Origin of the sequence: Amycolatopsis sp. WAC 04182, from assembly GCF_003947465.1 — a bacterium.
Lineage (GTDB): Bacteria > Actinomycetota > Actinomycetes > Mycobacteriales > Pseudonocardiaceae > Amycolatopsis.
The window spans coordinates 1-57,232 of the sequence record NZ_QHJJ01000009.1 but is presented as its reverse complement, the minus strand read 5'-3'; the positions used below and the strand labels follow the sequence as shown (position 1 = coordinate 57,232).

The following is a 57,232-nucleotide window of genomic DNA, read 5'->3' as shown; positions in this document are numbered from 1 at the left end:
ACCGGCGCGTTGCCGGCGGTCAACTCGAGCGTCGCCTGGTGTGTCTTCTTCTTCGTCTTCGGTGCCATGCGCCCGAAGCTATGGTCTCCAGTTACTGGAGAGTCAATCGATCTGCTTGACGCTCTCCGCGTGGCGGCGTGCCAGCTCCTGGTAGATCGCCGCGTTGTGCTCGACCCAGCCGCGGGCGGTGCCGTCGAGCGGGACGTGCTTCTTCGCCGGGCTGCCCATGGCGACCGTCTCCGGCGGGATGATCATCCCCGGCGTCACCGTGGCGCCGGCCGCGACCAGGGCCTTCGCGCCGATCTGCGCCTTGTCGAGCACAGTCGAGCCGTTCCCGATCAGCGCCTGCTCGCCGATCGTGCAGTCGTGCACGAGGCACTGGTGCCCGACCGTGACGTTCTTGCCGACCTCGGTCACGCCGCCGTTGACGTGGATGACCGAGTTGTCCTGGATGTTGGCGCCCTCGCGGATGAGGATCCGCCCGAAATCGGCGCGCAGCACGGCGCCGTACCAGACGGAGGCGCCCTTCTCGACGACGACGTCGCCGATCAGGGTGGCGGTGGGGGCGATCCACGCTTCGGGATCCACCTGGGGACGGTGTCCCTCGAATTCGAACATCGGCATGCCCCGCACCCTATGCGCCCGAGCGCGTGAAGGCCCCCTTCACGCGGCTGAGCCGAGGGAAGGGGGCCTTCACGCGCTGAATGGGTCAGCCGATGGCGGTGTTCAGCAGGAGGTCCACGGCCTTGTCGTTACGCGTGGTCTCCCGGACGATCACCTCGTCGGGCGGGTAGAAGCCGGGGTTCGATCCCCGCGGGTACATCTCGAAGGTGAAGCTCAGGATCTTGTGGGTGCCCCACATCCAGTCGTCGATCGTCCCGTCCGTGATGTACAGGTCGCTCGACTGCTGCGGCGTGTAGCCGTTGGTCGCCGCCAGCTGCCGCCCCAGCGTCTGGAACCGCTGCGCTTCCGCGGCGGTCATGCCGGGGGCGGTGTCGTTGTAGGTGAAGCCGAACGGCCACAGCACGAGCTCCGAATAGGTGTGGAAGTCGATGCTCGCCTTGATCTGCTGGACGCCGCCGATCTTGCGCGAGTTGACGAAGTTGGACACCGCGCGGGTCTCGGGCGCGGAGAACGCCGAGGGACCGCGGTAGGTCTCACTGGTCGTCGAGCCCGACGAACCACCGCAGCAGCCCCAGTTGTAGGCCCAGTTGCGGTTGGGGTCGGTGCCGTTGCCCTGGCGGTTCTTGCGCCAGTACTTGTAGCTGCCGCCGGAGATGTCGTACTCCGAGCCGTCCGGGTTGACGTTCGGGATCACGTAGATCTCGGCGCTGTCGACGAACCGTTTGATCGCCGGGTCGGAGGCGTAGCCCTGGGTGAACCGGTTCACGATCCGCAGGCACATCTCGGTGGTGAGGTGCTCGCGGGCGTGCTGGTTGCAGGTGAAGAGGACTTCGGGCTCGTTCTCGTCCGTGGCGACGTTGTCACTGATCTTGAGCATGTTCAGCGCGCGGCCCTGGTACGAGTTGCCGACGCTGCTCAGGCGCGCGATCGAGCCGAAGTTCGACTGGGCGTTGCGGAGTTCGGTCGTGACCTCGGCGTAGTTGTGGAAGCCGGAGTCCGACGGCGGGAAGTCGTTGATCGCGTTGGTGCCGACCTTCTCCGACCGGTCGACGACGCCGCGCTGCTCGACGCGGTAGCCGAGCGAACGGATCTTCGCCGCGTCGCTCGCCTCGCCGATGAACGTGGTCGTGCCGCCCGCGGAACCGAGGACGTCGACACCGAGCCGGGAGATCTGGGTGCGCTGCTGCGAGGTCCCGGTGCCGAAGACCTCGTAGATCTGCACCTGCGCGTCCTCGGCCTGCTGGTCCGCGGTCGCCGGACTCGCCGCGACCGGGATGGTGAACGCCGCGACGGCCGCGATCGCCGCGGCCATGCACCGTCTTATGCGCATCGTCGTCTCCTAGCTCTCAGGCAAGGGAAGGGGAACCTCACCATGGCCGGAGCGGGAAGACCGAACAATCCGTAACGGTACGGATCTAATGCGTATTTCTACCCGTAGTTCGCGAAACAGAGAGCTTCGATGTCGCCACGCAACGCGGCGAACGGCCGCCGCCGGACGCGCTGCTGGACGATCGCGCCGAGCAGGTAGGACAGCAGTGCGCGCGCCCGTGCCCGCGGGTCTTCGACGTCGAGCGGGGCGAGCAGTTCCGCGAGGAGTTCGGTGATCGACGTCAGCATCACGTCGATGGCCTGAGGATGCTGCGCGCGGCCCGCGGCGATCCAGTATTCGAACCAGAGGAAGGCCGCGTTCGGGCGGCCGGAGAACTCGCCGAGGAAGGCCTCCAGCGCGGCGAAGAGCCGCTCGGACGGGTGATCGTGCTTCGCCGAAATTTTGCGCAAATCGGCGATGAACGTTGTGATGTGCGCCGCCATCGCGCGGTCGATCAGGACGTCGATATCCGCGAAGTAGTAATGAATCGCACTCTTCGTGAGCGGTCCGGCGTCCGCGATCGCGCGGACGGTGCAGCCCGCGAGCCCGTCCCTGGCGAGCACGACACGCGCCGCTTCGACGATCTGTTCCTGTTTCTGCAGCTGATTGGGGGAGAGCCGCGCGCTGCGGCCGGGAACGGCGGTCACGAAGTTCCTTACACCAAGTAGTCAGGACGGGAGCCCTGAAGCTTAGGGCAACCGTCCTGGCCGATCACAGCGGGTGAAAAATCTAGGTGGCTAGCCGCCGATCCGTAGCGGACAATGCGCGGCATGGTGACCTCAGGGGACAACGGGTTCAGCCCGGCCGCGCGACGGCAGCTGGAGAAGGAACTCGCCGATCTGCGTGCGCAGCGCGACGCGATGGCGCCGCTCGTCGGTGAGCAGGAACGAACCGGCGACGCCGCCGATCAGGCGGAGGTGCTGGACCGCGCGGAGGCCGCCGCCTACCTCGACCGGCGCATCGCCGACGTCGCGGCGAAGCTCGAGCACGGCGGCCGGAACAGCAAGGGTCTGCTGCCCGACGGCACCACCGTCACCCTCAGGTTCGCCGACGGCGACGAGGACGAGCTCCACATCGTCACGATCCCGGGCGAGGACGCCGACGCCTCCACGGTCACTTCGGACAGCCCGCTCGGCCTGGCGCTCGTCGGCGCCAAGGAGGGCGACGAGATCACGTACCGGACGCCGCGCGGCGAGACCAGCGCCACCGTCGTCACGCTGAAGCCGCCCGCCTGACTCGTTCCCGCGTGAAGGCCCCCTTCATGACCTGAAGGGGGCCTTCACGCGCTTGCCGAGGGGAAGTCTGGACGCATGTCGCGAAAGCCACTTTCGCGACGCCTGATGTCCCGAAAGTGGCTTTCGCGACGCCCTGAGCCGGGGCCGGCGTCCGGGTGCCTGAGGGGGCCTTCACGCACCCGGACGGCACAGCACCGGATTCGCCAGTTCCGCGCACGGCCGGTGCCCATGGGACCGGACGATGTCCTTGCCGACCTGATTCGTCAGGTACCGCAGGAAGCTCGCGACGAGCGAGTCGGCCTTCGGCTCGCCGAACGTGTACGCGTACTCGGTCTCCCAGAACGGGTACGCCGCGTGGATCGCACCCTCCAGGGTCGCCTGGTGGCCGTCGATCCGCACCGGCAGCACGTCCTCGCGTTTCGTGGCCGCGCCCAGTTCGCTGTAGCCCAGCGCGCCCGGCACCCGCGAAACCGCGTCGAGGACGTCGCTGGTGGACGGCTTCGCGCACCGCACCACTCCCGGCTGGGCGCCCGGCGCCGGTTTGAGGCAGTCGTCGGAGTTGTCGCCGGGTTCCCGCTTGCCCGCCAGGATCTGGGCCTCGAACGTCCGCCGCGTGCCGGAATCGGAATGCCGGTCGACGAGCCGGACCGGCTGATCCTTGCCGCCGATCTCCCGCCAGTTCGCGATCTTGCCGTCGTAGACGTCGCGGATCTGCGCGAGCGAAAGGTCCTGGACGCCCGATTCCTTGTTGACCACGAGCGTGAACAGCGAGAACGCGACCGGGCGCGGCAGCAGTTGCGGGAATCCTTCGCCCTTCGCGCCGTCGGAGAACGCCAGCGTGCCGTCGTTCGCCGCCTGGTTCAGGCTGCCCAGCCCTTCGGCGCTCCCCCGGCTGTCGAAGACGAACGACGCGCCTGGGCACGTCTTCGAGTACGAAGCCGTCGCTTCCTTCAGCACCGGCGCGAAGGCCGTCGAGCCGGTGATCGTGAGCTTCCCGGACGCGCAGTCCAGCGGCGGCGGCTTCTCGTCGAAGAACAGCGACCGGGTCAGCTGGAAGATGCTGATCACGACGAGGAAGAGGATCAGCGCCATCACCGAACCGGTCGGCCCGGTGCGACTCTTGGTCTCGCGGAGGCTGCCGCCCTTGATCTCGCCGATGACCTGAGGATCGTCGAAAGCGTCGGGCGAGCCGTTGGGGACGCGGTCGAGCACGGCGAGGATCTTGTAGTGCGCGCCGCGGTTCAGCGGCACCCTCGGCAGGTCGATCACCCCGGCCGGCCGTTCGGGGTTCTCGTCGCGCGCGCCGAAACCGGAGTCGTCGCCGAAACATTCGTGCAGATGCGGCGAGCTGAGTTCGGTCACCACCATCCCGGCCACGGTGCGGCCGGGGAACTTCACGCGGATGCCGACGTGGTCGTTCTCGTTGACCGCGTAGTCGTCGGTGTCGATGTCGGTGGTGCCGCTGTTCTCGATGCGCAGCAGCACGAACGACGGGTCGACGAGCCGTTCGCCGTTCTCGTGCTGGAGCTGCGCGAGCGCGTCGGCCGACGGCGCGAACCCGCGCCCGGACGCCGTCGGGGTGTCCATCTGCACGCGGTAGCCGAGCCGTTTGCGGCCGACGAGCACGAACTCCCACAGGAACGCGACGGCCGGGACGGCGATCCCGACCACCGCGAGCAGGACGTCCCAGGGAAAGCCTTCCAAGACCAGCCTCCAGGTTCGGGGTGTCGAACCTATGGCTCATCCCGGCGGGGGACGGCGGACTTCAGCCAGTGTTCACCGGCCGTCCGCGAAGGCGTAGTCGTCGAGGTCGAAGAACCGGCTCGTCACCATCGTTTCCAAGGTCGGCGAGGCACGGAAGGGCACATCCCCGTTCGCGTCGAAGTAGTAGCTGTTGGCCAGGGAACAGCTGTCCTGGAAGAAGACCTGGTGCTTGCGCCGCTCCAGCATGCTCCGGAAGTACCGGTCGTTGGCCTCGTTCGTGACCTCGACGCGGGTCGCGCCGGTCTTCCTTGCGTTGCGCAGGCAGCGGACGATGTGCGCGGTCTGCGTCTCGATGAGGTTGAAGTACGAGGAACCGTTGTAGCCGTAGGGCCCGAGAATGGAGAAGAAGTTCGGGAAGCCGGGGACGCTGACGCCCTGATAGGCCTGGAACCGGTTCTCCTCCCAGAACTTCTCCAGATCGGCACCTCCGGATCCGCGCACGGTGAAGGCGGGCATGTTGCCCTTCTCGAACACCTTGAACCCGGTGGCCAGCACCAGGACGTCGACCGGGTGCTCAGTGCCGTCGGTGGTGCGCACCCCGGACTCGGTGATCGCGTCGATGCTCGTGGTCTCCAGCGAGACGTTGTCCCGGTTGAACGTCTGGAGGTATTCGTTGGAGAAGCTCGGCCGCTTGCACCCCAAGGCGTAACGCGGGGTGAGCTTCTCGCGGGTCACCGGGTCCTTCACCGCGCGGCGCAGATGCGCGCGCCCGATCCGCTCCCCCGCGCCGGCGGTCGGCAGGAGGTTGTGGAAATGCGCGGCCAGCGGGAAGGTCACCTCGACGAGTGCCTGGCTGGCCAGGCGGGACACCAGTTTCGCGCCCGGCAGCCGGCGCAGCGCGAGCCTGGCAGGCCGCGGCAGGACGGCGTCGGGTTTGGGCAGGCACCAGATCGGCGTGCGCTGGAACACCGTCAGGTGACCCGCCTCCGGCGCGATGGACGGGATCACCTGCACGGCCGAAGCCCCGGTGCCGACGACGGCGACGCGTTTCCCGCGCAGGTCGACGCCGTGGTCCCAGCGCGCGGTGTGCATGACCGTGCCCCGAAACGCGTCGAGCCCGGCGATGTCCGGCGGCTTCGGCTGGGTGAGCACGCCGGTGGCGCCGACGACGAACCGTGCCGTCATCGCCCAGCCCTCGGCGGTTTCGAGGCGCCACAAGTGCGTCTCGTCGTCGAAGGTCGCGGAGACGACCTTGCTGCCGAGGCGCGTCCGACGGCGGATGTCGTACTTGTCGACGCAGTAGTCGGCGTACGCCTTCAGCTCGCGGCCCGGCGCGTAGACCCGCGACCAGCCGGAGATCTGCTCGAACGAGAACTGGTAGCTGAACGACGGGATGTCCACGGCGACACCCGGATAGGTGTTCCAGTGCCAGGCGCCGCCGACGCCGTCACCCTCTTCCAGCATCAGGAAGTCTTCGAAACCGGCTCGGTGCAGCAGGATCGCGGCACCGATACCGGAGAAACCCCCGCCGATGATCGCGATCTCGTGGTCCGGCGTCATACGGGGAGTCCTTCCTTGGCGAAACGCGAACTGGCGCCGAGCACGACGACGTCGGCCTGGTGCTCGATACCCTCGGCGGTACGGATGCCGCCGGGCGCGAAGGCGTAGACCGGCCAGGTGATGAGCTTGCACCCTGGCCTTGTGAGCGCCCCGTAGTAACTGAGACCCGGCGCCGTCCGTCGCGAGCCGAAGCGCCGGTCCGGCGTCAGGAGCCTGCGTATCCACGGGTCTTTCACCTGCCAGCGCAGGAAAACCCGGGCGACGGTGATGCCGAGGACGCTCGGTCCGGGGACCGGCATCGGCACGACCCAGTCGGGTTCTTCCTGGAACACCTTCACCGAACGCGCGGTGGCCGCCACTTCGGGCACGATCTGCGCCGCCTCGCGGCCGGGTGCGACCACGGCCACCCGCTGCCCGGAGAAGTCGTGCCCGAACCACTCGGTGCCGCGCAGCACCTCGCCCCGGAATTCGCCGAGGCTCATGACGCGACCGGTTCGTGGGTGATCTCCTCGGTCCACGAGTGCGGCTTTCCCAGCAGCCGCGCGGGGATCAGGCGGGTCACCTTCACCATCGGGTCGGCGAGCACCCGGTGGTAGACGTGCGAGCGGTCGACGATCATCGCCGCCTGCGCCTTGAGCACGTGGTACGCCGGGATGCGTTTGGTGAACTCGCCGCGGCCGCCGATGGTGGAGAACCGCTTCACGGCGTTGTACAGCTTCTTCTCCGGGAGACCCATCGCGACGATGTTGTCCCGCATCTTGTTGATCAGCGGGACGAACACCACGATCAGGCCGAGGACGATCTGGGGTTTGAGCGAGCCGACGGATTCGGTGAGGATCTTGGTCGTGGAGCCGGCGCCGATCAGTTCCAAGACCTCGAAGTCCGCCGTGATGTGCCGGGACTCGTCGGAGTTGATATGCCGGAACACCTGGTGGCACACCGGATCGGAGACCTCTTCCAGCAGGAACTTCACCAGTGCGCCGTCCAGCGCGCATTCCAGCAGCGGGATGAGCGTGGCCAGCGCCGTCAGCGGGAGCGTGTCGCCGTAGTCGTCGAGGACCTTGATTGCGAGCTTGACGTTGATGTTCGGCTCGGGCATCGAACCGTGCTCGTCGAGCATGCCCCAGCGTTTCATCAACGCCAGTTCCGCGTTGGCGTGCTTCTGTTCCTCCGCGTGGAAATAGCGGTAGATCTCCTGGATCACCGGGGTCGGCGCCTTCTTGGCCAGCGAGGCGAACCCGCGGGCGCCGACGTGCTCGATCCACACGAGATCGGCCATGAACGGCCGCATCTTGGCGCGGAGTTCGTCGGTCATCGTCTCCGCGCCGGGCGCGTCCCAGTCGATGTCGGCCAGCGACCACTGCTTGTCCTTGATGGTCTGGAGCATCGCCTCGAAGTCGTAGGCCATCACTTCTCCTTTTCGGCGGGCAGGAACCGGCCGAGCAGACCGGCGACCCGCGTGTACGGGACGGGCACGAAACGCTTGGCGTGCCAGAGAAGCTGTGCGTCGGGTTGCGGCACCACGTACAGGCGTCCGCGATCGTGGGCGTCGAGCGTCATCCGCGCGACTTTTTCGGCGGAGAACCCGACCACGTCGGAGACTCGCTGCGCGAGACCGCGCGCGCCGTCTTCGATGAGCTCGCCGCCGAAGATGTTGGTGCGTACGAAGGTCGGGCACAGCACGGTGACCGCGACACCCGTGCCGGACAGTTCGGCGGCCAGCGTTTCGGAAAGGCTGACGACGCCCGCCTTGCTCACGTTGTACGCGGCCATCCGCGGCGCGGCGGTGAAGCCGGCCGCCGAAGCGACGTTGATGACGCCGCCCGCCTGCGCCGCGCGCATGGCGGGGACGAAGGTGTGGCAGCCGTGGATCACGCCCCAGAGGTTCACACCGAGGGTGCGTTGCCAATCGGCCAGCGGGCTTTCCCCGACGAGCTTGCCACCCGCGCCGATCCCGGCGTTGTTGACGACGAGGTCGGGGTCGCGGCCGAACCAGGATCGCGCCTGGTTCGCGAGCTCGGCGACCTCGTCCACAATGGACACGTCACAGCCGATGGCGACCGCGTTCTCGAGCGTTTTCGCGGTTTCCTCGGCGGCTTCGAGGTCGATGTCCGCGCAGACGACCCGGCTGCCGCGCCGGACGAGTTCGGCCGCGATCGCCCGCCCGATCCCGCTGCCCGCGCCGGTGACGACCGCGTGCGCTCCGTGGGTCCGTTTCGTCATGCCGCCCTCACGATCGCCGGTAGGTTTCCGGTGAGGAAGCGGCAAGCCCGCTCCATCGCCGGCGCCGCTTCGGGGATGAAGCGGGTCAGTGCCTGGAAGACGTGCATCTGGCCGGGGACCACTTCGAGTTCGCAGTCGGCGCCCGCGCGGCGCAGGGCCCTGGCGAGTTCGATGGCGTCCGCGGCGAGCATTTCCAGCCCGCCCGCCTGGATGATCGTCGGCGGGAAACCCTTGATGGCGTCGAAGGCGAACCGCAGCCGCGTCGACGCGAGGTCGGCGTCCACTGTGTACAGACCGACCAGCCGCGCGGCCGCGGCGGCGGAGATCATCGGGTCCGGGCTCATACGTTCTCGTTGGGCGGCCAGCGAGAACGTCACGTCGAACAGCGGCGAGAAGAGGGCCAGCGCGGCAGGCGGGTCTTTTCGCTCCCGGATCAGCTGCGCGGCGAGATCGACCGCGAGATGCCCGCCCGCGGAGTCGCCCGCGACGAGGATCCGGCGATATCCCTGGTCGAGGAGCCGGTCGTAGGCCGCGCGGACGTCGTCGGCGGCGCTCGGGAAACGATGCCGCGGCGCGAGCCGGTACTCGCAGGCGAAGACCGGCAGCCCGGTGCCAGCGGAGACCCGCGTGGTCAGCCCGCGATGCGTACGCGCCGAGCAGAGCGCGTAACCGCTGCCGTGGATGTAGAGGACCACGGCGTTGCCCTCGCTCACTTCGGGCGCGCGGACCCACTCGCCGCGGATGCCCGGCTCGACGCGGCTTCCCTTCAACGGCGGTGAAGCCAGCCACAAGCTGCTCGCGATAAAAGCGCGGGAGAAGGCGACGCCTGCCCGGTTGGCCGGGATCGCGTTGGCGATCGGCCGCACGAAAGCGGACGTCAGCGCGGCGGCCAAACCGGGTCGCAGGCCATTCTGCGGTCGCATGCCCTCAGAATGATTCCGAGGGCACCTGCTGTCAAGATGGAGCGGTGACCGCGTCCCGCCGCTACAGCGGCAAGACCGCCGACGAACGCCGCGCCGAACGACGACTCGCCCTCCTCGGCGCCGCACTCGACATCTGGCAGGAACAAGGATGGGCGGCGGTCACCATGCGCGGCGTCTGTGCGCGGGCGAACCTGACCGACCGGTACTTCTACGAGAGCTTCGCCAACCGCGACGCGCTGCTCGCCACCGCCTGGGAACAGGTCCGCGACGAGACCCTGCGGATGGTCCTCGACGCCGTCGCCGCCCACATCGAGCGACCCGCCCTGGAGCAGCTCCGCGCCGCCCTCGACGTCGTCGTGCACCACGTGCAGGAAGAGCCGTCGCGCGCGCAGATCCTGTTCGGCGACCACGCCGGCAGCGCGGTGCTGGAGCAACTCCGGCGGCAGACCGTCCAGGAGACCACCGGCCTGCTGATCGAACTCGCGCGGCCGCATCTGAAGCCGGACGTGGACGGGCTGGAGTTCCGGGTCAACGTCCTGCTGGGCATCGGCGGTTTCGTCGAGATCATGCTCGCGTGGCGCTCCGGACTGCTCGACGCGGACGCGGACACGCTCGTCGATCACCTCACCGGAGTCGGCACTTCGCTGTCGCGGATGTTCCTCAAGGGGTGACACCAACGGGTGAACTTCCGGCGCGAGCTCTCCGCTGGGCCGGAAATGCGTCAGGGCCCCATCCGGATGTCCGAATGAGGCCCTGACCTGCGGAGCCGCCTAGGGGAATCGAACCCCTGACCTATTCATTACGAGTGAATCGCTCTGGCCGACTGAGCTAAGGCGGCGGACATCGGGCTCGCACCCGATGACGGAGACAAGTGTAGCGGAGGCTTGAACGTCACCTTCGAGGGCCACCGTCGTTAAGGTCCTATGACGCCGGTCTCAGTCCCCCAAGATCGGCCCATCCCCACTGGAGGACCTGTTCATGCGGCAACGACTGCCCCGTGTGCTGGCGCTTCCGGCCGCCGCGGCCCTGCTTCTGCTGACCGCGGCCCCGGCGACGGCCCAGACGATCCCGACCACGCCGATCCCCGATCCGGCGAACCCGGGACAGCCGCCGATGTCGGCGCCGATCGGGCCACAGCCGCTGGGCAAGGCGGTCGGTGACGCGGGTGCGGCACTCGGCGTCCTGCGGTTGCTGCCGAACGCGGTGCCGACCAGCGCCATCCTCCCCGGTGCGGGCGAGATGCTGCCGAAGCAGTCCGCGCTCGAGGCGGGGATGGGGCTTTCCAGCGCGCAGGCCAACTCCGAGGCCTACCTGAACTACGAAAAGGCGATCGCGCAGTCGTCGCCGTTCGGCCTGTCCGCCGCGGGCAACGCGCCGCAGACGCCGGGCAGCCTCGTGCAGACGGCCCTGCCGGACAACCCGAAGCCGATCAGCGGCGGCCTCAACGCGCCGAAGAACCCGCTGTTCAACCTGGGCCTGCTCAACGGCGAGGCGCACGCGCGCTGGAGCCCGACGCTCGGCCCGTGCGTCGGCACGATCGCCGACTCGAGCACGTCGATCGCGAACCTGGCCCTGCTGCCGACCATCCCGAACATCCCGGACGCTAAGCAGCTGACCCAGGCCAGCGACCAGCTCCAGGCTGGCCTGTCCGCGCTTGGCCCGCTGGCGAACCTCGGCGGGCTGCTTTCGGGAACCAGCACCAACGCCGACGGCAAGGGCGCGGTGCTGAGCCTGCCGAACACGCTGTCGTCGCGTTCGGTCGTGCGGCTGGTCGACATCCCCGGCTCGAAGAACAAGGCCGTCGAATCGACCTCGACGCTGCAGGCGGCCAACATCGAGCTGCTGAAGGGCACGCCGCTCGGCCTGACGATCAAGGTCGCCAGCCAGCCGACGCTGCGGGTCACCTCGACCGGCGACAAGAAGACGTCGAAGGTCGAGTACACCGCGCCCGTGCTGCAGATCGTCCGCGGCGACAAGGTGCTGTTCACCCTCGACGCGAACAACCCGACCAAGGACATCCCGATCGGGATCCCGCTACCGTCGCTCAAGCAGGTCCCCGGCTTCGAGCAGCTGAAGAACGTGCCGGTCGTCGGCGGGCTCGCCGAGATGATGGACGGTGCCACCAAACACCTTCCGGGCGGCGAGGCCGGGAACGGGCTCACCCTCGACCTCGGGGTGCTGAAGCTGTCGATCGCCGGGCTGAACCAGAAGTCGAGCGACATGACCTCGCCGTTCAAGGGCTTCCAGATGGGCGCCTCGGCGCGGCTGCTGGACCTGCAGATCCTGCCGACGACCGCGCTGCAGAAGGCGCTACCGCCGGAGGCCGCGAAGAACCTCCCGTCGTCGCTGGCCCAGGTGTCGCTCGGCGAGCAGATCGCTCGCGCGTACGCGCCGGCCGGTGGTGTCGAGTGCGGCACGGCCACTCCGCCGCCCGCGGGCAACAACGGTGGCGCGGCGCCGAAGGGTCCGGTCAAGAACCTGGCCTACACCAACGCGGCCTACGACACGGTGCCGATGTTCTGGACGGGTACGGCGATGCTGCTGATCGGTGTCGTGCTCGTGGCCGCCATGCCGGGACGCCGACGGCTCGCGGTTGTTCCGGTCGCGAAGAACTCGCCGGGGTTCAAGCCTTCGCCGCGGCCGCGCTCTCTGGACGCGGAGGACTAGACGGGGCGAGGAGGGTGATGAACGGTCCTTTCACGCCTTGCCCCCGCGTGAGAGGCCCGTTCGTACCTCGAAGTCGCCTTTAGGCAGTGGGGCCTTCGCCGCTTTGATGCGGTGAAGGCCCCTTTGCTTTGGTCTGGAGGATTCCGGCGCGGCCGCTTACACACCCGCTCCCGATTTCCTCGCCTGAGGTCCCCAATGTCGCATCAGGGACGCTGAGCGTCTCAAATGCGACATTGGGAACAGTCCCCGCCGCCGCCCCCGCGAATCCGAAGCGCCTTCACTTACCCACAGCACTTGTCCACAACCATCCCCACCTGTGGACAACTCCCGCGACCAGCCCTTTTCCCCCTCCACCCCCGGTAGACTGGACTCGGGGACGCCCCCCTGGGACGGGCGGGGGCTGGGGTCAGGGCGGCAAGCAGAGCCGGGCGGGTCAGCCTTGGCGCAGGGTGGTGACCATGGCTTCGACGGCGATTCTCGGCTTCACGTTCAGGTCGATGGCCTCGCGGCATTCCAGGACAGCTTCGAGCCGCCGCAGGATCGAGTCCGGTGCCCAGGCGGAGGCGGCCTGCGCGATTTCCGAGGCGTGGTCCGGGTGGTTCAGCGTCGCGCCCGCGCCGCTCGCGGTCACGAGCACGTCCCGGTAGAACGCGGCCAGATCCACCAGCGCGAGGTCGAGAGTGTCCCGCTGGGTTCGGGTCGCGCGGGACTTCTGGCGCTTCTCGAGCTGCTTCACGGCGGCTTCGGCGGCTCGTTTCGCCCCGGAGACGCCCTTCCCGATGCCGTCGCCGCCCATCGCGGTACGGAGTTCGGAACGCTCGGCCTCGTCGCGGACCTTGCTCTCCTCGCCCGCGTCGGCCTCCGCGGCGCTGATCAGCTGATCGGCGCAAGTGAACACATCGGACGGACGGCGCAGGCCGAGCGGGATCCGCAGCACGGTCGCCCGCCGCTGCCGGGCCGCCTCGTCTGTCGCGAGCCGCCGCGCACGGCCGACATGTCCACTCGAGACGGACGCGGCCCACCGCGCACGCTCGGGATCGATGCCGTCCCGCTCCATGAGCACCTGCGCGATCGCCTCCGGCGGCGGCGTCCGCAGCGTGACCAGACGGCACCGCGAGCGGATCGTCACCGACACGTCGTCCGGGTGATCCGACGGCGCGCACAGCAGGAACACCGTGCGGTCCGGCGGCTCCTCGACGGCCTTCAGCAACGCGTTCGACGCGCCTTCGGTCAGCCTGTCGGAGTCCTCGATGATCACCACCTGCCACTTCCCGGTGGTCGGGCGGCGGGCGGCGGCCTGCACCAGCGAACGCATTTCCGCGACGGAGATCGAAAGGCCTTCCGGCACGACGAGTTTGACGTCCGCGTGCGTCCCGGCCAGCACGGTGCGGCAGCCAGGGCATTCGCCGCATCCGGTGCCGGTGCTGCACTGCAACGCCGCGGCGAAGACCCGCGCGGCCGTCGAGCGCCCCGAACCCGGCGGACCGGTGACCAGCCAGGCGTGCGTCATCGCGCCGGGCGCGACGGGCTGGTTTTCGACGATCCGCGCGGCCGCGGCCGACGCGGTGGAAAGCGTGCGCGCGGCGGGCTCCTGGCCGACGAGCTGCTTCCAGACACCGATCAGCGCAGGGGCTTCCGTCATCTCACCTCGACCTTTTCCTCCGCCGGGGCGAGCCCGGCGAGCCTGCCGACGAGCACCGCGCGGATCGCCGTCCGCACCCGGTCGCTCACCTCGTCCTCGGTGCCTTCCGCGTCGACCACGACGTACCGGTCCGGGTCGGCGGCGGCCATCTCCGTGAGCAGATGCTGCACCCGCCACTGCGCGTCCAGCGACGCGGACTTCCGCATCACCGTGCCGGGATCGGCGTCGAGCAGGATGGTGATGTCGGGCCGCAACCGGCCGGTCGCCCAGTCGGCGAGCCCTTCGAGTTCCTGGCTGTCCAGCCCGGCGACGGCGGACAGATGCGCCAGCGGCGAGTCCACGAACCGTTCCATCACCACGACGGACCCGGCGTCGAGCGCCGGCTGGATGTCCCGTTCGACGATGTCCGCCCGCACCGCGGCGGCGGCCAGCGCCTGCGCCCGCGCACCGGACAGCGAAGCACCGGAGAGGAGCTTCGCGAGCCGCTGATCGTCCAGCGCCGGGTCGGCCGCCAGCACGACCGGACGCGTCCCCGCGCGCAGCCATTCGGCCAGCCGCGCGGCCTGCGTCTCGGTGTTGATCGCCCGCGTGCCTTCGAGCGCGATCAGCAGCCCGTTCACACGACGCGGGCTGCGGCGCAGGGCGTTGCGGAGGTCGGCGAGGATCGGCTCCGCCCGCCGATCGTCCATCTGCCGGTACGCGAAGATTCCGGCGAGCAGCGCGAGGATGCCGCCGCCGATCATCACCGGCCGCGTCCCGTCGATCGTGATCGTGCTCCCCCACACGGAGATCGCGGTCGGCTGCACGAGACTGATCAGCACGGGCACCAGGATCGTCGAGCCGAACAGCACGATCTTCATCAGCGACTGGTAGATCGCGTTGATCCGGCCGCGGATGGAATCCTCGATCCGCGAACCGATGATCGTGACGCCGGTCAGGAACGCCGTCCCCGCCCAGACCCCGACGGCGGCGACCGCGACCAGCGAAACGGCGAGATGCGGCGACAGCGCCACGACGACGAGGCACAGGCCCGCGGCGACGATCGAGATTCCGAACAGCCGGTCGTGCGCGAGCCGCCGCGCGAGCTTCGGGGCCACCGCCATCCCGGTGGCGAGCCCGAGGAAGACGGCGAGGACGAGCAGGTTGAACGCCGCGTCACCGGCGAGCAGGCTGGACGAGTACGGCTTGGCGGAACCGATCACCGCGCCACCGGCGGCGAACGCGCCGAAAGCGCCGATCATCAGCCCGCGGACCAGCGGCGTCGTCCGCACGAACCGGGCGCCGTCGGCGATCATCTGCCGGAAGCCGAACTTCTCTTCGTCGGCGGACTTGACCTTGGGTTTCTCGACCGAGTGGACGTTGCGCAGCGACAGCTCGGGGATCCGGGTCGCGATCACGATCGCGCTGGTCAGGTACAGCAGGCCGGTGATGACGACGGCGATCTTCGCGATGCCGAGCTGGGCGTCGCCCTGGAAGAAGTGGAACGTCGTGTTGCTACCGGTGAGCACGGCGTTCGCCCCGGCCGCGGTGATCACCGCGAGGCCGTAGGTCATCACCATGCCGAGCTGGTTGGCCGTCTCGACCTGGTCCGGACGGCGCAGCAGGTTCGGCACCGCCGCGTCCTTCGACGGGATCCACATCATCGAGCAGCAGCCGACCAGGAAGTTCCCGACGAACACCCACCACGGCGTGCCGACGAACGCGATCGACAGCAGGAACCCGCACCGGCCGAGGTCGCAGAGCACCATCACCTTGCGCCGGTCGAACCGGTCGGCGAGCAGCCCGCCGAGCGGGGCGAACAGCAGCCCCGGCAGCAGCGAGGTCAGCACGACCCCGACGAACGCGAAGTTCTGCGCGGCGTAGTTGTCGGTCAGTTTGGTGACCAGACCGGTCAGCGTCAGGAGGTTCAGCCAGTCCGCGACGCTGCACAGGTACGAGACACCCCAGATCCGGCGGAACGGCTTGATCGCCAGCACCCGCCGCACGCGGTGCATGGTCGAAGCGTCACGCCCCGACGAATCACCCGTGCCCGCTTCGGGCACCGACTGCACGCCCTCGCTGATACGCCCACCCCACTAGTCACGCGGCGCCGAGGTGCGACCCGGGTCAACACCGGGTACCCCGACCGTACGGCCAGGGTATCCCGATGGGTGAGGTATGGACGGACGGCCCCGTCCGGCGCTATCCGCCGGACGGGTTACCCGAAGATCCCCGCGATGCTGTTGAACAGGCTGGCCAGCAGCTGGATGGCGAGGACCGCGAAGACGATCATGAGGGCGATCGCGATCATGACGCCCGCCGTGTTCGACGACGGTTTACCGAGCCGCGGCATCTGCATGGAGCGCTTTGCCTGCCGTACTTCGACTTCGGCCTCTTCGTCGACCTCGACCGGCTCTTCCTGCTTCAAACGCCGGGGCTGGCGGATCAGCTGGGAAGGCCTCGACGGCCAGGTGCGCTGCTGGGGCAGGATCCCGATCGGCGCAGCGCCTTGCTCACCGACCGTGCTGACGATCTTGGCGGGCGACTGCGCGGCGGTCTGCTCGGGGCCCGGGCTCTCGGCGGGCCGCTCGTCCGCGAGCATGGCCGCGTTGACCATCCTGCTCACCACTTCGGGGTCGTGCTGTACCGGTCCCGGCACCTGCACGTGGACGTCGTCGGCTCCCGCCGGCGGGGCTGCCGGGGCGGTCGTGACCAGCCCGGACAGCGGATCGGCGAACCTGTCGCCCGGAGGATCTGCCTGAGTGCCGTCGCCTTTCACGAAGTCGGGGGCATCGAAGAAGGGAGTTTCGCCCTTCCCGCTCATGGTGACCACCTCACTACGGAATGTCCTCTGCTTCCAGGGTAACCACCTCGGCCCGCCGCACATCCGCCCAATGGGCCAGATAAATGTCACGCGCCGCGAGGCTGATCTTCACATCCTCCAGCAAAGGTTCGAAGAAAGAACGCCGGTACCGGGCATCTGTCGCGGTCGATGCGGCGAAGTACAGACCGGAGAAGACGGCGAGGAAGACGGAGACGTTGACGAGCGCGGAACTCACCGGAAGGGGGACACCCAGCAGTGTTCCCGGCGCCGATTCCCGGCCGGCGAACTCGGTCACCACCTCCGGGGTGAGGATCAGCACCCCGAACACCACGAAGAAGGCGAACACCAGCACCCCGAACGCCACGATCTGCACCGCTTGGGCGAAGAACAGCACCAAGGCGATGTTCAGGCGCTCGATCTTCGTCAGCGCGCGCCGGTCCGGCGGAGGCGTGTCGTCGTCGAACGGCGTGCCGCGCAGGACGGCCGCCCCGGGTTCCACGGTCCAGGACTTCAGATCCTTGATCTCGTCGGACAGCATCGACGCCAGGAAAACCGCGCCGATCAGGACGAGGAAGCCCGCCACCAGCCACAACCGCCCGGGGGTCAGCCGCTCCACGGCCTGCCACAGCTCGGCGGTGAAGAAGCTGAACATCACCACCAGCAGGAGCAGCGGCAACGCCCGCGACGCCAGCGTGCCGATGGCCCTGACCTGGGCGACCGCGCTCCGTGCCGCCCAGGTCAGGATCGAACCGACGCCGATCCGGACCAGCAGCATCAGCACGCCCAGCGCGGCGAGGTTGGCGAGCACGGCGATCCACAACGGGTTGTCCCACGCCACCAGCCCGGTGAGCCGCTCGCCGAGCGGCAGCACGAACAGCCAGAAGCCGATCGTCGCCGCCATGACGGCCAACCGGACCCTGGTGCGGCTCAGCACGCGGAGCAGCTTCGCCATCAGACGGCCGGCGATCACCGGCACCACGACCACGGCGAACGTCAGCGCCAGCACGCCGAGGACGTAGCCGACACCGCTGGCGCGCATCCTGGCCGCGAGCACCTCCTCGGGGACGTCGAGCAGCTTCAGCAGCCCGGCCAGCAGCAGGTCGAGCAGGCAGAGGAACACCAGTCCGGGCGTGGACCGGCGCAGCATGCCCGCCCCGCGCCTCCGCCGGTGGATGACCATCGGCAGCCCTCGCCGCCGGAACCACGCGTCGGCCGCGCGCCGGTCCAGGTCCATGCCTCCCCCTCGTCTCGCCCCATGGCGGCTACGTCCGGCTCAAGTCCACCGCCTCGTGCAGCCAGCCCGCCAGTGCCCGGCGGTCCATTCCACCGAACATCAGCCACCCTTCGGAAGGGGCGGCGTACAACACGAACCTCCCCAGATCGTTGTCGACGATCACGAAGCCGTAGTCCGGGTACTCGGCGTTTAAGCCACCGAAGGCGACCAGATCGAGGATCGCCGTGCCGGTCCGCGGCCGGCTCAGCGTGTCCGCGACCAGGCCGACCTCTTCGTCCTGGCCGGGCAGCGGCACGCCATGCCCGTCGATCCTGATGCGCATCACCTCGGTCTCACCTGCGGGGACGTGCGGAAGCCCGCCGAAGACGCGGGCGCCCAGCTCGCCGAAGTCGCTGAGGCTGAACGTGGTCCGCCGCCCGGACCTCATCCGCCAGACGACCGCCTGGTGCCCGTCGCCGTAGCAATCGACGCGCACCGACCGGGGCGCGGACGCGAAGACGCCGGTGAGGACGCCTCGCACCGAACCCCGCAGCATCACGCCGTGCATCCGGACCGCCGCGGGATGGATTTCGCCGTTCTCCATCAGACCGGCCTCTTCGAGCATCGCCGCCTTGGCCGCGTACCGCTCGGCCTGGGTGACGAGATCCCCCGGCTCGTCGAACGACGGGCACAGCCGTCGGATCTCGTCGTCGGTGATCTCCGGGTCGTAGCCCAGGTACACGCTCCGCCGCTCGGGCACGGCGCGCAGCACCGGCTCGGCGGCGCGCCTCATCAGTTCCTTCACGGTCGCCGGTTCACGCATGGTTCTGCACCGCCTTCACGATCCATTGCTCGGCCGTCGACCGGCTGGCCGGGCCCCAGGTGAGCGTCCAGCGGCCGTCGCCGTCCATCGCCGCGCTGAACTGGTAGCGGCCGAGGTCGTTGTCCACCAGGCCGAACGCGCCGTGCGGGTACTCGGCGAGGATGGAGTTCCGCACCGCGAGATCGACGAGGACCGTGCCGTGCCGCGGCCGCGAAGCACCCTCACGGATCACCTCGACGGCTTCTCGCGCCCGCAGCGGGATCAGGCCGCCCGCGTCCGTCTCGATGCGCACGGTCTCGCCGGTGCCGGGCGGATGGTCGGGCAGCCCGTCGAACACCCAGCCCGGCAGCGCGCTGAGGAAACCGGACCTCAGCCGCGCTCGCCTGCCGAGCTTGTTCAGCACCGTGGTGTAGTCCTCGTCGCCGAAGAACCGGACCTCCCAAGGCTCCGCGCGCGACGGGAAAACCCCGGTCACCACGCCGCGGATGAACCCGCCGCGCAGCGCGCGATACAGCCCGACGGCCTCGGGCGTGACCTCACCGCCGGGGGCCAGCCCGATGGTCGCCATCCCGCTCACGAACCGGGTGTACTGCTCCACCTCCTCGGCCAGGGTGAGCCCCGGCGTCGGCTCCTCGTCGGCCAGGACCGGCGGCACGGAGAGCTCCGGATCGTAGAACTCCATCACCGAGGGACGCTCCGGAACCTCGGCGGCCAGCGGGGCGATGACCTCGTCGATGACGTCGAAGACAGCGGTCGTTGAAGTGCTCACATGACCATTGAACACCCTGGTACCGACAATTTTTAGAACTTTTGTTCGAACGGGTGAGGTCGTTCGGCGAGCGGTCGGTGAGCGGTTTCCGGTCGACAGTTTTGCTCACCTGAGCTATTTTTTGCTCATGCAAGCAAAAGCGAGGTCGTTCACCGAGAGTGCGAGACGCGCACAGATCGTGGCCGCGGCCATCGAGACGATCGCCGAGCTCGGCTACACCCGCGCGTCGTTCGCCCGGATCGCGAAACAGGCGAAGCTGTCGAGCACCGGGCTCATCTCGTACCACTTCGCGAACAAGGAAGAACTCGTCCGCACGGTCCTCGAAGACGTCTTCCGCGAGATCGGCGCGTTCATGGCCGAGCGGATGAGCGAGCCCGCGTCCGCGAGCGAGGCGCTGCGGACGTATCTGGAGGCGAACCTCGAATTCGCCGCCGCGCAGCCGACCCGGATGCGCGCGTTGCTGAACATCTTCCTCGGCGGCGCACTCGACTACGACCCCGCGAACGAGCGGGCGGCGCTGGAACCGGTCGAGCGCATCCTGCGCTGGGGCCAGGAGTCAGGCGAGTTCCGGGAGTTCGACGTCCACGTGATGGCGACGACGATCCGGCGTGCGGTGGAGGGCCCGGTGTTCCTGCTCGCCGGGACAACGGAACCGGATCTCACCACCTACGCGGCCGAACTGGTGACCCTCTTCGATCTCGCGACCCGGAGACAGTGATCCCGTGATCCGTCAGTGGAGTGTGGTGCTGCTCGAAGTCGTCGTGCCCGTCGCCGGGTACTACGTGCTTCGCGGCTTCGGCGTCAGCGCGCTGTTCGCGCTCGCCCTCTGCGCCCTGCCGACGGTTCTCTTCGTCCTCTACCGGGCGATCCGATGGCGGAAGATCGACACGCTCGCGATCTTCGTGCTGACGATCTTCGCGGTCAGCGCCGGATTCTCCTTCGTCACCGGCAGCCCGCGGTTCATGTTGGCGAAGGCGGGCTGGGTCACCGGGGCGATCGGCGCCGGATTCCTTGCCTCGCTGCTGTTCTCCAGGCCGCTCGCGTTCGGCATGGCCCGCTCGATGGTCGCGAAGAGCCGGTTCGCGGAGACCCTGCGCCCTCGTGAATGGGACGAACTATGGCCGCGGCACGCGTGGTTCCGGCGAGCTTGGCGGGTCGCGACCGTCCTGTGGGGCGTCGCCCTGATCGCCGATGCCGCCGGGCGGGTCCTGCTGGCGTACACGCTGCCGGTGGATTCCGTTCCCGCCCTCGGCACCGCGCTGTACGGCGTCACGTTCGTCGCCGTGCAGGTACTGCAACACCTCTATTTCCGCCGCGTCGGGCTGTGGCGCCGTCTCGCGGCCTCCTGAAAGGACCTCTCATGCATCTCCTGCTGGCCATCGTCACCGGCCTCCTCACGCTCGTCGCCCCGGCGGACCCGCTCGTCGTGCGCACCGACTCCGGGCCGGTCCGCGGCCTGGAATCCGGACCGACCAGGACGTTCAGCGGGATCAGGTTCGCCGCGCCACCCGTCGGCGAGGATCGCTGGAAGCCGCCGCGCCCGCCCGAACCGTGGAAGGACGTCGCCGACGCGACGAAACCCGGCCCCGCCTGCACCCAGTACCTGCCGGGCAGCGCCGAGGACTGCCTCTTCCTGAACGTCACCGTGCCGCGCGACGCGGGGAGCCGCCGCCTGCCGGTGCTCGTCTGGCTGCACGGCGGCGGCTACACCATGGACGCGGGCAGCCTCTACGGCGCGCAACGGCTGGCGGATCAGGGCGACGTCGTCGTGGTGACGACGAACTACCGGCTCGGCGTCTTCGGCTACTTCGGTCTTCCCGGCCTCGCGGGTTCCGGCGATTTCGGGCTCATGGACCAGCTTTCCGCGTTGCGCTGGACCCAGCGCAACATCTCCGCGTTCGGCGGCGACCCGCGGAACGTGACACTGGCCGGGCAGTCCGCCGGCGGGATGAGCACCTGCGCGCTGCTCACCTCGCCCGCCGCGGCAGGCCTGTTCCACAAGGCCGCGATCATGTCCGGCTCCTGCCTGCTGAACTGGCCTCCCGGCGGTCTCATCCCGAATCAGCCCGCGCAGACCCCGTACTCGCCGCTCGCGAAAACCGAAGCCGACGGCGCTGCGATGGCCGCGAGCCACGGCTGCGAAGGCCCGGACATGCTCGGCTGCCTGCGTCGTCTTCCGGCCGCGGATCTGCTGAAGGACCACCAGTCCTTCGCCAATCACCTGACCTATCACACGCCCTTGCTGCCGTCCGATCCCGCGAAAGCCTTGCGGCAGGGCGCTTTTCATCGGGTACCGGTGATTTCGGGCGGCACGCACGACGAGATGCGCGCGTTCATCGCCGGTGTCGAGAAACTGAAGCCCATCACCGAGGAGCGCTATCAGGAGTTCCTGCGCAAGACGTTCGGCGAGCACGCGGACGAGGTGGCGGCGAAGTATCCGTCGCGGGACCACCTTTCGCCCGCCCTGGCCTGGGCGACGGTCACCACCGACCGTTCATGGGCCTGTCCGACGGCGGACGGGAACAGGTTGCTGTCCCGGAGGACCTCCGTGCACGCCTACGAGTTCGACGACAAGAACGCGCCCAACGTCAACGGCAACGACGTGCCCACCGTGCCGCACGGCGCGGCGCACGCCCTCGACCTGGTCTCTCTGTTCGAGCTCAGCGGGGTCGAAAAGTCGCTGGACGAGGCGCAGAAACGTCTTTCGGCGCAGATGATCGCGTACTGGACGACCTTCATGCGCACGGGTGATCCGAACGGGCACGGCTCGCCGCGGTGGGACTCCGATGTCGTGCTGTCGCTCGCGCCGGACGCGATCCGTCCGGTCGCGCACGACGCCGATCACCGGTGCGGCTTCTGGGCGGGCCTTCGCTCCTGACTGGCCTGTCCCCGCGTGCAATGAAGGGGCCTTTCATAGCAAATTTTGCTATGAAAGGCCCCTTCATTGCACTTGAGGGAGCTACTTCGTCTTCGTGGCCGTCGAGCGCGTCGAGGGCTTCTTCGCCGCCGCGGTCTTGGTCGCGGTCGACTTGGTCGCGGTGGTCTTCTTGGCCGCGGTCGACTTGGTGGCCGTCGTCTTCGACGCCGCCGTCTTCCGCGCGGGAGCCTTGCGCTTGGGCGCCGGGCCCTTCGCGCGCTTCTCGGCCAGCAGCTCGGCGCCGCGCTCGGCGGTCAGCTCCTCGATGCTGTCCGACTTCCGCAGCGTCGCGTTGTACTCGCCATCGGTCACGTACGGACCGAAACGGCCGTCCTTGACCACCATCGGCTTACCGGACACCGGGTCGTCGCCCAGTTCCTTCAGCGGCGGCTTCGCGGTCGCGGACCGGCCACGCTGCTTCGGCTCCGAGTAGATCTTCAGCGCCTCTTCGAGCGTGATCGAGAACAGCTGGTCCTCGGTCGTGAGCGAACGCGAGTCCGTGCCCTTCTTCAGGTACGGCCCGTAGCGCCCGTTCTGCGCGGTGATCTCGTCGCCGGATTCCGGGTCCTTGCCGACCACGCGCGGCAGCGAAAGCAGCTTCAGCGCGTCTTCGAGGGTCATCGTCTCGATCGACATCGACTTGAACAGCGAGCCCGTCCGCGGCTTCGGCTGCTTCGCCTTGGCGGCCTTCTTCTGCGCGGCGGTCGCGCCTTCGGGCAGCGGCTCCGGCTCGGGCAGGAGCTCGGTGACGTACGGGCCGAAGCGGCCCTCCTTCGCCACGATCTCGTGTCCGCTGACCGGGTCCTTGCCGAGTACGCGGCCTTCCTGCGGCGTCGCGAACAGCTTCTCCGCGATGTCCTTGGTCAGCTCGTCCGGCGGCAGGTCCTCGGGCAGGTTCGCCCGCTGCGACGTCCCGTCGACCTCGCGCTCGAGGTACGGCCCGTAGCGGCCGACCCGCACGACGACGGTGTGCCCGTCGGCGTCGGTGAACAGGGGGATCGAGTTGATCTCGCGGGCGTCGATGTCCTCGACGCCCGAGCCGACCAGCTTCTTCAGCCCGCCGAGACGGCCGACCGAACCGTCGACGCCCATGTCTCCGCCGAAGTAGAACTTCGACAGCCACTGCGTGCGGTGCTCGTCACCGGCGGCGATGCGGTCGAGCTCGTCCTCCATGCCGGCGGTGAAGTCGTAGTCGACCAGCCGCTCGAAGTGCCGCTCCATCAGCCCGATCACGGCGAACGCGACCCAGGACGGCACCAGCGCGGAACCCTTCTTCCACACGTAGCCGCGGTCCTGGATGGTCTTGATGATCGACGCGTACGTCGACGGGCGGCCGATGCCCAGCTCTTCGAGCTTGCTGACCAGGCTCGGCTCCGAGTAGCGCGCCGGCGGCGACGTGGTGTGCCCGTCCGGGCTCAGCTCGGTCGCGGTCAGCGCCTGGTCCTTGGCCAGCTGCGGGAGACGGCTCTGCTTGTCGTCCGCCTCGCCACCGCTCTCGGTGTCGACGGCCTCGACGTACGCCTTGAGGAACCCGGCGAAGGTGATCGTGCGGCCCGACGAGGCGAACGTGACCTCTTCGCCGCTGGTGGCGGTGCCGACGATGCGCACCGACATCGTGGTGCCCTTCGCGTCCGCCATCTGCGACGCGATCGTGCGCTGCCAGATCATCTCGTAAAGGCGGTACTCGTCGGTGTCCAGATCCTTCGCGACCTGGCCCGGCGTGCGGAAGACCTCGCCGGAGGGACGGATCGCCTCGTGGGCTTCCTGCGCGTTCTTCACCTTGCGGGTGTACTGGCGCGGCGACGGCGAGACGTACTCCTTGCCGTACAGCTGCGTCGCCTGGCTGCGCGCCGCCGAGATCGCCGACTCCGACAGCGTCGTGGAGTCGGTACGCATATAAGTGATGTACCCGTTCTCGTACAGCTTCTGCGCGATCCGCATGGTGCGCTCGGAGGTGAACCGCAGCTTGCGGCCCGCCTCCTGCTGCAGGGTCGAGGTCATGAAGGGCGCGTACGGCTTCCGCGTGTACGGCTTCTCCTCGACGCTCGCGACCTTGAAGTCGCGGTTCTTCAGCGCCTCGGCCAGCCGGACCGCGTCGGCCTCGGCCAGCACGCGGATCTCGTTGTTCGAAGCCTTCAGCTGCCCGTCCGAGCCGAAGTCACGGCCCGTGGCCAGACGCGCGCCGTCGACGGCGATCATCCTGGCCGGGAAGGTGCGCGGAGACGCATCGGCGCCGGCGTCCATCGTCGCCGAGATGTCCCAGTACGACGCCGAGGTGAAGCGCATGCGCTCGCGCTCCCGCTCGACCACGATCCTGGTCGCGACGGACTGCACGCGGCCCGCCGAAAGCTTCGGCATGACCTTCTTCCACAGCACGGGCGAGACCTCGTAGCCGTAGAGCCGGTCGAGGATGCGGCGGGTCTCCTGCGCGTCGACCAGGTCGCCGTCGAGCTCGCGGGTGCTGTCGGCCGCGGCCCGGATCGCCTGCTCGGTGACCTCGTGGAAGACCATCCGGCGCACCGGGATCTTCGGCTTGAGGGTCTCCAGCAGATGCCACGCGATGGCTTCGCCCTCGCGGTCGGGGTCCGTGGCGAGATAGAGCTCGTCGACGTCCTTCAGCAGGCTCTTCAGCTCGGTGACCTTGGACTTCTTGTCCGGCGTGACGACGTAGAGCGCCTTGAAGTCGTTGTCGACGTCGACCCCCAGCCGTGCCCACGACTCGCCCTTGTACTGGGCGGGGACGTCGGCCGCACCGCGAGGGAGGTCGCGGATGTGTCCGACGGAGGACTCCACGACGTAGTTACCGCCGAGGTACGGGGCGATCTTGCGGGCCTTGGTCGGCGACTCGACGATCACCAGCCGACGACGGCCCGCGCCGTCGTCCGACGCCGCGGTCTTCTTCGTCCGTGCTCCTGCCACGCTGTCCTGCTCTCCGCTCATCTTCGGCGCCTTCGCGCCGCCTCTCGACCCGTCAGTGTGCACGCTCGCACCGCCCGGACCACGGCTAGGTGGCGCAACACGCCGCCGATCGTGTGTCCAGCGCATCGCCGCTGACCTCGTCGATGTTTCCTTTCAACACCTAGCACGTGATGTCCGACACGTCCGCCTGGGGTCCCGCGTGACGGGGCGAACACCCTCCGTTCGACGGTGGTGGCTCCCCGCCCGCCAACGCTTCACTTGATGTCCACGCCGACCCGAAAGGACTCCACGTGACCCGACGACTCCTCGGCACGCTGTTCGCCATGCTGACCGCGTCCGCCCTGGTCGGCACCGCGCCGGCCCAAGCGGCCACGACCACTTTCGCCGGAACCGTGGCGTTGTCGAACTGCTCCGGGTCGGTGGTCAAACCGCCCGAGGCGAGCCTCGACGACCCCGCCCTCGTCCTTTCCAACGGTCATTGCCTGCAAGAAGGTTTCCCGGACCCCGGGGAAGTAATCGTCGACAAGCCGTCTTCGCGGACCTTCAGCCTGTTGTCCAAGGACGGCCGCTCTTCGCTCGGCACGCTCAAGGCGAAGAAGCTGCTCTACGCGACGATGACCGACACCGACGTCTCGCTCTACCAGCTCGACACCAGCTACGCCAAGATCAAGTCGACCTACGGTATCGCTCCGCTGACGCTCTCGCCGACCCGTCCGTCGGCGGGCATCGGAATGGACGTGGTGTCGGGTTACTGGAAGAAGATCTACTCCTGCAACGTCGACGGCTTCGTCCACGAGCTGCGCGAGGCGAACTGGATCTGGAAGGACTCGATCAGGTACACCTCGGCGTGCAAGACGATCGGCGGGACCTCGGGGTCGCCGATCGTCGAGAGGTCGACCGGCAAGGTCGTCGGCGTCAACAACACCGGCAACGAAAGCGGCCAGCGGTGCACGATGAACAACCCGTGCGAGGTCGACGCCGCCGGGAAGGTGACCGTGCGGAAGGGCATCAACTACGGGCAGCAGACCTACCAGCTGACCTCCTGCCTCTCGCACAGTGAACTCGACCTGTCGAACCCGAACTGCCGGGCACCGAAACCCTGACCCAATTGCCATGAACGGTCCGTTCCTTGCGAAATTTGCAAGGAACGGACCGTTCATGGCGTTTACGGGAGCGAGCGTGGCGGTCCCAGAGGTAGCGAAGGGCTCCATACCTACCCTCAAAGTAGGCAAGGAGGCCTTCACGGACTTGCCGAGGTAGGCAGGGAGCACCGGTACCGAGCCCGGCCAGGTCTCGTGAGTGGTGACGATGGTTCCCACCGTCCTCACCACTCACGAGCTTCAGACGGCACGGACCACGGGCACCAGGCTCGGCCAAGCGGGCTCGGCACCCGCCGGCGCGTCTCCGATCAGCTCCAGCACGTGCGCGAGCCGCCTCCGCCCGGTGACCCGGAGCAGTGCCTCTTCACCTTTCTGCACCTTCGCCGGTACGCCCAGCTGGGCCAGCGCCGTGATCAGCCGCTCGTGCGTCTCCGGCGCCTCCGGATCCAGCGCGAGCAGGTAACCGTTGCCCTGGGGACTGCCCGCCGCCAGCGCCCACATCCTCAACATGGCCCCGTCGAGCCGGAAGCCCTCCGGCAGGACCTTCTCTTCACCACGGCTCCAGCGCTGCTCCAGGGGCAGCAGGTCGACCCGGAACGGCGTCCTCACGAGCGGCCGCCCGCATTCGGCGGCCGAGACCTGCGCCTCCGCGCCGCGCCGACGGCATTCCCTGGCGAGGGCACCCGCCCGCCACGGCTCGTCGACCACGGCGGACAGCCGCGCGGCCGTCCGCCCGAAGCCCGCCATCCGCCCGGGCCCGCACAGCACGCCGGCGAGGTCCGCGAGCCCCGGCCCGCTCGCCTCCGCCGAGAAGAGCGAGATCGTCCCGTCCACCCGGACAGAATAGAACACAAGTTCGAGTCATGGCCAGTGATCGGTGGGTGACTCAGCGAGGTTGTTTGACCAATTCCTGGCAAATCGGGATCCGGCTGCTCGCCGCGGCGAGCTGAGGGACGTCGTTAATGCCCCTGAGAAGGTCGAGGCGGTCTAGTTCGTCGAGGGACGTCCTCGCGTCGCGAAGCGCCGTTTTAGTCGCTTCGGGGTCGCTTGAGGAGTCGAGGCGGTGGCGGACGTCGTCGGCGCGGGCGCGGATGCCGGCGAGCTGAGCGATGGCGGACGCGCGCGAAGTGTCACCGCCCGCAACCGGCGCCGGACCGAGGTTCTCGAATGCGGCGGACGTGCGATCCAGCCCTTGGACCACCGAGGTCATCAGCTCGCTGGAGGTACGGGAAGCCTGCTGCGGCGTGCTCGGATCGACGCTGGGCAGCGTCGCCAGCGTCCGGACGAGACCGCCGGCCGCGCCGCAGTATCCCTCCGTCCAAGCGGAGGCGGGGTCGGCCTCCGACGCGCTGACCGTCGCGAGACCTTCTTGTCTGGCGTGGGAAGTCACCGCGGGCTGCTGCCCGCACCCGGCGAGGCCGAGTCCGATACCTGTTGCTAGCGCGGCAAGGACGGTGAACCGCGGCCGCACGAAAACACCTCCCGACCTGACGACTTCCCGGCTGACCCCCGACGGTACCGATACCGGGGGGCAATGCAAATCAACGCGGCGGAAAGAACGGTCAGGAAGGCAGCTTCTTGCAGTTCGGGGCCTGCGCGGCCAGTGTTTTCAGCGAACCGTTCGTTTCCAGCTGCTGGAACGGGTCGGGCATGTCGTTGATGTCGGATCCGATCTGCCGGAAGGAAACCGCGGCGGCCGCCACGGCGGCCTTGTCGTCCTTCGGCGCCGCGTCGAGCGCGGCCTTCGCGGCGAGCACCTTGTCCCGGATCGGCGTCAGCGCGTCGACGATGCTCTTGCGCGCCGCGTCGGCTTCCGCGCTCGGCGCCTTACCGAGCTGCCCCAACCCGGTGACCGCGTTGTCGAAACCGGGCGCGAACACCCCGAAGGCCTCGTCCATCACCTTCCGCGCACTGGCGACGTCGTCCTGCTCGAAGTCGGGCATCCTGAAATCGCCGATCTTGGCGAAGTCGATCAGCGAACCGCAGAAACCGTCCATCCAGGAACTCCCGGCCGCGGGCGCGGGAGGAGAAGGAGCGGCCGCCGGCTCCGCGCCACCACAGCCCGCCAGCAGGAAAGCGGCGGCGAACAGGATGATCGGACGCCTCATGGCAGGGACTCCCCCGGATCGGATCGGCGTGACGCGCAGACATTAGCCTGCGCCGGACAGACGCCGGGCCCGCCACGGGAGATCGTGGCGGGCCCGGCGGGCGGAACTTTCGGAGTTACGCCTTCGCTTGCGCGGGGTTGTCGGAAAGAACCGACTCGCGCCGCTTCGAGACGACGATCGCGGCGACGATGATCGCGACAGCGACCAGCGAGATCCCGATCCGGACGGCGACGTTCGCGTCCGCGCCGATCGAGAACTGCACGACCGCCGGGGCGATCAGCACCGACACCAGGTTCATCACCTTGATCAGCGGGTTGATCGCCGGACCGGCGGTGTCCTTGAACGGGTCGCCCACGGTGTCACCGATGATGGTGGCCTCGTGCGCGTCCGAACCCTTGCCGCCGTGGCTTCCGTCCTCCACGAGCTTCTTCGCGTTGTCCCAGGCACCACCGGAGTTGGCGAGGAAGATCGCCATCAGGGTGCCGGAAGCGATCGCACCGGCCAGGTACCCGGCGAGCGCGCCGGTGCCGAGGCCGAAACCGACCGCGATCGGGGCGAAGACCGCGAGCAGACCGGGCGTGGTCAGCTCACGCAGCGAGTCACGCGTGACGATGTCGACGACGCGGCCGTACTCGGGGCGGGTGGTGCCCTCCATGATCCCCGGGATGTCACGGAACTGGCGGCGCACTTCGTAGACGACCGCGCCGGCGGCACGGGACACCGCGTTGACCGCGAGACCGGAGAACAGGAACACGACCGCGGCACCGATGATCACACCGACCAGGGTGTTCGGGCTGACCACCGAGTTCACGAAGAAGTTCACCGCGCTCGTGCTGGCCTCGGCTGCCTCCGGGATCGACTTCAGCGCCTTGCTGATCGCGTCCTGATAGGACCCGAACAGCGCCGTCGCCGCGAGGACCGCCGTGGCGATCGCGATGCCCTTGGTGATGGCCTTGGTGGTGTTGCCGACCGCGTCGAGTTCGGTGAGGATCTGCGCCGCGTCCTCGTCGACGTCGCCCGACATCTCGGCGATGCCCTGCGCGTTGTCCGAAATCGGGCCGAAGGTGTCCATCGCGACGATGACGCCGACCGTGGTGAGCAGACCGGTACCGGCCAGCGCCACGGCGAACAGCGCGACACCGCCACCGAGCAGGTACGCGCCGAACACAGCCGCGCTGATGACCAGCGCGGTGTACACGGCGGACTCGAAACCGACCGAGATACCGGCCAGGATCACCGTCGCCGCACCGGTTTCGGAGGACTTGCCGACCTCCTTGACCGGCTTGTGCTCGGTGCCGGTGTAGTAGCCGGTGAGCTTGAGGATGACCGCCGCGAGCACGATGCCGATGATCACCGAGATGGTCGCGATCAGCGCCGGGCTACCGGGCTCGTTGGTGGCACCGCTGGTCAGCTCGGAGAACGAACCGGGCAGGTAGACGAACGCGGCGATCGTCGAGAGCACCGCGGAAATCCCCGCCGAGATGTAGAACGAGCGGTTGATCGTGACCAGACCGCCTTCACCCGCCTTGGCCTTGGTGATGTAGACACCGATGACCGCGGTGATCACGCCGATGGCGGGAACGATGAGCGGGAAGATCAGGCCGTGCACGCCGAAGGCCGTGCTACCCAGGATCAGCGCCGCGACGAGCATGACCGCGTACGACTCGAAGAGGTCCGCCGCCATACCGGCGCAGTCGCCCACGTTGTCACCGACGTTGTCGGCGATGGTGGCCGCGTTGCGCGGGTCGTCCTCGGGGATGCCCTGCTCGACCTTGCCGACCAGGTCCGCGCCGACGTCGGCGGCCTTCGTGAAGATACCGCCGCCGACACGCATGAACATCGCGATCAGCGCGGCACCGAAACCGAAGCCCTCCAACACCTTCGGGGCCTGTCCGGTGTAGACGAGGACGACCACCGCGGCGCCGAAGAGGCCGAGACCGACGGTGATCATGCCGACGACGCCACCGGTGCGGAAGGCCAGGCGCATCGCCTTCTCGCGACCGCCTGTCTCACGCGAAGCGGCCGCGACACGCAGGTTCGCCTGCGTCGCCAGCCACATGCCGAGATAGCCGATCGCGAAGGAGAATCCGGCGCCGACCAAGAAGAAGATGGACCTGCCGATCTTCTCGTTCCAGTCATCGGCCGGCAAAGCGAAGAGCAGCACGAACACGATTCCCCCGAAGATCACGAGGGTGTTGCGCTGCCGTTTGAGATAGGCAGCCGCGCCTTCCTGCACTGCCTTCGCGATGTCCTGCATCTTGGAGGTGCCCTGGCCGGCGGCCAAGACCTCCTTGAGCAGAACGTAGCCGATGACCAGTGCGGCAAGGGCGACCACGGCGATCACACCGACGATGGTGTAACCACCTCCGGAGAGCGTGAGTTCGCCCTCCGCGAGGAACTGCCGGGACATTCGTCCTCCTGGAGACGTCGCCGTTGGCCAACGACGATCCGCCGATGGAGCCGGCGTTCCGACGTTGGCATGGGGATCTGAGCCGAACGTCACGCTAGTCGCACTGCAAGGCACGTCTCACATGACGCTCGCCACAGACGGTGTGGATTGCGGGAGTGTATTGGTAGTGGGATGGCGGGCGGCAAGCCGTCCCCGCCACCGTACGTTCCGTAATCTTGTGAGGCTGGTCACTGTATCGATCATCGGCGGCCGCTTCCAGTGCCCGTTCCCTCCGGCGGCGGACCGTTTCTGTCGGTGCCCTGTGCGAAGCTTCCGAAGGTGGACGGCACGGTGCGATCCGGCAAGGGCCGGCGGCTTCTCGACCGCGCGACGGCGGGGATCCCGGCTTCGCTGTACCCGGTCACCCATGTGGCCGAGTTGCCGGCACGTCCGGCGGATCGCGTGGACTGGCCGGAGTGGGCGGCGGGTCCGGTCGTCGAGGCGCTGAAGGCGAACGGGGTCGAGGCGCCGTGGCGGCATCAGGTGGAGGCCGCGTCCTTGGCCCGCGAGGGCGAGCACGTCGTGATCTCGACCGGTACCGCGTCGGGCAAGTCGCTCGCGTACCAGTTGCCGGTGCTCTCGGCACTCGTCGAGGACGAGCGGGCCACGGCGCTGTACCTGTCGCCGACCAAGGCGCTCGGCGCGGACCAGTTGCGCGCGGTGTCCTCTTTGGACATCAAGAAGGCACGGGCGGCGTCGTTCGACGGCGACACTCCGCTGGAGGAGCGGGACTGGGTCCGCGCGCACGCGAACTGGGTGTTCACGAACCCGGACATGCTGCACCGCGGGATCCTCTCGTCGCACGCGCGCTGGTCCCGGTTCTTCCGGCGGCTCTCGTTCGTCGTCGTCGACGAATGCCACAGCTATCGCGGGGTTTTCGGTTCCCACGTGGCGCTGCTGCTCCGCAGGCTGCGAAGGGTCGCGGCGTACTACGGCACTTCGCCGGTCTTCGTCCTCGCGTCCGCCACGACGGCGGACCCGGCGGCGTTCGCGTCGAAGCTCTCCGGACAGGACTGTGTTCCGGTCACCGAGGACGGCTCGCCGCGGGGCGAGCGCACGGTCGCCTTGTGGGAACCCCCGCTCCTGTCGGAACTCTCGGGTGAGAACGGGGCACCCGTGCGGCGTTCGGCGGGGGCCGAAGCCTCCCGGATCCTCGCCGAACTGGTCATCGAAGGCGCCCGTTCGCTGGCTTTTGTCCGGTCACGACGAGGCGCGGAGCTGACCGCGCTCGGCGCCAGGCGGATTCTGTCCGAAGTGGACGGTGCGTTGGCGGAATCCGTCGCCGCGTATCGATCCGGGTATCTACCGGAGGAACGGCGAGCCCTCGAAGCGGCGTTGTTGTCCGGGCGGTTGCTCGGTGTCGCGACGACGAACGCGCTCGAACTCGGCGTCGACATCGCCGGGCTGGACGCGGTGGTACTGGCGGGCTATCCGGGGACGCTCGCTTCGTTCTGGCAGCAGGCGGGCCGGGCCGGGCGCGCGGGCGACGCGGCTTTGGTCGTGTTCGTGGCCCGCGACGATCCGCTGGACACCTACCTCGTGCACCATCCGGCCGCGATCCTGGACCGGCCGGTGGAGGCCGCCGTCCTCGACCCGTCGAATCCGTACGTGCTCGGCCCGCAACTGGCCTGCGCCATCGCCGAACTCCCACTGACCGAGCCGGAGGTCGCGGCCTTCGGCGGTGACGCGGCTCGCGCCGTGCTCGCCGATCTGGTCAAGGAGAAGATCGTCCGCCGCCGCACGAGCGGCTGGTACTGGACCTCGCGCGACCGGCCGCACGCCGAGGTCGGCATCCGGGGTTCCGGTGGCGAGCAGATCGCCGTGGTGGAAGCCGATTCCGGCCGGATGCTCGGCACCGTCGACCCGGGTTCGGCCTGTTACGCGGTCCATCCGGGCGCGGTGTACCTGCACCAGGGTTCGTCCTATGTGGTCGACGAACTGGATCTGGAGACCGGGCTCGCCCTGGTGCACGCGGAGGATCCGGACTGGACCACGTCACCGCGCGAGATCGTCGACATCAGCGTGCTGCGCACCGAAGAGAAGCGAGTGCACGGCGGGGTCACGGTGAACCTGGGCGAGGTTTCGGTGAGCTCGCAAGTGGTCGGCTACCTGCGGAGACGGCCGTCCGGTGAGGTGCTGGACCAGACTCCGCTGGATCTGCCGGAGCAGAGCCTGCACACCCGTGCCGTCTGGTACACGATCTCGGCCGAACTGCTCGGCGGGTCCGATGGCGTGGCGGGGACCGGGGGCCATCGGACGGGGACCGAAGTGCTGGAGCCGGTGGGGACCGGAGGCTCCAGGGTGGGGACCGAGGAACTTGGCGGGGCACCGGGGACGGGCGCCGAGTTGGATCCGGCGCGCGTCCCCGGTGCCCTGCATGCCGCCGAGCACGCGGCGATCGGCCTGCTACCGCTGTTCGCTACGTGCGACCGCTGGGACATTGGCGGGGTGTCGACCGCGTGGCACGAAGACACCGGGGAGGCGACGGTGTTCGTGCACGATGGCCATCCCGGGGGTGCGGGATTCGCCGACCGCGGGTTTGCCGCGATTGTCCCTTGGCTGGCCGCAACGCGGGAGGCGATCGTTTCCTGCGAGTGCCCGGCCGGCTGCCCGTCCTGCGTCCAGTCGCCGAAGTGCGGGAACGGCAACGATCCGCTGGACAAGGCGGGGGCGGTGGCCGTTCTGGACACCGTGCTCGGGGCGTTGCGTCAGCACGGGTCCGTGTCCGGCCACTTGGTGGTGTGAAATGGCTGTGGCTTGAAATTGTGGGTTGATCAGGCGGCGGTGCTGAGGCTCGCCACCGGGGCGACGGCCTGGTCACCGGCCAGCGCACGGACGAGCACGTCGTGCACCTCGGCGGCCTCGGGCAGCTGCCAGCCCCAGACCTCGGGCTTGACCCGCCAGTGCACGACACCGTGCTGGAACGGCGACGGGGGCAGCGGGATGTAGCCGTTCGCGCCGTGCCACTGGATCGAGGCCTGGTCGGCCAGTTCCCGCGGGATGCTCGCGGCGACGGTGGTGAGGAACAGCCAGCGGCCGTTCGGCATCGCGACGATCGGGGCGGGGTGCCCGGTGGCGCGCAGCAGGCGGGCGGCGGCCTTGCCGAGCTCGTCGTCGACCTCGATGGCGTCGAGCACGGTGCCGGTGGCGACGAGCAGGCTGTGCGTGTCGTCACCGAACCAGGTGGCGACCTCGTGCGGGTGGGTCTCGGTCAGCTCGCGCCAGTTGTCCTGGGCCGGGACCGGACGCCGCCAGGTGAGGTCGTCACCGTCGGCGGTGAGCGCCGCGGGCTCGGCACCCGGGAGCACCGGCCAGCCACGCCAGGCGAGACCGATCGCCTCCGCACGCATTTCGATGCGGAAGGCGCCCCGCCAGCTGTCCGGCCAATTCGCGTCCAACATTACTGTCCCTGCCTCAGGTCAACTCTGTCCTGTGTCTGTCTCTGTCGCACCGGCCTCGGCGAACTTTTCGAAGTGGCGCACATCTCAATAAACGGCAAGTTGCACATCGGGAGAAGACCTCACGCGACAACCGGCGGTTACTTAGCGATGAACGCGCGGTAGTGCGACCGGACGGACCGAACGCCGGACGTCCGATTAACGGGCCTACACGACCGGCATGGAGCCGTTCGTCGCAGCCGACCTGGGCTTCCCGCCTGCAGGACGGCACTCACGACGAGCGGCGCGCGACCGTTCGGCGGCGAGCTGATCATGGGTTCGACCGCTCGCCGCGCGTCAACGACCGCTGCTCGCGCCCAGCGGTTACTCGCGCGTACTACCGGCCGGTCACCGCCCGGCGACCGTTCACCGTGCGGCGCCCGTCACGGTGACCGGTCGACCGGACCCGCCCTGGCCCGTGCCTCCGCCCGTCCGGTGACCACCGGCCGCCCTGACGGCTCCGAGCGCACTTCGACCAGGGCGTCGCCGCGTTCCCACCGGCAGGTCAGCAGCGTGACCGACATCCGGACGGCGACCTGCCGCGCCCGTTCGCAGGCCGCGGCGGGACCGTCCGACGCGTGTGAGGCCGCCGCGAGCGCCGCCAGGTCCGCGGCGGCCTCGGCACGGTGCCGGGTCGTGACGGCGGCGCCGATCCAGAAGGCGAACGCCGCCGCGCCGACCAGGACGGCGACGATCGAGGCGGTCCACACGGTCGCGACGCCGCGATCGTCCGCGGTCACGGCCCGCTCCCCGGCTCGGCGATGGCGAAGGCGCTGGAGCGCAGCCGGATACCGGGCAGGAGCCCGGCGACCGGTTCGGCATCGACGCCGACAGTGATCGTGTCGCCTTCGCGAACGACGTCCAACCGGGCTCCGGACGGTGCGATCTCCCGCACCGCCTGTTCGGCACGGGCGGGCTGGCCGCGAGCGAGCAGCCTGGCCGCCTCTCGGGCCGCGTCGGTGCAGCGGAGCTGATCGGAGGCGACCCCGACCCCGGCGAGCAGCAGGGCCGAGACGAAGGTCAGCGCGCCGATGCCGAGCGCGGCCTCCACGGTGACCGAGCCGCGATCCTCGCCGCGCATCAGAACTTCACCGACAGGGCCCGCTCGATGAGCGAGGTGAGCCCGGCGCGAACGGCTTCGCTGTCGATGATCACGTAGAGGAGGGTCGCCAGCGCGGCGGCGGCGATGGTGGCGATGGCGTATTCGATCGTCGCCATGCCGTCGTCTTCGCGGAAGGTGGGGAGCTTGTTCAAGGGAATCGCCTTTCAGTGATTGATGTCGGTGAACCCGCGACCGCGATAGCGGGGCCTTCGGCCGGGGCGGGCTCACGTCTTTGATCGCTTCTCGCGCTATTTCTTCAGCGCCGCCCGCCGTTCAGGATCAGAGGACGCCACCGAGTCGCCCGGCGAGGCCGAGCACGACGGGCAGGACACCGAGGCACAGGAACGCGGGAAGAAAGCACAGGCCGATCGGGGCCGCCAGCAGCACTCCCGCCCGTTCCGCGCGTTCCTCGGCCTCGGCGGAGAGCGACTCGCGCAGTCTTCGCGCGAGGTCCTTCGCGTGCGTGGCGAGCGCGGTGCCCGCCCGCGCCGTCCGGACGGCGGCGACGGCCAGTTCGGTCAGGCCGGGCCGGTCACGGACCGGCGCCCAGGCTTCCGCCGGCCCGATGCCCACGGCGAGATGCGACGCCACCGAACGCAGAGCTGCCGCGGTCTTCGGTGAAGCGGTCGGCACGACGGCCCCCAGCGCGACGGGTACCGGCAGCCCACCTGCCAGGCAGGCGGCCAGCAGATCGAGAGTGGCAGCGGACCGGACGAGTTCGAAGACGTCGTCGTCCCGGGGCGACCGGTCCCGAAGCCACGTGAGGAACCGTCCTGGCCGCGCTACGCCTCCGGCCGCGACGCGTGGCCAACAGAAGACGGCACCGCCCAGCAGGATCAACGCCGCGCCGGTCAGCACGACGCCACCCGCCCGGTGAGGGCCCGGCACCAGGCCGTGCCCGCCCAGATCAGCCCGCTGCCCACGACGAGCAGCAGCTGCCCGGCGCCCGTCCCGGTGAGGACGTGGACGGGGCTCGCCCCCATCGCCTCGCCGAGTGGCAGGCACACCAGCGGGAGTGCCGCGAGCACGGCGGCGCTCGCCCGGGGACCGGCCATCTTGGCCTTGAGCCGACGGCGGAAGCCGATCCCCGCCTCCGTGTCCCGTCGCGCGGCGTCAAGCACGTCGGCCATCGGCAACCCGAACCGGTTCGCGAGCGTCCACGCGTTCACCAGCGCCGGTGGCGCGTCCGGATCGGCGGCGGTCTCACCACCGAACCGGGCGGCCGCGATGAGTCCGCGCAGCCGCTCGGACGCCGCGGGGAACGCCCCTGCGGTGGCTTCGGCCGCCGTCACCGGATGGGCCCCGACGCGGAGTTCACCGATCATCGTCCGCAGCACGGACGCGGTGAGCTCGGCTTCGGCCAGCGCCGCTTTCGCCCGTGCCCGCGACCGGATCTCCTGGCGGACGGTCACGGTGAACACGAATGCCGCCACCGCCCAGCCGATCCCGAGGAACGGCAGGACGAGCAGCGCCGGCAGAGGCCACCAACCCGTCCGAACCACTCGCGGCAACCGCCAGACGATCGGCGCGCGCACCATCGGCTTCGGCCAGCAAGCCAGCCCCGCGCCGCAGGAGAGGAGGAACCAGGGGTTCATGCCGCCAGCTCCTCGAAGGGAGTCTCGTCGCCGATCCAGCCACCCTTGCTCCACACCGGAACGACTTTGGCCTCGCCTCGAAAGGACCGGAGGACACCGACCTCGTCCAGCCGCCGGATCCCGCTCGGCAGCCGGACCATGTGCAGGACCACCCGCACCGCCGCCGTCAGCTGGCTGTGCAACGCGTCCCGTTTCAGCCCGCCGAGCGCGGCCAGCGCCTCCATCCGTGCCGGGACCTCCTCCGAGGAATTGGCGTGCAGGGTGCAGCCGCCGCCTTCGTGCCCGGTGTTCATCGCGTTGAGCAAGGCGATCACCTCTCCACCGCGCACTTCTCCGACGACCAGGCGGTCCGGACGCATCCGCAATGCCTGACGCACCAGTTCACTCAGCCCGACCTCGCCCGCGCCCTCGACGTTGGCCGGGCGGGCGAGCAGGCTGACGAACTGCGGATGGTCCGGTTGCAGTTCTCCGGCGTCCTCGACACAGACGATGCGTTCGGACGGGGGCACGGCGCCGAGCAACGCGGCGAGCAAGGTCGTCTTGCCCGACCCCGTCGCGCCGGAGACCAGGAACGCGAGCCGTCGCCGGATGACCGAGTCGAGCAGATCCGCGCCGCTGGTGCCGAACACCCCGCGCAACCGGAGTTCCGCGAGATCATGGGTGGCCGGCCGGAGAACGCGGAGCGAGAGAGCGGTCCCGGCGGGCGCGAGCGGCGGGAGTACCGCGTGCATCCTGACCCGGCCTTGCGGCCCCACTCCCGGCAGCCAGCAGTCCGCGAACGGTTGCGCGTCGTCCAGCCGCCGCCCGCCGGCGAGGGCGAGCCGCTGGGCCAGCCTGCGGACCGCTTCCTCGTCGGCGAAACGGATCTCCGTCTCCTGGGGACCTGTGCCGGTGTCCACCCAGACCTTGTCGGGAGCGGTGACGAGGACGTCGGTGACGCCGGGCTTTTCGAGAAGCGGCGCGAGCGGGCCGGCGCCGACGAACTCGTCACGGGCCAGCCGGACCGCTCCGAGGACGGCGTCCTGACCGAGTGCGCCGCCCGCCTCGGCACGGACCGCCCGCGCGACGCTCACCGGATCCGCCGGGCCGGCCGATCCGGCCAGCCGTCGCCGGACCCGCTCGACCAGATCTTCGGTCATCGCGAGGCACCGGCCAGGTTTTCGCGCGCCGCCGCGAGGACCTCGGTGGCGGCCGTGGCCAGGTGCCCGCGATGCCGCGGGACGAATTCGCCGCGGTCGAGGGCCACCGAAAGGGCTCGCTCGCGGCCCATCGACGTGATGAGCGGGACACCGACGGCGTCGGCGATCTCCTGCGGGATCAGCCCGGCGGGCGACGGCCCGCGGACCGCGATACCGATCCTCGTCGCGTGGGGTTCGAGCCTGGCGAGGACCTGTTTCGCCGCGGCGCAGGCACGGAGTTCCGCCGGGACGACGACCACGACGAGATCGGCCAGCCCGATCACGGTGGCCGTCTCGGCGCCGAAATACCTCGGCAGATCGCAGACGACCGTCCGTCCCGCCCGCCGTCCGGCGTTCAGCACGCCCTCGATCGCCTCGGGCCCGGGGCCGCGGCCTTCCCTGCCATAGGACACAAAGGACAGTGAGCCGGTCGAGTACTTCTTTCGCGGCAGGGCTTCGCTCAAAGCGGCCATGGACACCCTGCCGCCGAGGTCGAGCTCCGGCCAGCGGGGCCCGCGATCGCGTTCGGCGGCGAGGAGGACGTCGACCCCGCCACCGAGCGGGTCGCAGTCGACCAGCAGCCCGCCGGCGCCGGACTTTTCCGCTTGGTACGCGACGGCGGCCGCCAGCACGGATGCCCCGGCACCGCCCCGCCCGCCGATGATCCCGATGACGACGCCGTCGTCACGCGCCGGCCCGTCGACGACGTCGGCGAACTCGCCGATGAGGTCGCCTTCCTCGTCCGGGAGCGAAAGAACCTTCTCCGAACCGGTGTTGAAGGCCCGCTCCCACGTCACCGGCGTCGGCGCGCCCTTGCAGACCAGCAGGACCTTGTTCCGCCGCAGCAGGCGGTTCGGCGCGCTCGCGGCTTCCTCGTCGAGCACCACGAGCGGCGCGCGGGCCCACCTTCCGCGTGCGGCGTCCAGATCGGGTGCGCGTTCGACCTCGCAGCCCGCGGCCGCGGCCACGCGCAGGATCTCGTCGAGCAGGATGTCGTCGCCGGCGACGACGAGCGGATGTTCCACGGTCATGGCTCCCCCAGTGATTCGGTCGGACTCGGGTGACGACTCCACGGTCGCGCCGCTCCCCGCCGCGCACAACGCCATTCCGCCCCGCCTGTGGACAACCGGGGTGTTGTGGACAACTCCGCCACCGGAAACCGTTTTCCCGCGCTTTTGTCGGTCCTTGCCGTCACGGATCCACGGCCCTTTTTCCGGTACGTGACCGAGCAGGAAAAGGGTTGAGAGAAAAGAAGGTTAACGAACTTCGACCGGTTTCAGCGTTGCCCGGCCGGGGTTTCCGCGGCCGACGAGGTCTGAACCATCGGCACCACAAGGGATAAAGGAGGCGGCCCTCGCCAGGGGGGAGGGACGAGGGCCGCCTGGGGTTCAGCCCCGGGGGGTCGGACTGAACCTGGGCCCGGTGCAACACCGGACAATCTCACTGTAACTCCGATACCGGCCCGTTGCGGGCGGCCTCCGTACCCACAATTCGATAACGGCACGACACGCCGGGACGAGTACGCGGTCGTGAATTTTCCACCGGGGTATCCCGATCGTGGTCGACCAACGGGCGCGCGGCCGTCCGGCTCTCCTATCCTTGGCGAGTGGACCGACCCAGTACGACGCCCAGCCAGGTCGCGGCGTTCTTCGATCTCGACAAGACGATCATCGCGTCATCGAGCGCGTTGGCCTTCAGCAAGCCGCTTTTGCGCGAAGGCCTCATCAACCGCCGAGCCGCGCTTCGCAGCGCGTACGCCCAACTCGTCTTCTCCCTCGCGGGCGCGGACGCGGCGAAGACCGAGCGGATGCGGGCCGAGGTTTCCGCGCTGTGCGCCGGATGGGACGTCGCGCAGGTCTCCGCGATCGTCCGCGAAACGCTGCACGACGTCGTCGACCCGCTCGTCTACGCCGAGGCGGCGGAACTGATCTCCTCGCATCGCGCGGACGGGCACGACGTCGTGGTCCTGTCGGCGACCGGCGAGGAGGTCGTCGCGCCGGTCGCCGAAATGCTCGGCGCGACGCGCAGCGTGGCCACGCGGATGCAGATCGTGGACGGTCGCTACTCGGGCCAAGTCGATTTCTACTGCTACGGCGAGAACAAGGCCGTCGCGGCGAAGCAGCTCGCGGCGACTTACGGCTACGACCTCACCCAGTGCCACGCGTACACCGACTCGAGCACCGACATCCCGCTCCTCGAGGTCGTCGGACGGCCGCACGCGGTCAACCCCGACCGTGTCCTGCGCAAGCACGCGACGGAGCAGGGCTGGGAGATCCTCGCCTTCGAACACCCGATGTCACTGCGCACCCGGATCCCGGCGCGCTCGGCCGGGCTGGTCGCGCTCGGCGCCGTCGCCGCGGGGGCCACCTGGTACGGCTACAACCGGCGCAAACGCACCCGCTGAGCACGCACCCACACGGCGGTACCGAGCCGGTTTTCGCAGTCAGGGCCGCGAATTGTCCGTCGCGGAGGGTGCCCGTGTCACTAGATCGAGCCTCTGTACCGGTGCACCCGTCTGCGCACTTGAAGTGACCCGGCTCACGGCGTAGAAAGTAGGTGCGGACGTTCGGTCGGCCAGGGAACAGGTAGAAGAGAAGCCTGTTCCACCCCGGCGAATCTCCGTGTGCGGACACCGGGTACCCACGCGCAGCGCGCCGCGGGAGGCTCGTCGTCTAGGGACTGCGTACCGGGACGCCGGACGCCGAGTCCATGAAGGTACGACCAGAGTTGCACGCTTGGTCGCCCGAGTTGCCCGCACTGACTGGCGGCGCCCGCCGGCTTCGGCCGACGGGCGCCGCCAGTGTTTTGCCCCCGTTTTCAAGCGTGACAGGCCCCTTCGCGTCCCTTTGTGTACGAACGGACCGTTCGTGCGGGTGGCCGATGGACAAGCAAAGTGCTCGTGGGTAGCTTCCGGATATCAGTGCTTCCAGGTGGACTTCTTTCCATCTGAGAGTCAGGCACGAATCTGGGAGGCTTGAGGTGACGACCCGAACCGCGCACGCCCGTCATCGGAGGATCCATGCGCTCGCCCTGCCCCTCGCGGGTCTGCTCACCCTGGGTGCTGGAGCCTCAGTGGGCGTTCCGGCGACCGCGCAGCCGGTGACGGCGGACGTGGAGGCGCAGCGGACGCTGCGCGGGCTGACCCTGGAGCAAAAGGTGGGGCAGCTGTTCGTCACGTGGGTGAACGGGAAATCCGCCGACGAGGTCAACGCCAAGAACAAGGCCGACTTCGGCGTCGACACCCCCGCGCAGGTGATCGAGAAGTACCACCTGGGCGGCGTCATCTACTTCAACAACGACAGCCGCGACAACTTCGACGACCCGGTCCAGGTCGCCAAGCTCTCGAACGGGCTCCAGCGGGCGGCGCTCCGCAGCGGCGCCCGCATCCCGCTGCAGATCGCGACCGACCAGGAAGGCGGCACGGTCACCCGGATGGGTGCCCCCGCCACCGAGCTGCCGAACGCGATGGCGATCTCGGCCGGCCGGGACACCAAGGCCGCGCAGGAGGCCGCCCGCATCCTCGGGCACGAACTGCGCGCCGTCGGCATCAACCAGGACTTCGCCCCCGACGCCGACGTGAACTCCAACCCGGCCAACCCGGTGATCGGCGTCCGGTCCTTCTCCGGCCGCCCGGATCTGGCGAGCCAGTTCGTCGAAGCCCAGGTCAAGGGCTTCCAGAACTCCGGGCGGCGCTCCGAGACGGTGTCCGCCGCCGCGAAGCACTTCCCCGGCCACGGCGACGCGGCCACCGACAGCCACCACGAGCTGCCCAGGATCGACCGCAGCGAGGACAGCTGGCGCGCGACCGACGTGCCGCCGTTCAAGGCCGCCATCAAGGCGGGCATCGATTCGATCATGAGCGCGCACATCCAGTTCCCCAGCCTCGACCCGTCGGGCGAGCCGGCCACGCTGTCGAAGCCGATCCTCACCGGCAAGCTCCGCGAGGAGCTCGGTTACCGCGGCGTCGTCGTCACCGACTCGCTGTCGATGGACGCCGTGCGCGAGATGCACACCGACGCCGAGATCCCGGTGCTGGCCCTCAAGGCGGGGATCGACCAGCTGCTCATGCCGGTGAACCTCGAACTCGCGATCAACTCGGTGCTCGACGCCGTCCGCAAGGGCGAGCTGACCGAGCGCCGCATCGACGAGAGTGTCCTGCGGGTGCTCAAGCTCAAGCTGAACCGGGGCATCCTGACCTCGCCGTTCGTCGACCCGGCCAAGGTGATGTCGAAGGTCGGCACCCCGGCCAACCTCGCGACCGCGCAGGGCATCGCCGACCGGTCGGTCACCGCGATCCGCAACGACGGCGGCGTCCTGCCTCTCAAGCAGCAGCCGGCGAAGACGCTCGTGACCGGCTGGGGCGCGACCACGACGACGTCGCTGGCCGCGAAGCTCACCGCGCACGGCACTCAGGCGACGGCGTTGCAGACCGGGCAGACGCCGACCGACGCGCAGATCTCGCAGGCCGTCGCGGCGGCGAAGAACGTCGACCTCGTCGTCGTGCTGACCAACAACGTCGGTACGTATCCGTTGCAGGGCAAGCTGTTGCAGGCACTGGCCGACACCGGGAAGCCCGTCGTGGCGGTCGCCGCCCAGATCCCGTACGACGCCGGTTACGAGAACCCGATCAAGACGTGGCTCGCCACGTACGGCTACATCTCGCCTTCGCTCGAAGCGTTGGCGAAGGTGATCCTCGGGAAGGTGAAGCCGCAGGGCAAGCTGCCGGTGGACGTTCCCGCGGGCAAGGACGTCGGCACGGTGAAGTACCCCTTCGGCCACGGGCTGACCTGGTGAACCTCAACCGCCGCCACTTCCTCGCCACCGGTGCGCTCGCGGTCCCCGCGCTGACAGCCGGGTCCTCGGTCGCGGGGGCCCAGCCGGAAAGCGAGAGCAAAGGTCCCCCGCTCACCCGCACCGGAGCGGACGTGCTCGCCGCCAAGGGCTGGGCGCCGCTGTCCGGCCGCAAGCTCGGCGTGCTGTCGAATCCGACGGGCGTACTGGCGAGCGGTGACCACATCGTCGACTCGATGGTCGCCGCCGGGGTCCGGCCGCTCGCCGCGTTCGGGCCGGAACACGGTTTCCGCGGCAGCGCGCAGGCGGGCGGCTCCGAAGGCGACTACACCGATCCGCGCACCGGCGTGCCCGTCTACGACGCGTACGGCGCCGACGCGACGAAGCTCGCCGGGATGTTCACGAAGGCGGGCGTCGACACCGTCGTCTTCGACATCGCCGACGTCGGCGCGCGGTTCTACACCTACATCTGGTCGCTGTACACGGCGATGGTCGCGGCGGCGAAGGTCGGCGCGGCGGTCGTCGTGCTCGACCGGCCGAACCCGTTGGGCGGCAAGGCCGCCGGGCCGCTGCTGAACCCGGCGTTCGCCTCGGGGGTCGGCCGGAAGCCGATCGTGCAGCAGCACGGCATGACCGTCGGCGAACTCGCGCGGTTCTTCGCCGCCGAGTTCCTGCCGGCCGAAGGTGTCACGCCGGGCAAGCTCGAAATCGTCGAAGTACGGGACTGGCGACGCGACCAGCTCTTCGAGCGCACCGGGCTGACGTGGGTGCCGCCGAGCCCGAACATGCCGACGCCGGACACCGCGCTCGTCTATCCCGGCACGGGAATGTTCGAGGGCACCGTGTTCTCTGAAGGCCGGGGCACCACCAGGCCGTTCGAGATCATCGGCGCGCCGGGCCTCGACTGGCGCTGGCGCGAGAAGCTCGGCGAGCTACGGCTGCCCGGGGTCAAGTTCCGCGAGGCGTACTTCGTGCCGACGTTCGGCAAGTTCGTCAACGAGCCCTGCGGCGGCGTGCAGGTGACCGTCACGGACCCACGCGCGTTCGACGCCATCCGCACCGCGGTCACCATGTTCGTCACCGCCAAGCAGGTGCATCCGGACAAGTTCAAGTGGCGGCCCGACAACTTCCTCGACAAGCTCTCCGGCTCCGACAGGTTGCGCACGATGATCGACAAAGGCGCCGGGGTGGACGAGATCGTCGGGTCCTGGCAGGCCGAACTGGCCGAGTTCGACCGGAAACGCCGTCGCCATCTCATCTATCGCTGAGGGGAACGACCTTGCGTGTTAGGAAGATCCTGATCGCGGCCGTCTCCGTACTGGTCGCGGCGACCACGCTGTCGACGGCGGGAGCACAGGCGATTCCAGGGAGCGAGCAGCAGCGCGACCGCGCGGCGGGCCGGTTCGACAAGCCGCGTGAAGGCTTCGCGCCCGCGTCCACCGTCCTGCGTGACGGCGCGCCCGCCGACGTCGGGCTCGACCCGGAGCCGATCAAAGCGGCCGAGCGGTTCATCGAGAGCTGGACGAAACCGGACGCCACCGGGCATCCGCATTTCTCGGGAGCGGTCGGGCTGCTCGCGCACAACGGCGTGGTCGTCGAGCGTCAGGCCGTCGGTGGCGCGGTCCGCTACGCCGACGCGAAGGGCACGGAACTGCCGCCAGAGCAACAGGTGCCGATGCGCGCGGACACGATCTTCGACATGGCCTCGATCTCGAAGCTGTTCACCTCCGTCGCGGTGATGCAGCTGGCCGAGGCGGGCAAACTGGACATCTCGGCGCCGGTGGTGCGGTACCTGCCGGAGTTCGGGGTTAACGGCAAGGAGGCCGTCACCGTCCAGCAGCTGCTCACCCACGTCTCGGGCTTCGCCGCGACACCGCTCCCCTCGCTGTGGGAGGGCTACCCGGACATCCCGTCGCGCCGGAAGGCCGTCCTCGACAGCCCGCTCAAGAACGCGCCCGGCAGTACCTACCTGTACTCCGACATCAACCTGCTGACGCTCGGCTTCCTGGTCGAGAAGGTGGCGGGGGCACCGCTGGACAAGGTGGTCCAGGACCGCATCGCCACCCCGCTGGGCCTGGCCGACACCGGGTACAACCCGCCCGCGTCGAAGCTCGCCAGGGTCGCGGCGACCGAGTACGCCGCGAAGCCGCCTCGAGGGCTCGTACGGGGCGAGGTCCACGACGAGAACGCCTGGTCTCTGGGCGGCGTCGCCGGGCACGCGGGCGTGTTCTCCACGGCCGCCGACATGGCGGTGCTCGCGCAGACGATCCTCAACGGCGGCGCGTACCGAGGCCAGCGGATCCTGCGCGAGGAGACCGTGCGGGCGATGCTGACGAACTACAACCACAAGTTCCCCGACAACGCGCACGGCCTCGGCTTCGAACTCGACCAGACTTGGTACATGGGCGCGTTGTCGGCGCCCTCGACGGCCGGGCACACCGGGTTCACCGGGACCTCGCTGGTGATCGACCCGCTGTCGCGGTCGTTCGCGATCCTGCTCACCAACCGCGTGCACCCGACGCGGAACTGGGGCTCGATCAACATCGCCAGGGAGGCGTGGGCGAGCTCGCTGGCGAAGGCGATGGCCGTCCGCCCGGTGCGCGGCCACGACGCGTGGTTCAGCGGCGCCGGAGACGTCTCCACGGCCACGCTCACGACTCCGCCGCTCCAGGCCCGTGGCGGGCCGCTGAAGGTCTCCTTCGACACCTTCGTGGATACCGAGGGCCCCTCGGACTCGCTGTTCCTGGAAATAAGTACCGACGGCGGAGCAACCTGGAAAACGATTACTGTGCGTGCAAACGGACCAGGCGCTCCCACCGGGGATCAGACCGGTCTGGGCGGGCACGGTCATCGGGCTTGGTGGCGGGCGGCCGCCGAGGTGTCGCAAAGCTCACAAATCACCCTCCGCTGGCGTTACACGACCGATGCCCGTTACACCGGACGGGGAATTTCCTTGGACGGTGTGAAAGTCACTGAACGCGGCCGCACACTGCTGGACAGTGAGCATAATCCCCCTACTTTCGTCGCTACCGGCTGGAAGTTGAGCAGTAGGTAACCGGACCGCTCCGATGCGCTGACCGGACCGCCCCGTTGACCGGGACACAGCCCCTTGCGTCGCGACACTAAGTTGCCAAGTCGTTAGCTCGACCTCGTTAACGGCCTCGACCTGGTTAGCGACTTTCTGGTCAACGATTAATCGCAAATCGAATCCGCAGACACGGATAGGTTGCGATCTTCCCGAAGGGTGTGGGTAGCCTTGTCGCAGATGCCAACGGTTAGTAACTTTCCCACGGTGGGCGATACCGATTCCGTAATCGCGGCCGCACCGTCCGAGGCCGTGCCGGCGCAGCCGACACGGGACGCTGACGCGAGCCCGCTTGTCCGGATTCGCTCCCTCCTGCCCGGGCTCGCCCGGGCCGAACAGCGTGTCGCGAAGGTCGTCCTCGACGACCCCGCGACGGTCGCGCGGCGCAGCATCACCGAGGTCGCGCTCGCGGCCAACACCAGCGAAACCACCGTCACGCGGTTCTGCAAGGCCGTCGGTGTCGGCGGGTATCCGCAGCTCAGGATCGCCTTGGCGGCCGACACCGCCCGGTCCGAGGCGCGGTCGTCCCGCAACCTCGGTGGCGAGATCGGTCCGGAGGACGACCTGGCCGCGGTCATCGGCAAGGTGAGCTTCGCGGACGCCCGTGCCGTGGAGGAGACCGCCGACCAGCTCGACATCCCGTCGCTACAGCGAGTGATCGACGTGCTGGCCGGCGCGGGCCGCGTGGACGTCTACGGGGTGGGCGCGAGCGCGTTCGTCGCAGCGGACCTGCAGCAGAAGCTGCACCGCATCGGGCGGGTCAGCTTCGCCTGGTCGGACACGCACATCATGCTGACCTCGGCCGCCGTGCTGAGCCCCGGAGACGTCGCGATCGGCATCTCGCACACGGGCGCGACCACGGACACCGTCGAGGCGCTGCGCGTGGCCCGCGAGCACGGCGCGATCACCGTCGCCGTGACGAACTTCCCGCGTTCGCCGATCACCGAGGTCTCCGACCACGTACTGACCACGGCCGCGCGGGAGACGACGTTCCGCTCGGGTGCGACCGCCAGTCGCATCGCGCAGCTGACCGTCATCGACTGCCTGTTCATCGGTGTCGCGCAGCGGCACATGGACGCGTCGGTCAACGCGCTCGACGCGACCAGGGACGCGGTGGGTTCGCACCGTCTGGGCGTCCGGCCCGACGGCAGGCGGCGGCCGCGGGAAACCGGCAAATGAGCGAAAAAGTGAGGCGCATGATGACCGTCCCACGCCAGGTGGTGCACGTCGATTCGCCAACCGAACAGCGCAATCCACGGACGACCGACATCGACCTGATGTCGACCATGGGCATCCTCGGCGCCATCAACGCCGAGGATCGCCGGGTCCCCGAAGCCGTCGCCGCGGTGCTGCCGCAGGTGGCGCGGGCGGTCGACTTCGCCGTGGAAGCGCTGCGGTCGGGGCACCGCGTGCACTATTTCGGGGCCGGCACGTCCGGCAGGCTGGCGACGTTGGACGCGGCGGAGCTCGTGCCGACGTTCAACGTGCCCTCCGATTGGTTCATCGCGCATCACGCGGGTGGCCCACGCGCGCTGCGCCAGGCCGTCGAAGACGCCGAGGACAACGCGAAGGCCGGAGCCGCCGAGGTGGCCGAGTCCGTCGCACCAGGCGACTTCGTGCTCGGGCTGACGGCTTCCGGCCGGACGCCCTACGTCCTCGGCGCGCTGGCCGCGGCCAGCCGTCGCGGTGCCCGCACCGCCTTGGTGTCGGGTAATCCGGCAGCGGTGACGCCGCCGGGTGTCGATGTCCTCATCGCGGTGGACACCGGCCCCGAGGCGATCGCCGGGTCGACGCGGATGAAGGCGGGCACGGCGCAGAAGATCATCCTCACCGCGTTCTCCACCGCGACGATGATCAAGCTCGGCCGCACGTATTCGAACCTGATGGTCAGCATGCGGGCGACCAACGCGAAGCTGCGCGGACGGACCATCAGGATCCTGCGCGAGGCCACCGGTATGAGCATGGCGGACTGCTCCGACGCGCTCACCGAGGCCGACGGCGACCTCAAGGTCGCGCTGGTCCATCTGCTGTCCGGCGAGGACGTCGCGAGTGCGGCGAAGGCGCTGGCGGCCAACGATGGCCACGTACGCAAGGCTCTCGACTCCCTCCGGGTGCGCGCGAGCTGAACCACCGGCGGACAGACCCGTTCATCCCGACGCCTCGCTCACGCGACGCGAACGGGTGTCCGCCGCCGGCATCCTGCCGCTCGACGTCATCGGCTGGGGACACCGCGCCGAGCGGGGTAGCAAGGGACCTTTGCTACCGCTTCTCTCGACGTTGAGACAAACGAGAGCAAAGGTCCCTTGCTCTCGTTTTGATCAGGCGGGCTCGGGCACCCTCGTCCGCGAAGGCACCGAAAGCGCGAAGCCCAGCAGAGCGACGAAGGCGGCAACGGGACCGACCCACCAGACACCCGCCGAGGACAGCACGACGCCACCCAGCGCGGCGCCGAGCGCGCCGCCTGCGTAGATCGCGGAACCGTTGAGGCCCATGGCGACCGTCGGCGCGTCGGGTGCCAGCGAGAACAGCCGGTGCTGTTGCGGCACCATCAGCATTCCGCCGAACGCGCCCGATGCCAGCGCGAGGATCAGCGCGCCGGGCAGGCTCAGCACGGCGACGTCCAGCAGCGCCAGGGTCGCGACCGTCCCGATGAGCGAGATCGAGCGGACGCGCGCGGGGCCGAGCGAGTCGGTGGCCCGGCCCGCGAAGGCGTTGCCCGCGATCTGCCCGATCCCGAAACCGACGAGCAGCCACGAGATCATCGCGCCCGCCGCCACCGGAGCGACCAGCACCGGCAAGTACACGAAGGCCGCGAAGCCCGCGGCGGTACCGAGAACGCTCACGCCGAGCACGCGCGCGATAGGCGGCCGTACGACGACGGCGAGCCTGTCGCGCAACGACACGGTCGGCATCCGGACTCCCGGCAGCAGCGGCACGAGCAGCATCACGATCAGCGCCACCGCGCCGATCCCCCACATCACCGCGCGCCAGCCGAACCAGTTCCCGGCCAGCACCCCGATCGGCACACCGAGCACCATCGACACGCTCATCCCGGCGGAGACCGTGGCCAGTGCGCGGCCGCGGCGCTCGTCCGACGCCAGCGCACCGGCGAGGACGTAGGCGTTGGACTGGAACGCGGCGGCGCCGAGGGCGGCCAGCACGCGTGCGACGGCGACCACGGCGAAGGACTCGCCGAGCGCCTGACCGGCCATGCCGATCGTGAACAGCACCATCCCCGCGCCGAGGACCCAGCGCCGGTCGAGCCGTCCGGTGAAGGCCGCGATGATCGGCGAGGAAACCGCGTAGGTCACCGCGAAGACCGTGGTCAGCTGGCCGGCGACGGCTTCGGAAACGCGCAGGTCGGCGGCGATGGTGGGCAGCAGCCCGTTCAGGACGAAGCCGTCGGTGCCGACGGTGAACGTCCCGACGGCGAGTACCAGGAGAGCCCCCAGAGCGAGCCGATCATTTGATGATCGTCGAATCGTCATGGGCGGTATAGTGGCCGGACTATTCGATGACTGTCAAATAGTTTGGAGTGAAGTGAGCAGCACGCTGCCGCAGCCGTCGATCGACGAGATCGAGATCGTGCCGGTCCTCCAGGCGCTCGCGGATCCCGTACGCCTGGAGCTGATCCGCGCACTGCGAAGCAATCCTTCGCCGCGAAGCTGCGCCGTCACCGAGTACGACGTCGAGATCAGCGCGCCGACGCTCTCCCATCACTGGAAGGTGTTGCGCGAGGCCGGCCTCACGACGACGTTCGTCGAGGGCCGGACCCGCTGGGTCGAGTTACGCACCGAAGACGTCCACGCACGCTTCCCCGGGCTACTGGACGCCGTCCTCGCCTAGCCGCCACTTCGCCGCGAGCTCGGCCGCGGCGCACACGCCGACATCGAGCAGATACGGGCCCGCCTGCCCACATCCGGCTCCCGGCGCGATCGGCTGACCGTGCCCCATACCGGTGATGGCATGCGTGTCGACGGCCGCGCCGACATCGGTCCACTGCTCGGCAAGCTCGCGCATGTTCATCGGAGCGACCGTGTAATCCGCGGTCCCGTGCCAGACGCTGACCGGTGAACGCGGCCCGACGCCCGCGGCGCGCACCTTGTCGCCCCACTGCTGCGGGGTCAGATCCTTGCCGGGATTCATGCAGGAGTACGCGTCGATCATCGAAGTCGCGCAGCCATAAGGCAGTCCCGCGACGACACCGCCGCCCGCGAACAGCTCCGGATAAGCCGCCAGCAGCACCGAAGTCATCGCGCCACCCGCCGACAGGCCGGTCACGTACGTCCGGCTGCCTGCCGAGAACCGCGCCATCTGCGCGATCGATTCGGCCTCTCCGGACCCGCGCTTGATGTCACCCGCCTGGAACCAGTTGAAGCACTTGCTGAAGTTGTTCGCCGAAACCTGTTGCGGCAGAACGAGTTTGAACCGCAGTCTGTCCGCGAGACCGACCCAGCCGGAGCCGCTTGCGTATCCGGCCGCGTCCTGGGTGCAGCCGTGCAGCACGACCACCGCCGGACGTCCGGACGGCAGCCCGTCGGGAACGTATTCGAACATCCGCAACGCACCGGGATTGCTCCCGAACCCGGTCACCGGGCGGATCGTCGCCGCCTGCGCCGGAGCCGGAAGGAGAAGGGTCAATGCCGAAACCACCGCGCCGATGAGGAGTTTTCGCATCACCTCAGGCTAAAACCGCCGACGCCCGCTTCCCACGTGGAAGACCACCACAGCGGCGACGCGTTTTGTGTGGTCACACCGGATACCGGCACCCGAATCCGCCGCTTACCGTCGTCCGATGCGGCTCATTCTGGTCCTCGCGATGATGCTGGCCCTGGCCACCCCCGCCCAGGCGGCGAGCGGTTGCGGGAACGTGCGCGTTCCCGGCGCCGCGAAACAAGAACTGTCCTGTTTGGACGATCTGACGACCACCGGCACCCTGGCCACGGGGCACACCGTCCAGTCCGACTGGGCCGGGCTGACCTCGGCCGGTTTCCCCGCGCCCAAGGGGGTCCCCGGCATCCAGATCGACGGCTACTTCCCCGACTCGTCGACGGCCAACACGACACACGGCTGGAACCACGACGCGCAGTTCGTGCTGCGGCTGCCCGATCGCTGGAACGGCGGCCTGGTGGTCTCGGGGTCGCCCGGCGTACGACGGCAGTACGCGAACGATCGCGCGATCGGCGACCAGGTCCTCGCCGCCGGTTACGCGTTCGCCGCCACCGACAAGGGCAACACCGGCGCTGACTTCCACACCGACGGACGCCGCCCCGGCGACGCGCTCGCGGAGTGGAACTCACGGGTCACTCAGCTGACGATCGCCGCGAAAGCCGCCGTCGCGCAACGCTACGGGCGCCTGCCGAGCCGCACCCTCGCGGCCGGGATGTCGAACGGCGGCTACCTCGTCCGCTGGCAGCTCGAGAACCGGCCGTGGCTCTACGACGGCGGTATCGACTGGGAGGGCACGCTTTGGCACGAAGACGGCCCGAACCTGTTCACTTTCCTGCCGCTCGCGATCAAGGCCTATCCCGCCTATGCCGCCGGTTCCGCGCAAGCCCACCGAGAAATCCTCGACGCCGGCTTCGCGCCGGGTTCGGAATTCCTCTGGAAGTACCACAACGACGTCTACTGGGGCCTGACGCAGCGCATCTATCAGGCCGAATTCGATCCGTCGTTCGCCGGAACCGACTACGACTACGCCACTCGCCCGCCGTCGGTGCACCGCGCGGTCGAACGGATCTCGCTGACCGGCCGGATCGGCAAACCGCTGATCACCCTGCACGGCACTCTCGACACCCTGTTGCCGATCACCCGCGATTCCGACGTCTACCAGCGGATGATCGCCGAACAGGGTCGCGCCGGGCTCCAGCGCTACTACCGGATCGTCGACGGCAACCACGTCGACGGGCTCTACGACGCGTACCCGGACAAGCTGCGGCCCATCGGTCCGTGTTTCCGCACGGCGTTCACCGCGCTCGAAGGCTGGCTCGACGGCGTCCGCCCGCCCGGTTCGGCGACGATCCCGCGCGCGAGCGGTGACCTGGCGACCACTTGCGCACTAGGCTGATCCGATGGAATTCCAGGACGTCGTACGACGCCGTCGCATGGTCCGGAAGTTCACCGACGAACCCGTCGCCGAGGCCAGCCTGCGGCGCATTCTGCGCAACGCGCTGAAGGGCCCCTCGGCCGGTTTCTCACAGGGACAAGGATTTCTCGTCCTCACCGGCGAGGAACTCGCGAAATTCTGGGAGTTCGGGGCGAGCTGGGCACCGGAAACCGTCACCACGGCGCCGGTCGCGATCGTCCCGCTCTCGGTCAAGAACGCCTACCTCGACCGCTATGCCAAGCCCGACAAGGGTGTCGCCGACCGAGACGACTCGTGGTGGCGCGTGCCGTATTGGGACGTCGACACCGGGATGGCGACGTTGCTGATCCTCCAGACGGCCGTCGACGAGGATCTTGGCGCCGTGTTCTTCGGGCTGGCGCCGGAAAGCGTGGAGCGACTGCACAGCGAGTTCGGCGTGCCGGAGGACCACGACCCGATCGGCGTCGTGGCGCTCGGGCACGGTGCGGAATCCGGGCCTTCACCCGGTTCTTCGGCGACCAAGATCGCCCGCCGCGACTTCGACGACGTCATCCGTTTCGGTCATTGGTGAGGCGGTGCAGCCTGAGCGCGAGCTGGAGTTCCAGCGCGCGCTCAGGCGACTGCCACTGCTCGCCCAGCAGGGACGCGATGCGGTCCAGCCGCTGCACGACGGTGTTGACGTGCACGTGGAGCAGGTCCTTGGCCCGCGTCAAGTTGCCGCCACAGGCGAAATACGCGCGAAGGGTGCCGATCAGATCCGTGCCGCGGCGTTCGTCGTAGTCGAGCACCGGGCCGATCGTGGCGGTCACGTACGCGCCGAGATCGGCGTGCTCGCCGAGCAGCAGCCCGACGAAGCCGAGGTCGGCCATGCTCGCGCCTTCTCCCGCCCTGCCCAGTGCCAGCAACGAAGCGACGCATCGCGCGGCTTCGGCGTGCGCCACGGCCAACTCCCGCGGTGACCCCGCCGGGCCGGCCGCGCCCACCGTCACCCTACAGTCCATTGTGGACGACAGGTCGGCGGCCACGGACCGGGCCAGCGCCCCGGCGTCCGCACCACGAACCAGGAGGACCACCTCGTCGGCATGGACACCGACGAGGTCCGCGTGCCGGACGGCCGCGGTGGCCAGCCTTCGCCGGGAGACGTCGTCGGCATGCGCGACCAGCACCACATGCGATGTCGACAAATCGACCCCCAAACGGCGACCGCGGGCCAGCAGCGCCGCGGGATTGCGGCCCGGCGCGGTGAGCAGGTCCGACAGCAGTTCCCCGCGCACCTCGTCCTCGGCGCGTGCGACGGAACGCCGCTGCATCAACAGGACGGCGGTGACCACGCCCGCCCGCTCGAACAGCCGCCGGTCCGCCTCGCCGAGCGACCGCCCGCCGCCGAGTACCAGACTGCCGAGGAATTCCTGCCCCGCCTGGACCGCGCACAGCCAACCGTCCTCAGTAGACACAGCGCGTCCGCTCGCCCTGGACGCCGAAACCGCCGCCCGCGAAAGCTCCAGCTCGCCATCTGTCCTGGCGAGGACGACGCCTTCCGCGTCGTAGACGGCGATCGCACCGCCGAGCACGTCCGCGACCGCGGCGGCGACCTCGGCCAGGTCGCCACCGCGCAGTACGAGATCCATCAGCCGGTCGTGGGCGTCCTCGGCGCGGCGCATCGCGTCGTTGTGCGCGCTGATCGTCGCGTTGGCGGCGTTCAGTTCGGCGACCGCGCGGCGCGTCTCGTCGAGCAGATGCGCGTTGTCCAGCGCGATCGCCGCGTGGTCGGCCAGCGACGACAGCAGCGCGACCTCGTCGGGCGAGAATTCGCGGGTGGTCCGGTCGGAGGCGAACAGCACCCCGATGACCTTGCTCCCGATCGCCAGCGGCACCCCGAGGATCGCGGTCAGGCCCTCGTCGAGCACCCCGGTGTCGATCGCCGACGTGTGGCGGAACCGCTTGTCGTTGAAGTAGTCCGCCGTCGCGTACGGCCGCGCGGTCTGCGCGACCAGCCCGCCGAGCCCCTCGCCCATACCCAGCACGATGTCCTGGAACAGCGCGGAAACCGAGCCGTCGGTCACCCGGACGTAGGTCTTGCCCTCAGTCTCGTCGTTGAGGCTGAGATACGAGACGTCCACGCCGAGCAACGCCCGCGCCCGCCGCACGATCGACCGCAGGACGGCGTCCGGATCGTCGAGCCGGGCGAGGTCGCTGGCCGTGTCGAACAGCGCGGCCAGCTCCGCCTCGCGCCGCCGGTGCTCGGCGACGGTGTCCCGGATCCGCAGCGCCAGCTCGGTGGCCTTCGGGTCGACGGGGACGTGCGCCAGCTGCTCGCTGCCCGCCCCGGAGGCGAGCAGTTCGAGCAACCGGCGCAACTGCGTCGCCGTCTCAGCTCCGTCCACAGCGGTCATGCTGACACGTGACTGCGCTCCGTGAGAACTTCGGAGTGCAGGGACTCGCCCTTGGTCTCGCGGGCGGCGAGCAGGGCGATCACGGTCAGCACGCACATCGCGACCACGTAGAGCGAGACCGGGATCGTGCTGCCGAACTCCTTGAACAACGCGACCGCGACGAGCGGCGCCACCGCCCCGGCCGCGATCGACGACAGCTGCCCACCGACCGAAAGTCCGGTGTAGCGCACCCGCGTCGGGAACTGCTCGGAGAAGAACGCGGCCTGTGGGCCGTACATCGCGCCGTGCAGCACCAGCCCGACGGTCGCCGCGAGAATGATGACGCCCGGGTTCTTCGTGTCGAGCATCGCGAAGAACGCGAAACTCCACGCCGCCATGCCGATCGCGCCGAACAGGTACACCGGCCGTCGGCCGATCCGGTCGGAAAGCATGCCCCACAAGGGAATCGTCACGAAATGCACGGCCGAACCGATGAGCACCGCGTTGAGTCCCGCCGATTTCGGCATGCTCAGACCGGTGGTGACGTACACGAGGATGAACGCGGTGATCACGTAGTACGAGACGTTTTCCGCCATCCGCGAGCCGATCGTGATCAGCACCGCGCGCCAGCTCTTGCGGAACACCTCGACGACGGGAGCGTGCGTGGTCGCGTTGTTCTTCTGCGCCGCAAGGAACACCGGCGATTCACTGACCGCGAGCCGGATCCAGAGCCCGATCACCACGAGGACACCGGAAAGCAGGAACGGGATCCGCCAGCCCCAGCTGAGGAACGCCTCGTCGGACTGCGTCGCGGCGAGGATCGCCAAGACCGCCGTCGCGAGCAGGTTGCCGCCGGGAGCACCGCATTGCGGCCAGGACGCCCAGAATCCGCGCCGCTTGTCGTCGCCGTGTTCGGAGACGATCAGCACCGCGCCACCCCATTCGCCGCCGAGCGCGAAACCCTGCACGAGCCGCAGGAGCGTCAGCAGGATCGGCGCGAGGACACCGACGGAGGCGTACGTCGGGAGGATGCCCATCGCGCAGGTGGAACCGCCCATCAGCAACAGGCTCAGCACCAGCAGCTTCTTGCGGCCGACGCGGTCGCCGAAATGGCCGAACACCAGCCCGCCGACCGGCCGCGCGAGGAATCCGACGGCGTAGGTCAGGAACGCGAGCAGCGTGCCGGTCAGCGGATCGTTGGAGGGAAAGAACAATTTGCCGAACACCAGCGCCGCGGCGGAGGTGTAGAGGAAGAAGTCGTACCACTCGATCGTCGTGCCGATCAGGCTGGCGCTGACGACCTTCGCGATCGAGCCGCGGTTCTGGGTGGTCACCGAGGACGTCCTTTCTTGAGAACTTGTTGGCGGAGCTGGAGGTGGATCCGGAAGGCGGCCGAGCGTGAACCCGCCCGGCCGGAGGCCCCGCTATCGCGGTGGCAGGGCGCCCTATCGCCATCGTGAGTGGACGACCAGGCAGCGCCCTGCCGACGTCGATCGCGGTCGCGGGTTCCTCGGGAGACACAAGGGTTCACGCGGCGGTCCAGCCGCCGTCGAGGGGGATCGAGGTACCGGTGACATGGGCGGCGTGCTCGCCGGACAGCCAGAGCACGCACGCGGCGACGTCGGCGGGTTCGATGAGCCGCTTGATCGCGGAACGGCGCAGGAGGACCTGCTCGATGACCGCGTCGCGTTCGAGGCCGTGTTCCTCGGCCTGCGCCTGGAGCTGGCCGGTGACCAGCGGCGTGCGGACGTAGCCGGGGTTGACGCAGTTGCTGGTCACGCCGTGCTCCGCGCCTTCGAGCGCGGTGACCTTGGAGAGGCCTTCGAGCGCGTGCTTCGCGGTGACGTACGCGGATTTGAACGGGCTCGCGCGGAGGCCGTGGACGCTGGACATGTTGACCACGCGCCCCCAGCCGCGGTCGTACATGTTCGGCAGCGCGCGGCGGATGAGCAGGAACGGCGCGGTGACCATGAGCGCCTGGAGACGGGTGAACGTCTCCGTCGGGAACTCGTGGATCGGCGCGATGTGCTGGAAACCGGCGTTGTTGACGAGGATGTCGATCTCGGCCGGGAGGGTCTCGACGGCCTGGGCGTCGGTGAGGTCGACGACGTGCGCGATGCCGTTGACGGCGGCCGCCGCCTGCTCGACGGCGTCGTCGATGTCGGCGAGGTGGACCTTGGCCCCCGCCTCGGCGAGCGCTTCGGCGCAGGCCAGGCCGATCCCGCTCGCCGCGCCCGTGACCAGCGCGGACTTACCGGCCAGATCGCTGTGATACGCACCACTCATGCCGGACGACGTTAGGTCGCCCGGCCCGCTTAGGCTATGTGGTCACGCACTACACCTGGGCAAGATCCCATAGGTGGTCACCACATGCTTTGGGCCTCGTGAGTGGCAAGGACGGTTCTAACCGTCTGTGCTGTTTCAGGACCTCACGGACAGATGTGTTTCAGGACTTGTCGGACAGTTTGGTGTTGAGTGGTTGGTAGCGTAGTGCTCGGTTGAGGGTGAGCTGGCGGGCGATGGTGTCGCCGATCATGAT

The 57,232-nt window shown here is 69.1% G+C and carries 51 protein-coding genes and 1 tRNA gene (1 of these 52 cut by a window edge); 17 read left to right on the top strand and 35 right to left on the bottom strand.

What is annotated here, in order from left to right; all coding sequences use genetic code 11:
- The 4 genes from rplK to DMH01_RS37625 all read right to left on the bottom strand — a co-directional run.
- Nucleotides 1-68, bottom strand: the 5' portion of a protein-coding gene (gene rplK, locus DMH01_RS37640; RefSeq protein WP_125683470.1) for a 50S ribosomal protein L11. 364 nt of this gene lie to the left of the window's left edge; the window shows 68 of its 432 coding nt (coding positions 1-68); its start codon is at nt 66-68; its stop codon lies beyond the left edge, outside the window.
- A 34-nt stretch (nt 69-102) separates the two neighbouring features.
- Nucleotides 103-624, bottom strand: coding sequence for a gamma carbonic anhydrase family protein (locus DMH01_RS37635; protein WP_037318393.1), 522 nt, complete (start codon nt 622-624; stop codon nt 103-105).
- An 85-nt stretch (nt 625-709) separates the two neighbouring features.
- Nucleotides 710-1,936: a M14 family metallopeptidase gene (locus tag DMH01_RS37630; RefSeq protein WP_125684110.1), complete on the bottom strand. Its 1,227-nt coding sequence runs from the start codon at nt 1,934-1,936 to the stop codon at nt 710-712.
- A 116-nt stretch (nt 1,937-2,052) separates the two neighbouring features.
- Nucleotides 2,053-2,640 carry a TetR/AcrR family transcriptional regulator gene (locus DMH01_RS37625; RefSeq protein ID WP_034310021.1) on the bottom strand — a complete coding sequence of 196 codons (588 nt, stop codon included), beginning with the start codon at nt 2,638-2,640 and terminating at the stop codon, nt 2,053-2,055.
- 123 nt (nt 2,641-2,763) lie between these two features.
- On the opposite strand from DMH01_RS37625, the gene DMH01_RS37620 reads away from it, so the two are divergent.
- A complete protein-coding gene (locus DMH01_RS37620) occupies nt 2,764-3,228 on the top strand; it encodes a GreA/GreB family elongation factor (RefSeq protein ID WP_034310019.1) in 465 nt (154 codons plus the stop codon).
- A 171-nt stretch (nt 3,229-3,399) separates the two neighbouring features.
- Here DMH01_RS37620 and DMH01_RS37615 read toward each other — a convergent pair whose 3' ends face one another.
- From DMH01_RS37615 to DMH01_RS37590, 6 genes are all read right to left on the bottom strand, one after another.
- The gene (locus DMH01_RS37615; protein WP_125683468.1) at nt 3,400-4,932 is read right to left on the bottom strand and encodes a PstS family phosphate ABC transporter substrate-binding protein; all 1,533 of its coding nucleotides are present in this window, start codon (nt 4,930-4,932) and stop codon (nt 3,400-3,402) included.
- 72 nt (nt 4,933-5,004) lie between these two features.
- On the bottom strand, nt 5,005-6,492 hold the full coding sequence (locus tag DMH01_RS37610; RefSeq protein WP_125683465.1) for an NAD(P)/FAD-dependent oxidoreductase: 1,488 nt from the start codon (nt 6,490-6,492) through the stop codon (nt 5,005-5,007).
- Entirely contained in the window at nt 6,489-6,974 is a 486-nt protein-coding gene (locus tag DMH01_RS37605; protein WP_125683463.1) for an FAD-dependent oxidoreductase, read from the bottom strand. The genes DMH01_RS37610 and DMH01_RS37605 overlap by 4 nt, the downstream gene beginning before the upstream one ends.
- Complete coding sequence (locus DMH01_RS37600) at nt 6,971-7,900, bottom strand: ferritin-like domain-containing protein (protein WP_125683461.1); 930 nt, start codon at nt 7,898-7,900, stop codon at nt 6,971-6,973. Before DMH01_RS37600 ends, DMH01_RS37605 begins: the two co-directional genes overlap by 4 nt.
- Nucleotides 7,900-8,715 carry an SDR family oxidoreductase gene (locus DMH01_RS37595; RefSeq protein ID WP_125683459.1) on the bottom strand — a complete coding sequence of 272 codons (816 nt, stop codon included), beginning with the start codon at nt 8,713-8,715 and terminating at the stop codon, nt 7,900-7,902. The genes DMH01_RS37600 and DMH01_RS37595 overlap by 1 nt, the downstream gene beginning before the upstream one ends.
- Entirely contained in the window at nt 8,712-9,638 is a 927-nt protein-coding gene (locus DMH01_RS37590) for an alpha/beta hydrolase (RefSeq protein ID WP_199745776.1), read from the bottom strand. Before DMH01_RS37590 ends, DMH01_RS37595 begins: the two co-directional genes overlap by 4 nt.
- Nucleotides 9,639-9,682: 44 nt before the next feature.
- Between DMH01_RS37590 and DMH01_RS37585 the strand changes: the two genes are divergently transcribed.
- Nucleotides 9,683-10,309: a TetR/AcrR family transcriptional regulator gene (locus DMH01_RS37585; RefSeq protein WP_125683457.1), complete on the top strand. Its 627-nt coding sequence runs from the start codon at nt 9,683-9,685 to the stop codon at nt 10,307-10,309.
- A 93-nt stretch (nt 10,310-10,402) separates the two neighbouring features.
- Here DMH01_RS37585 and DMH01_RS37580 read toward each other — a convergent pair.
- Nucleotides 10,403-10,476, bottom strand: a tRNA-Thr gene (locus tag DMH01_RS37580).
- Between the two features lie 140 nt (nt 10,477-10,616).
- Here DMH01_RS37580 and DMH01_RS37575 point away from each other — a divergent pair.
- The gene (locus DMH01_RS37575; protein WP_125683455.1) at nt 10,617-12,305 is read left to right on the top strand and encodes a hypothetical protein; all 1,689 of its coding nucleotides are present in this window, start codon (nt 10,617-10,619) and stop codon (nt 12,303-12,305) included.
- A gap of 433 nt (nt 12,306-12,738) precedes the next feature.
- On the opposite strand, the gene DMH01_RS37570 is transcribed toward DMH01_RS37575, so the two are convergent.
- The 6 genes from DMH01_RS37570 to DMH01_RS37545 all read right to left on the bottom strand — a co-directional run bounded on the left by DMH01_RS37570 (nt 12,739) and on the right by DMH01_RS37545 (nt 19,570).
- Nucleotides 12,739-13,947 (bottom strand): DNA polymerase III subunit delta', encoded by a 1,209-nt coding sequence (locus DMH01_RS37570; protein WP_125683453.1) that lies wholly within the window; start codon nt 13,945-13,947, stop codon nt 12,739-12,741.
- Nucleotides 13,944-15,998, bottom strand: a complete 2,055-nt coding sequence (locus DMH01_RS37565) for a dTMP kinase (protein WP_125683451.1) — start codon at nt 15,996-15,998, stop codon at nt 13,944-13,946. Before DMH01_RS37565 ends, DMH01_RS37570 begins: the two co-directional genes overlap by 4 nt.
- A gap of 146 nt (nt 15,999-16,144) precedes the next feature.
- On the bottom strand, nt 16,145-16,750 hold the full coding sequence (locus DMH01_RS37560; RefSeq protein WP_233621839.1) for a hypothetical protein: 606 nt from the start codon (nt 16,748-16,750) through the stop codon (nt 16,145-16,147).
- Between the two features lie 13 nt (nt 16,751-16,763).
- Nucleotides 16,764-17,984, bottom strand: a complete 1,221-nt coding sequence (locus tag DMH01_RS37555; protein WP_125683447.1) for a hypothetical protein — start codon at nt 17,982-17,984, stop codon at nt 16,764-16,766.
- A 28-nt stretch (nt 17,985-18,012) separates the two neighbouring features.
- On the bottom strand, nt 18,013-18,786 hold the full coding sequence (locus DMH01_RS37550; protein WP_125683445.1) for an ESX secretion-associated protein EspG: 774 nt from the start codon (nt 18,784-18,786) through the stop codon (nt 18,013-18,015).
- The gene (locus DMH01_RS37545; RefSeq protein WP_125683443.1) at nt 18,779-19,570 is read right to left on the bottom strand and encodes an ESX secretion-associated protein EspG; all 792 of its coding nucleotides are present in this window, start codon (nt 19,568-19,570) and stop codon (nt 18,779-18,781) included. Before DMH01_RS37545 ends, DMH01_RS37550 begins: the two co-directional genes overlap by 8 nt.
- 112 nt (nt 19,571-19,682) lie before the next feature.
- Between DMH01_RS37545 and DMH01_RS37540 the strand changes: the two genes are divergently transcribed.
- Genes DMH01_RS37540 through DMH01_RS37530 form a run of 3 tightly spaced genes read left to right on the top strand, consistent with a single transcriptional unit; the run spans nt 19,683 to nt 22,433 of the window.
- Nucleotides 19,683-20,273, top strand: a complete 591-nt coding sequence (locus tag DMH01_RS37540) for a TetR/AcrR family transcriptional regulator (RefSeq protein ID WP_233621838.1) — start codon at nt 19,683-19,685, stop codon at nt 20,271-20,273.
- 4 nt (nt 20,274-20,277) lie between these two features.
- Nucleotides 20,278-20,904 (top strand): VC0807 family protein, encoded by a 627-nt coding sequence (locus DMH01_RS37535; RefSeq protein WP_125683441.1) that lies wholly within the window; start codon nt 20,278-20,280, stop codon nt 20,902-20,904.
- Nucleotides 20,905-20,915: 11 nt separating this feature from the next.
- Nucleotides 20,916-22,433 carry a carboxylesterase/lipase family protein gene (locus DMH01_RS37530; protein WP_125683439.1) on the top strand — a complete coding sequence of 506 codons (1,518 nt, stop codon included), beginning with the start codon at nt 20,916-20,918 and terminating at the stop codon, nt 22,431-22,433.
- An 81-nt stretch (nt 22,434-22,514) separates the two neighbouring features.
- On the opposite strand, the gene topA is transcribed toward DMH01_RS37530, so the two are convergent.
- Nucleotides 22,515-25,412: a type I DNA topoisomerase gene (topA, locus tag DMH01_RS37525; protein WP_199745775.1), complete on the bottom strand. Its 2,898-nt coding sequence runs from the start codon at nt 25,410-25,412 to the stop codon at nt 22,515-22,517.
- A 269-nt stretch (nt 25,413-25,681) separates the two neighbouring features.
- Here topA and DMH01_RS37520 point away from each other — a divergent pair, with 269 nt between their 5' ends.
- Complete coding sequence (locus DMH01_RS37520) at nt 25,682-26,494, top strand: serine protease (RefSeq protein ID WP_125683437.1); 813 nt, start codon at nt 25,682-25,684, stop codon at nt 26,492-26,494.
- A 237-nt stretch (nt 26,495-26,731) separates the two neighbouring features.
- Here DMH01_RS37520 and DMH01_RS37515 read toward each other — a convergent pair whose 3' ends face one another.
- From DMH01_RS37515 to DMH01_RS37500, 4 genes are all read right to left on the bottom strand, one after another.
- The gene (locus DMH01_RS37515; RefSeq protein WP_125683435.1) at nt 26,732-27,343 is read right to left on the bottom strand and encodes a hypothetical protein; all 612 of its coding nucleotides are present in this window, start codon (nt 27,341-27,343) and stop codon (nt 26,732-26,734) included.
- A gap of 34 nt (nt 27,344-27,377) precedes the next feature.
- A complete protein-coding gene (locus DMH01_RS37510) occupies nt 27,378-27,962 on the bottom strand; it encodes a hypothetical protein (RefSeq protein WP_125683433.1) in 585 nt (194 codons plus the stop codon).
- Nucleotides 27,963-28,053: 91 nt separating this feature from the next.
- Nucleotides 28,054-28,599 (bottom strand): hypothetical protein, encoded by a 546-nt coding sequence (locus DMH01_RS37505; protein ID WP_233621837.1) that lies wholly within the window; start codon nt 28,597-28,599, stop codon nt 28,054-28,056.
- A gap of 115 nt (nt 28,600-28,714) precedes the next feature.
- Complete coding sequence (locus tag DMH01_RS37500; protein WP_125683431.1) at nt 28,715-31,009, bottom strand: sodium-translocating pyrophosphatase; 2,295 nt, start codon at nt 31,007-31,009, stop codon at nt 28,715-28,717.
- 318 nt (nt 31,010-31,327) lie between these two features.
- Here DMH01_RS37500 and DMH01_RS37495 point away from each other — a divergent pair, with 318 nt between their 5' ends.
- The gene (locus DMH01_RS37495) at nt 31,328-33,793 is read left to right on the top strand and encodes a DEAD/DEAH box helicase (RefSeq protein WP_125683429.1); all 2,466 of its coding nucleotides are present in this window, start codon (nt 31,328-31,330) and stop codon (nt 33,791-33,793) included.
- 29 nt (nt 33,794-33,822) lie between these two features.
- Here DMH01_RS37495 and DMH01_RS37490 read toward each other — a convergent pair whose 3' ends face one another.
- The 8 genes from DMH01_RS37490 to ssd all read right to left on the bottom strand — a co-directional run bounded on the left by DMH01_RS37490 (nt 33,823) and on the right by ssd (nt 39,391).
- Nucleotides 33,823-34,449 carry a bifunctional DNA primase/polymerase gene (locus tag DMH01_RS37490; RefSeq protein WP_125683427.1) on the bottom strand — a complete coding sequence of 209 codons (627 nt, stop codon included), beginning with the start codon at nt 34,447-34,449 and terminating at the stop codon, nt 33,823-33,825.
- Between the two features lie 419 nt (nt 34,450-34,868).
- A complete protein-coding gene (locus DMH01_RS37485; RefSeq protein WP_125683425.1) occupies nt 34,869-35,225 on the bottom strand; it encodes an Rv3654c family TadE-like protein in 357 nt (118 codons plus the stop codon).
- Nucleotides 35,222-35,566, bottom strand: coding sequence for a TadE family type IV pilus minor pilin (locus tag DMH01_RS37480; protein ID WP_125683423.1), 345 nt, complete (start codon nt 35,564-35,566; stop codon nt 35,222-35,224). The genes DMH01_RS37485 and DMH01_RS37480 overlap by 4 nt, the downstream gene beginning before the upstream one ends.
- On the bottom strand, nt 35,566-35,739 hold the full coding sequence (locus DMH01_RS37475; protein ID WP_125683421.1) for a DUF4244 domain-containing protein: 174 nt from the start codon (nt 35,737-35,739) through the stop codon (nt 35,566-35,568). Before DMH01_RS37475 ends, DMH01_RS37480 begins: the two co-directional genes overlap by 1 nt.
- A gap of 127 nt (nt 35,740-35,866) precedes the next feature.
- Complete coding sequence (locus DMH01_RS37470; protein WP_125683419.1) at nt 35,867-36,445, bottom strand: type II secretion system F family protein; 579 nt, start codon at nt 36,443-36,445, stop codon at nt 35,867-35,869.
- Nucleotides 36,439-37,182: a type II secretion system F family protein gene (locus DMH01_RS37465; RefSeq protein WP_125683417.1), complete on the bottom strand. Its 744-nt coding sequence runs from the start codon at nt 37,180-37,182 to the stop codon at nt 36,439-36,441. The genes DMH01_RS37470 and DMH01_RS37465 overlap by 7 nt, the downstream gene beginning before the upstream one ends.
- Nucleotides 37,179-38,321, bottom strand: coding sequence for a TadA family conjugal transfer-associated ATPase (locus tag DMH01_RS37460; protein ID WP_125683415.1), 1,143 nt, complete (start codon nt 38,319-38,321; stop codon nt 37,179-37,181). Before DMH01_RS37460 ends, DMH01_RS37465 begins: the two co-directional genes overlap by 4 nt.
- Nucleotides 38,318-39,391 (bottom strand): septum site-determining protein Ssd, encoded by a 1,074-nt coding sequence (ssd, locus tag DMH01_RS37455; protein WP_125683413.1) that lies wholly within the window; start codon nt 39,389-39,391, stop codon nt 38,318-38,320. The genes DMH01_RS37460 and ssd overlap by 4 nt, the downstream gene beginning before the upstream one ends.
- A 575-nt stretch (nt 39,392-39,966) precedes the next feature.
- On the opposite strand from ssd, the gene DMH01_RS37450 reads away from it, so the two are divergent.
- The 6 genes from DMH01_RS37450 to DMH01_RS37425 all read left to right on the top strand — a co-directional run bounded on the left by DMH01_RS37450 (nt 39,967) and on the right by DMH01_RS37425 (nt 48,362).
- Nucleotides 39,967-40,764 carry an HAD family phosphatase gene (locus DMH01_RS37450; RefSeq protein WP_125683411.1) on the top strand — a complete coding sequence of 266 codons (798 nt, stop codon included), beginning with the start codon at nt 39,967-39,969 and terminating at the stop codon, nt 40,762-40,764.
- A 575-nt stretch (nt 40,765-41,339) separates the two neighbouring features.
- Nucleotides 41,340-43,154 carry a glycoside hydrolase family 3 protein gene (locus DMH01_RS37445; protein ID WP_233621836.1) on the top strand — a complete coding sequence of 605 codons (1,815 nt, stop codon included), beginning with the start codon at nt 41,340-41,342 and terminating at the stop codon, nt 43,152-43,154.
- A complete protein-coding gene (locus DMH01_RS37440) occupies nt 43,151-44,419 on the top strand; it encodes an exo-beta-N-acetylmuramidase NamZ domain-containing protein (protein WP_125683409.1) in 1,269 nt (422 codons plus the stop codon). Before DMH01_RS37445 ends, DMH01_RS37440 begins: the two co-directional genes overlap by 4 nt.
- Nucleotides 44,420-44,430: 11 nt before the next feature.
- Nucleotides 44,431-46,206 carry a serine hydrolase gene (locus DMH01_RS37435; RefSeq protein WP_125683407.1) on the top strand — a complete coding sequence of 592 codons (1,776 nt, stop codon included), beginning with the start codon at nt 44,431-44,433 and terminating at the stop codon, nt 46,204-46,206.
- Between the two features lie 210 nt (nt 46,207-46,416).
- Complete coding sequence (locus DMH01_RS37430; RefSeq protein ID WP_370323601.1) at nt 46,417-47,415, top strand: MurR/RpiR family transcriptional regulator; 999 nt, start codon at nt 46,417-46,419, stop codon at nt 47,413-47,415.
- A gap of 17 nt (nt 47,416-47,432) precedes the next feature.
- Entirely contained in the window at nt 47,433-48,362 is a 930-nt protein-coding gene (locus DMH01_RS37425; protein ID WP_125683405.1) for an N-acetylmuramic acid 6-phosphate etherase, read from the top strand.
- Between the two features lie 192 nt (nt 48,363-48,554).
- Here the strand turns inward: DMH01_RS37425 and DMH01_RS37420 are convergent, their stop codons facing one another.
- A complete protein-coding gene (locus DMH01_RS37420; RefSeq protein WP_125683403.1) occupies nt 48,555-49,724 on the bottom strand; it encodes an MFS transporter in 1,170 nt (389 codons plus the stop codon).
- Nucleotides 49,725-49,776: 52 nt separating this feature from the next.
- Here DMH01_RS37420 and DMH01_RS37415 point away from each other — a divergent pair, with 52 nt between their 5' ends.
- Entirely contained in the window at nt 49,777-50,082 is a 306-nt protein-coding gene (locus tag DMH01_RS37415; RefSeq protein WP_016337854.1) for a helix-turn-helix transcriptional regulator, read from the top strand.
- On the opposite strand, the gene DMH01_RS37410 is transcribed toward DMH01_RS37415, so the two are convergent.
- Nucleotides 50,059-50,913 carry a PHB depolymerase family esterase gene (locus DMH01_RS37410; RefSeq protein WP_125683401.1) on the bottom strand — a complete coding sequence of 285 codons (855 nt, stop codon included), beginning with the start codon at nt 50,911-50,913 and terminating at the stop codon, nt 50,059-50,061. The genes DMH01_RS37415 and DMH01_RS37410 overlap by 24 nt on opposite strands.
- Nucleotides 50,914-51,031: 118 nt before the next feature.
- Here DMH01_RS37410 and DMH01_RS37405 point away from each other — a divergent pair, with 118 nt between their 5' ends.
- Both DMH01_RS37405 and DMH01_RS37400 read left to right on the top strand, forming a co-directional pair.
- Complete coding sequence (locus DMH01_RS37405; protein WP_199745774.1) at nt 51,032-52,303, top strand: tannase/feruloyl esterase family alpha/beta hydrolase; 1,272 nt, start codon at nt 51,032-51,034, stop codon at nt 52,301-52,303.
- A 4-nt stretch (nt 52,304-52,307) separates the two neighbouring features.
- Entirely contained in the window at nt 52,308-52,892 is a 585-nt protein-coding gene (locus DMH01_RS37400) for a nitroreductase family protein (protein ID WP_125683399.1), read from the top strand.
- Here the strand turns inward: DMH01_RS37400 and DMH01_RS37395 are convergent.
- The 3 genes from DMH01_RS37395 to DMH01_RS37385 all read right to left on the bottom strand — a co-directional run bounded on the left by DMH01_RS37395 (nt 52,870) and on the right by DMH01_RS37385 (nt 56,979).
- Nucleotides 52,870-54,714, bottom strand: coding sequence for a GAF domain-containing protein (locus DMH01_RS37395; protein ID WP_125683397.1), 1,845 nt, complete (start codon nt 54,712-54,714; stop codon nt 52,870-52,872). The genes DMH01_RS37400 and DMH01_RS37395 overlap by 23 nt on opposite strands.
- On the bottom strand, nt 54,711-56,027 hold the full coding sequence (locus DMH01_RS37390) for an MFS transporter (RefSeq protein ID WP_125683396.1): 1,317 nt from the start codon (nt 56,025-56,027) through the stop codon (nt 54,711-54,713). The genes DMH01_RS37395 and DMH01_RS37390 overlap by 4 nt, the downstream gene beginning before the upstream one ends.
- Nucleotides 56,028-56,220: 193 nt before the next feature.
- Nucleotides 56,221-56,979, bottom strand: a complete 759-nt coding sequence (locus DMH01_RS37385; RefSeq protein ID WP_125683394.1) for a 3-hydroxybutyrate dehydrogenase — start codon at nt 56,977-56,979, stop codon at nt 56,221-56,223.
- Nucleotides 56,980-57,232: the final 253 nt, after the last annotated feature.

Bases quoted from the DNA above. Each gene is read 5' to 3' on its own strand.
- DMH01_RS37635 (WP_037318393.1), bottom strand. From the start codon at position 624: ATGCCGATGTTCGAATTCGAGGGACACCGTCCCCAGGTGGATCCCGAA.
- DMH01_RS37630 (WP_125684110.1), bottom strand. From the start codon at position 1,936: ATGGCCGCGGCGATCGCGGCCGTCGCGGCGTTCACCATCCCGGTCGCG.
- DMH01_RS37620 (WP_034310019.1), top strand. From the start codon at position 2,764: ATGGTGACCTCAGGGGACAACGGGTTCAGCCCGGCCGCGCGACGGCAG.
- DMH01_RS37610 (WP_125683465.1), bottom strand. From the start codon at position 6,492: ATGACGCCGGACCACGAGATCGCGATCATCGGCGGGGGTTTCTCCGGT.
- DMH01_RS37605 (WP_125683463.1), bottom strand. From the start codon at position 6,974: ATGAGCCTCGGCGAATTCCGGGGCGAGGTGCTGCGCGGCACCGAGTGG.
- DMH01_RS37600 (WP_125683461.1), bottom strand. From the start codon at position 7,900: ATGGCCTACGACTTCGAGGCGATGCTCCAGACCATCAAGGACAAGCAG.
- DMH01_RS37595 (WP_125683459.1), bottom strand. From the start codon at position 8,715: ATGACGAAACGGACCCACGGAGCGCACGCGGTCGTCACCGGCGCGGGC.
- DMH01_RS37590 (WP_199745776.1), bottom strand. From the start codon at position 9,638: ATGCGACCGCAGAATGGCCTGCGACCCGGTTTGGCCGCCGCGCTGACG.
- DMH01_RS37575 (WP_125683455.1), top strand. From the start codon at position 10,617: ATGCGGCAACGACTGCCCCGTGTGCTGGCGCTTCCGGCCGCCGCGGCC.
- DMH01_RS37570 (WP_125683453.1), bottom strand. From the start codon at position 13,947: ATGACGGAAGCCCCTGCGCTGATCGGTGTCTGGAAGCAGCTCGTCGGC.
- DMH01_RS37560 (WP_233621839.1), bottom strand. From the start codon at position 16,750: ATGAGCGGGAAGGGCGAAACTCCCTTCTTCGATGCCCCCGACTTCGTG.
- DMH01_RS37555 (WP_125683447.1), bottom strand. From the start codon at position 17,984: ATGGACCTGGACCGGCGCGCGGCCGACGCGTGGTTCCGGCGGCGAGGG.
- DMH01_RS37550 (WP_125683445.1), bottom strand. From the start codon at position 18,786: ATGCGTGAACCGGCGACCGTGAAGGAACTGATGAGGCGCGCCGCCGAG.
- DMH01_RS37540 (WP_233621838.1), top strand. From the start codon at position 19,683: ATGCAAGCAAAAGCGAGGTCGTTCACCGAGAGTGCGAGACGCGCACAG.
- DMH01_RS37530 (WP_125683439.1), top strand. From the start codon at position 20,916: ATGCATCTCCTGCTGGCCATCGTCACCGGCCTCCTCACGCTCGTCGCC.
- topA (WP_199745775.1), bottom strand. From the start codon at position 25,412: ATGAGCGGAGAGCAGGACAGCGTGGCAGGAGCACGGACGAAGAAGACC.
- DMH01_RS37505 (WP_233621837.1), bottom strand. From the start codon at position 28,599: ATGAGGCGTCCGATCATCCTGTTCGCCGCCGCTTTCCTGCTGGCGGGC.
- DMH01_RS37500 (WP_125683431.1), bottom strand. From the start codon at position 31,009: ATGTCCCGGCAGTTCCTCGCGGAGGGCGAACTCACGCTCTCCGGAGGT.
- DMH01_RS37490 (WP_125683427.1), bottom strand. From the start codon at position 34,449: ATGTTGGACGCGAATTGGCCGGACAGCTGGCGGGGCGCCTTCCGCATC.
- DMH01_RS37480 (WP_125683423.1), bottom strand. From the start codon at position 35,566: ATGCGCGGCGAGGATCGCGGCTCGGTCACCGTGGAGGCCGCGCTCGGC.
- DMH01_RS37465 (WP_125683417.1), bottom strand. From the start codon at position 37,182: ATGAACCCCTGGTTCCTCCTCTCCTGCGGCGCGGGGCTGGCTTGCTGG.
- DMH01_RS37460 (WP_125683415.1), bottom strand. From the start codon at position 38,321: ATGACCGAAGATCTGGTCGAGCGGGTCCGGCGACGGCTGGCCGGATCG.
- ssd (WP_125683413.1), bottom strand. From the start codon at position 39,391: ATGACCGTGGAACATCCGCTCGTCGTCGCCGGCGACGACATCCTGCTC.
- DMH01_RS37430 (WP_370323601.1), top strand. From the start codon at position 46,417: ATGCCAACGGTTAGTAACTTTCCCACGGTGGGCGATACCGATTCCGTA.
- DMH01_RS37425 (WP_125683405.1), top strand. From the start codon at position 47,433: ATGATGACCGTCCCACGCCAGGTGGTGCACGTCGATTCGCCAACCGAA.
- DMH01_RS37420 (WP_125683403.1), bottom strand. From the start codon at position 49,724: ATGACGATTCGACGATCATCAAATGATCGGCTCGCTCTGGGGGCTCTC.
- DMH01_RS37410 (WP_125683401.1), bottom strand. From the start codon at position 50,913: ATGCGAAAACTCCTCATCGGCGCGGTGGTTTCGGCATTGACCCTTCTC.
- DMH01_RS37405 (WP_199745774.1), top strand. From the start codon at position 51,032: ATGCGGCTCATTCTGGTCCTCGCGATGATGCTGGCCCTGGCCACCCCC.
- DMH01_RS37400 (WP_125683399.1), top strand. From the start codon at position 52,308: ATGGAATTCCAGGACGTCGTACGACGCCGTCGCATGGTCCGGAAGTTC.
- DMH01_RS37395 (WP_125683397.1), bottom strand. From the start codon at position 54,714: ATGACCGCTGTGGACGGAGCTGAGACGGCGACGCAGTTGCGCCGGTTG.
- DMH01_RS37385 (WP_125683394.1), bottom strand. From the start codon at position 56,979: ATGAGTGGTGCGTATCACAGCGATCTGGCCGGTAAGTCCGCGCTGGTC.